The sequence below is a fragment of the Corynebacterium epidermidicanis genome, from assembly GCF_001021025.1.
Lineage (GTDB): Bacteria > Actinomycetota > Actinomycetes > Mycobacteriales > Mycobacteriaceae > Corynebacterium > Corynebacterium epidermidicanis.
The window spans coordinates 2,244,350-2,302,020 of the sequence record NZ_CP011541.1; the positions used below are offsets into that span (position 1 = coordinate 2,244,350).

The 57,671-nt window shown below is 58.1% G+C and carries 54 protein-coding genes (2 of these 54 running past the window's edge); 19 read left to right on the plus strand and 35 right to left on the minus strand.

From position 1 onward, the window contains the following. From CEPID_RS10315 to CEPID_RS10350, 8 genes are all read right to left on the minus strand, one after another. Positions 1–3,403: the 5' portion of an ALF repeat-containing protein gene (locus tag CEPID_RS10315; protein WP_047240882.1), read on the minus strand. The gene continues 431 nt to the left of window position 1, outside the view; the window shows 3,403 of its 3,834 coding nt (coding positions 1–3,403); the start codon lies at positions 3,401–3,403; its stop codon lies off the left edge, out of view. Between the two features lie 64 nt (positions 3,404–3,467). Further along, entirely contained in the window at positions 3,468–4,358 is an 891-nt protein-coding gene (locus CEPID_RS10320) for an AbfB domain-containing protein (protein ID WP_052843530.1), read from the minus strand. A 50-nt stretch (positions 4,359–4,408) separates the two neighbouring features. Then, the gene (locus CEPID_RS10325) at positions 4,409–5,734 is read right to left on the minus strand and encodes an LGFP repeat-containing protein (protein ID WP_047240883.1); all 1,326 of its coding nucleotides are present in this window, start codon (positions 5,732–5,734) and stop codon (positions 4,409–4,411) included. A gap of 198 nt (positions 5,735–5,932) precedes the next feature. Continuing rightward, entirely contained in the window at positions 5,933–6,871 is a 939-nt protein-coding gene (gene rlmB / locus CEPID_RS10330) for a 23S rRNA (guanosine(2251)-2'-O)-methyltransferase RlmB (RefSeq protein ID WP_047240884.1), read from the minus strand. 10 nt (positions 6,872–6,881) lie between these two features. Further along, positions 6,882–8,255, minus strand: a complete 1,374-nt coding sequence (gene cysS / locus CEPID_RS10335) for a cysteine--tRNA ligase (RefSeq protein ID WP_047240885.1) — start codon at positions 8,253–8,255, stop codon at positions 6,882–6,884. Positions 8,256–8,265: 10 nt separating this feature from the next. After that, complete coding sequence (gene ispF, locus CEPID_RS10340) at positions 8,266–8,745, minus strand: 2-C-methyl-D-erythritol 2,4-cyclodiphosphate synthase (protein WP_047240886.1); 480 nt, start codon at positions 8,743–8,745, stop codon at positions 8,266–8,268. Further along, entirely contained in the window at positions 8,738–9,472 is a 735-nt protein-coding gene (gene ispD, locus CEPID_RS10345) for a 2-C-methyl-D-erythritol 4-phosphate cytidylyltransferase (protein WP_047240887.1), read from the minus strand. The genes ispF and ispD overlap by 8 nt, the downstream gene beginning before the upstream one ends. A gap of 11 nt (positions 9,473–9,483) precedes the next feature. Further along, complete coding sequence (locus CEPID_RS10350; protein WP_047240888.1) at positions 9,484–10,065, minus strand: CarD family transcriptional regulator; 582 nt, start codon at positions 10,063–10,065, stop codon at positions 9,484–9,486. Positions 10,066–10,498: 433 nt separating this feature from the next. Here CEPID_RS10350 and CEPID_RS10355 point away from each other — a divergent pair, with 433 nt between their 5' ends. The 3 genes from CEPID_RS10355 to disA all read left to right on the plus strand — a co-directional run bounded on the left by CEPID_RS10355 (position 10,499) and on the right by disA (position 13,864). Continuing rightward, positions 10,499–11,050, plus strand: a complete 552-nt coding sequence (locus tag CEPID_RS10355; RefSeq protein WP_047240889.1) for a hypothetical protein — start codon at positions 10,499–10,501, stop codon at positions 11,048–11,050. Between the two features lie 385 nt (positions 11,051–11,435). Next, the gene (gene radA / locus CEPID_RS10360; protein ID WP_047240890.1) at positions 11,436–12,791 is read left to right on the plus strand and encodes a DNA repair protein RadA; all 1,356 of its coding nucleotides are present in this window, start codon (positions 11,436–11,438) and stop codon (positions 12,789–12,791) included. Further along, on the plus strand, positions 12,791–13,864 hold the full coding sequence (gene disA, locus CEPID_RS10365; protein ID WP_407921625.1) for a DNA integrity scanning diadenylate cyclase DisA: 1,074 nt from the start codon (positions 12,791–12,793) through the stop codon (positions 13,862–13,864). The genes radA and disA overlap by 1 nt, the downstream gene beginning before the upstream one ends. A gap of 35 nt (positions 13,865–13,899) precedes the next feature. On the opposite strand, the gene CEPID_RS10370 is transcribed toward disA, so the two are convergent. Together CEPID_RS10370 and CEPID_RS10375 are read right to left on the minus strand one after the other, a co-directional pair. Continuing rightward, positions 13,900–14,574, minus strand: a complete 675-nt coding sequence (locus CEPID_RS10370) for a hypothetical protein (RefSeq protein ID WP_047240892.1) — start codon at positions 14,572–14,574, stop codon at positions 13,900–13,902. Between the two features lie 410 nt (positions 14,575–14,984). Beyond that, positions 14,985–15,611, minus strand: coding sequence for a carbonic anhydrase (locus CEPID_RS10375; RefSeq protein WP_047240893.1), 627 nt, complete (start codon positions 15,609–15,611; stop codon positions 14,985–14,987). A 53-nt stretch (positions 15,612–15,664) separates the two neighbouring features. On the opposite strand from CEPID_RS10375, the gene CEPID_RS10380 reads away from it, so the two are divergent. The 3 genes from CEPID_RS10380 to CEPID_RS13350 all read left to right on the plus strand — a co-directional run bounded on the left by CEPID_RS10380 (position 15,665) and on the right by CEPID_RS13350 (position 17,010). Then, entirely contained in the window at positions 15,665–16,531 is an 867-nt protein-coding gene (locus CEPID_RS10380) for an HhH-GPD family protein (protein WP_047240894.1), read from the plus strand. Between the two features lie 73 nt (positions 16,532–16,604). Continuing rightward, on the plus strand, positions 16,605–16,841 hold the full coding sequence (locus tag CEPID_RS10385; protein WP_047240895.1) for a hypothetical protein: 237 nt from the start codon (positions 16,605–16,607) through the stop codon (positions 16,839–16,841). Position 16,842: 1 nt separating this feature from the next. Further along, positions 16,843–17,010: a hypothetical protein gene (locus tag CEPID_RS13350; protein WP_158408044.1), complete on the plus strand. Its 168-nt coding sequence runs from the start codon at positions 16,843–16,845 to the stop codon at positions 17,008–17,010. Between the two features lie 112 nt (positions 17,011–17,122). Here CEPID_RS13350 and CEPID_RS13190 read toward each other — a convergent pair whose 3' ends face one another. The 3 genes from CEPID_RS13190 to CEPID_RS10395 form a co-directional block, all read right to left on the minus strand. Beyond that, the gene (locus tag CEPID_RS13190; RefSeq protein ID WP_144413514.1) at positions 17,123–17,293 is read right to left on the minus strand and encodes a DUF4236 domain-containing protein; all 171 of its coding nucleotides are present in this window, start codon (positions 17,291–17,293) and stop codon (positions 17,123–17,125) included. A gap of 13 nt (positions 17,294–17,306) precedes the next feature. Further along, positions 17,307–19,952 (minus strand): ATP-dependent Clp protease ATP-binding subunit, encoded by a 2,646-nt coding sequence (locus CEPID_RS10390; RefSeq protein ID WP_047240896.1) that lies wholly within the window; start codon positions 19,950–19,952, stop codon positions 17,307–17,309. 284 nt (positions 19,953–20,236) lie between these two features. Further along, positions 20,237–20,602: a hypothetical protein gene (locus tag CEPID_RS10395; protein WP_047240897.1), complete on the minus strand. Its 366-nt coding sequence runs from the start codon at positions 20,600–20,602 to the stop codon at positions 20,237–20,239. A gap of 63 nt (positions 20,603–20,665) precedes the next feature. Here CEPID_RS10395 and CEPID_RS10400 point away from each other — a divergent pair, with 63 nt between their 5' ends. Beyond that, complete coding sequence (locus CEPID_RS10400; protein ID WP_144413515.1) at positions 20,666–21,316, plus strand: Pr6Pr family membrane protein; 651 nt, start codon at positions 20,666–20,668, stop codon at positions 21,314–21,316. Here the strand turns inward: CEPID_RS10400 and CEPID_RS10405 are convergent. Continuing rightward, the gene (locus CEPID_RS10405; protein ID WP_047241520.1) at positions 21,313–23,007 is read right to left on the minus strand and encodes an alkaline phosphatase D family protein; all 1,695 of its coding nucleotides are present in this window, start codon (positions 23,005–23,007) and stop codon (positions 21,313–21,315) included. The two genes, CEPID_RS10400 and CEPID_RS10405, sit on opposite strands and share 4 nt — an antisense overlap. Before the next feature lie 217 nt (positions 23,008–23,224). On the opposite strand from CEPID_RS10405, the gene CEPID_RS10410 reads away from it, so the two are divergent. Then, on the plus strand, positions 23,225–25,069 hold the full coding sequence (locus CEPID_RS10410; protein WP_052843534.1) for an FN3 domain-containing metallophosphoesterase family protein: 1,845 nt from the start codon (positions 23,225–23,227) through the stop codon (positions 25,067–25,069). A gap of 3 nt (positions 25,070–25,072) precedes the next feature. Here CEPID_RS10410 and CEPID_RS10415 read toward each other — a convergent pair whose 3' ends face one another. The 4 genes from CEPID_RS10415 to CEPID_RS10430 form a co-directional block, all read right to left on the minus strand. Further along, positions 25,073–25,906 (minus strand): PRD domain-containing protein, encoded by an 834-nt coding sequence (locus CEPID_RS10415; RefSeq protein WP_047240898.1) that lies wholly within the window; start codon positions 25,904–25,906, stop codon positions 25,073–25,075. Between the two features lie 20 nt (positions 25,907–25,926). Next, positions 25,927–27,981 carry a glucose PTS transporter subunit IIA gene (locus CEPID_RS10420; RefSeq protein WP_047240899.1) on the minus strand — a complete coding sequence of 685 codons (2,055 nt, stop codon included), beginning with the start codon at positions 27,979–27,981 and terminating at the stop codon, positions 25,927–25,929. A gap of 318 nt (positions 27,982–28,299) precedes the next feature. After that, positions 28,300–29,871: a lysine--tRNA ligase gene (gene lysS, locus CEPID_RS10425; RefSeq protein WP_047241522.1), complete on the minus strand. Its 1,572-nt coding sequence runs from the start codon at positions 29,869–29,871 to the stop codon at positions 28,300–28,302. A 41-nt stretch (positions 29,872–29,912) separates the two neighbouring features. After that, complete coding sequence (locus CEPID_RS10430) at positions 29,913–30,377, minus strand: RrF2 family transcriptional regulator (protein ID WP_047240900.1); 465 nt, start codon at positions 30,375–30,377, stop codon at positions 29,913–29,915. Between the two features lie 196 nt (positions 30,378–30,573). Between CEPID_RS10430 and CEPID_RS10435 the strand changes: the two genes are divergently transcribed. Continuing rightward, positions 30,574–32,652 (plus strand): PhoX family protein, encoded by a 2,079-nt coding sequence (locus tag CEPID_RS10435; RefSeq protein WP_047241523.1) that lies wholly within the window; start codon positions 30,574–30,576, stop codon positions 32,650–32,652. Between the two features lie 85 nt (positions 32,653–32,737). Here the strand turns inward: CEPID_RS10435 and CEPID_RS12570 are convergent, their stop codons facing one another. The 11 genes from CEPID_RS12570 to dacB all read right to left on the minus strand — a co-directional run bounded on the left by CEPID_RS12570 (position 32,738) and on the right by dacB (position 42,526). Further along, a complete protein-coding gene (locus tag CEPID_RS12570; protein WP_144413516.1) occupies positions 32,738–33,271 on the minus strand; it encodes a hypothetical protein in 534 nt (177 codons plus the stop codon). Then, the gene (locus CEPID_RS10445; protein WP_052843539.1) at positions 33,268–34,131 is read right to left on the minus strand and encodes a DUF6779 domain-containing protein; all 864 of its coding nucleotides are present in this window, start codon (positions 34,129–34,131) and stop codon (positions 33,268–33,270) included. Before CEPID_RS10445 ends, CEPID_RS12570 begins: the two co-directional genes overlap by 4 nt. A 95-nt stretch (positions 34,132–34,226) precedes the next feature. Next, complete coding sequence (locus CEPID_RS10450; protein WP_047240901.1) at positions 34,227–34,691, minus strand: DUF3180 domain-containing protein; 465 nt, start codon at positions 34,689–34,691, stop codon at positions 34,227–34,229. Then, positions 34,688–35,194: a 2-amino-4-hydroxy-6-hydroxymethyldihydropteridine diphosphokinase gene (gene folK, locus CEPID_RS10455; RefSeq protein ID WP_047240902.1), complete on the minus strand. Its 507-nt coding sequence runs from the start codon at positions 35,192–35,194 to the stop codon at positions 34,688–34,690. Before folK ends, CEPID_RS10450 begins: the two co-directional genes overlap by 4 nt. Positions 35,195–35,202: 8 nt before the next feature. Continuing rightward, a complete protein-coding gene (gene folB, locus CEPID_RS10460) occupies positions 35,203–35,580 on the minus strand; it encodes a dihydroneopterin aldolase (protein ID WP_047240903.1) in 378 nt (125 codons plus the stop codon). Then, positions 35,573–36,421, minus strand: coding sequence for a dihydropteroate synthase (gene folP, locus CEPID_RS10465; protein ID WP_047240904.1), 849 nt, complete (start codon positions 36,419–36,421; stop codon positions 35,573–35,575). The genes folB and folP overlap by 8 nt, the downstream gene beginning before the upstream one ends. Before the next feature lie 4 nt (positions 36,422–36,425). Further along, the gene (gene folE / locus CEPID_RS10470) at positions 36,426–37,013 is read right to left on the minus strand and encodes a GTP cyclohydrolase I FolE (RefSeq protein WP_047240905.1); all 588 of its coding nucleotides are present in this window, start codon (positions 37,011–37,013) and stop codon (positions 36,426–36,428) included. Next, entirely contained in the window at positions 37,006–39,537 is a 2,532-nt protein-coding gene (ftsH, locus tag CEPID_RS10475; RefSeq protein ID WP_047240906.1) for an ATP-dependent zinc metalloprotease FtsH, read from the minus strand. Before ftsH ends, folE begins: the two co-directional genes overlap by 8 nt. 127 nt (positions 39,538–39,664) lie before the next feature. Beyond that, positions 39,665–40,249, minus strand: coding sequence for a hypoxanthine phosphoribosyltransferase (gene hpt, locus CEPID_RS10480; RefSeq protein ID WP_047240907.1), 585 nt, complete (start codon positions 40,247–40,249; stop codon positions 39,665–39,667). A 100-nt stretch (positions 40,250–40,349) separates the two neighbouring features. After that, positions 40,350–41,267, minus strand: a complete 918-nt coding sequence (tilS, locus tag CEPID_RS10485) for a tRNA lysidine(34) synthetase TilS (RefSeq protein WP_047240908.1) — start codon at positions 41,265–41,267, stop codon at positions 40,350–40,352. After that, on the minus strand, positions 41,267–42,526 hold the full coding sequence (gene dacB / locus CEPID_RS10490) for a D-alanyl-D-alanine carboxypeptidase/D-alanyl-D-alanine endopeptidase (RefSeq protein ID WP_236684239.1): 1,260 nt from the start codon (positions 42,524–42,526) through the stop codon (positions 41,267–41,269). Before dacB ends, tilS begins: the two co-directional genes overlap by 1 nt. Positions 42,527–42,614: 88 nt before the next feature. Here dacB and CEPID_RS10495 point away from each other — a divergent pair, with 88 nt between their 5' ends. From CEPID_RS10495 to CEPID_RS10515, 5 genes are all read left to right on the plus strand, one after another. Next, a complete protein-coding gene (locus CEPID_RS10495; protein ID WP_047240909.1) occupies positions 42,615–43,091 on the plus strand; it encodes an inorganic diphosphatase in 477 nt (158 codons plus the stop codon). A gap of 188 nt (positions 43,092–43,279) precedes the next feature. Further along, entirely contained in the window at positions 43,280–43,567 is a 288-nt protein-coding gene (locus tag CEPID_RS10500) for a rhodanese-like domain-containing protein (protein ID WP_047240910.1), read from the plus strand. 68 nt (positions 43,568–43,635) lie between these two features. Next, positions 43,636–44,091 (plus strand): MarR family winged helix-turn-helix transcriptional regulator, encoded by a 456-nt coding sequence (locus CEPID_RS10505; RefSeq protein ID WP_047240911.1) that lies wholly within the window; start codon positions 43,636–43,638, stop codon positions 44,089–44,091. Between the two features lie 3 nt (positions 44,092–44,094). Then, positions 44,095–48,018 carry a Pls/PosA family non-ribosomal peptide synthetase gene (locus CEPID_RS10510; protein ID WP_047240912.1) on the plus strand — a complete coding sequence of 1,308 codons (3,924 nt, stop codon included), beginning with the start codon at positions 44,095–44,097 and terminating at the stop codon, positions 48,016–48,018. Between the two features lie 150 nt (positions 48,019–48,168). Further along, positions 48,169–48,699: a hypothetical protein gene (locus CEPID_RS10515; protein ID WP_047240913.1), complete on the plus strand. Its 531-nt coding sequence runs from the start codon at positions 48,169–48,171 to the stop codon at positions 48,697–48,699. A gap of 110 nt (positions 48,700–48,809) precedes the next feature. Here CEPID_RS10515 and CEPID_RS10520 read toward each other — a convergent pair whose 3' ends face one another. The 6 genes from CEPID_RS10520 to groL all read right to left on the minus strand — a co-directional run bounded on the left by CEPID_RS10520 (position 48,810) and on the right by groL (position 53,487). Further along, positions 48,810–49,058: a hypothetical protein gene (locus CEPID_RS10520; protein WP_047240914.1), complete on the minus strand. Its 249-nt coding sequence runs from the start codon at positions 49,056–49,058 to the stop codon at positions 48,810–48,812. Positions 49,059–49,324: 266 nt separating this feature from the next. Continuing rightward, entirely contained in the window at positions 49,325–50,224 is a 900-nt protein-coding gene (gene ppk2 / locus CEPID_RS10525) for a polyphosphate kinase 2 (RefSeq protein ID WP_047240915.1), read from the minus strand. Positions 50,225–50,334: 110 nt separating this feature from the next. Then, positions 50,335–50,469, minus strand: a complete 135-nt coding sequence (locus CEPID_RS13665) for a hypothetical protein (protein ID WP_269079458.1) — start codon at positions 50,467–50,469, stop codon at positions 50,335–50,337. A 104-nt stretch (positions 50,470–50,573) separates the two neighbouring features. Then, positions 50,574–50,711, minus strand: a complete 138-nt coding sequence (locus tag CEPID_RS13355) for a hypothetical protein (RefSeq protein WP_158408045.1) — start codon at positions 50,709–50,711, stop codon at positions 50,574–50,576. Between the two features lie 39 nt (positions 50,712–50,750). Then, positions 50,751–50,993 carry a hypothetical protein gene (locus CEPID_RS10530; protein ID WP_047240916.1) on the minus strand — a complete coding sequence of 81 codons (243 nt, stop codon included), beginning with the start codon at positions 50,991–50,993 and terminating at the stop codon, positions 50,751–50,753. Between the two features lie 847 nt (positions 50,994–51,840). Continuing rightward, a complete protein-coding gene (gene groL / locus CEPID_RS10535) occupies positions 51,841–53,487 on the minus strand; it encodes a chaperonin GroEL (protein WP_047240917.1) in 1,647 nt (548 codons plus the stop codon). A 470-nt stretch (positions 53,488–53,957) separates the two neighbouring features. On the opposite strand from groL, the gene CEPID_RS13360 reads away from it, so the two are divergent. The 5 genes from CEPID_RS13360 to CEPID_RS10555 all read left to right on the plus strand — a co-directional run. Further along, positions 53,958–54,257: a hypothetical protein gene (locus CEPID_RS13360; protein WP_047240918.1), complete on the plus strand. Its 300-nt coding sequence runs from the start codon at positions 53,958–53,960 to the stop codon at positions 54,255–54,257. A gap of 58 nt (positions 54,258–54,315) precedes the next feature. Then, positions 54,316–55,677 carry a dipeptidase gene (locus tag CEPID_RS10545; protein WP_047240919.1) on the plus strand — a complete coding sequence of 454 codons (1,362 nt, stop codon included), beginning with the start codon at positions 54,316–54,318 and terminating at the stop codon, positions 55,675–55,677. A 316-nt stretch (positions 55,678–55,993) separates the two neighbouring features. Beyond that, positions 55,994–56,140, plus strand: coding sequence for a hypothetical protein (locus CEPID_RS13365; RefSeq protein WP_158408046.1), 147 nt, complete (start codon positions 55,994–55,996; stop codon positions 56,138–56,140). A 65-nt stretch (positions 56,141–56,205) separates the two neighbouring features. Beyond that, positions 56,206–56,691, plus strand: a complete 486-nt coding sequence (locus tag CEPID_RS10550; protein ID WP_047240920.1) for a hypothetical protein — start codon at positions 56,206–56,208, stop codon at positions 56,689–56,691. A 94-nt stretch (positions 56,692–56,785) separates the two neighbouring features. Beyond that, positions 56,786–57,671, plus strand: the start of a protein-coding gene (locus CEPID_RS10555) for a Na+/H+ antiporter subunit A (RefSeq protein WP_047240921.1). It continues 2,009 nt past the right edge of the window; 886 of the gene's 2,895 nt are visible here — the first part of the coding sequence; its start codon is at positions 56,786–56,788; the stop codon falls past the right edge of the window.

Below are 57,671 nucleotides of genomic sequence, written 5' to 3' on the forward strand. Positions count from 1 at the left end.
TGGAGCATTTGAGTGCTATGAATTGGAACCGTGGTGCGCTGAACTGTGGCGATAGTGAAGTCGCCTCGGCGTAATTGAACGACCATGATCCCTGGCCTAGATGCGCAGCATAGTTTACTGGGCACGCTGGAATACTGCGTGCTGCTTCGATCTTGTCGGCGATCCAGATCTTTCGTGCCTCGAGTGCCTTTTTGATTTCAGGGACTTTGCCGATGAGTATGCGGATGGCGCCTATCGCTTTGCCCGCTTTGAAGATCTTCCCAACGGGTAGGAAGTTCACGGCTGTCCACAGGCATCCAGCGATGTCGCCTTTGAAGCAGTTGATGGCGTCGGTAACACCGATCAAATCCAAAATCAGGTCAAGGGCTTCTTTACCGATCTTTTCTTTGATAGTTTCGAGCATCCCGGCAGGCTGATCGGGCTGTTCCCCTGCTTGTACTTTGAGGTCGTTTGCAGCTTGAATTTCTACTTGTTCTGCGTGCCACTTCTCCATCGCCATCCGATAAGCATCATCCGCGGCCGCAGCTGCAAGATCAGCATCCTTGCCAGCAGCCACAGCAGAGGCACGCGCTGAGGCAGCAGAAGACGCAGCTTCGTTGGCAGATTGATGTGCGGCAGCGGCGTAGCTTGCAGCTTGGTCAGCATTGGCTGAAGCTTGGGCTGCATCAGCTTCGGCTTGGTTTGCGGCCGTGTGCGCACGTTGTTGTTGCTCAAGTGCGAAAGCTAGGGAACCTTCTGCAGATTGCACATGTCCTGCAGCAAGGTTTGCCGATTCTTGGGCTTTACCGGACCAGGATGCAGCCTCTTGTGCGTACTTGGTTGCTTGGACAGCATCACCTCGTGCTGCGAAGTAGGATCGTTGGGCACTAGATGCTGATTCGGCGGCGCGTTGTGCAGCAGCAAAACCTCGTTGCAACAGGGCATTGATGTGCCCGTCGTGGGTTGAACGTTGCGCATCTGCTGCACCTCGACGGTACATCTCGATACTGATAAACTCGTCAAGCCCTGCCCGGTCGCCAAGAACTGCTGCTTCTGCCGCTGCTTTGACCTCAGGGGTGCCAGTTGATGCTAGGTCGTAGGCGGTGCGCAGTTGATCTTCGTAGCGAGCTTTATCGAACCCACCACCGTTAACGAAGGTATCGAGGGCGTCGTAGGTGTTGGCTTGTAGGGCTTTGTCTGCAGCAGCTTGTACACCAGTTCCTCCGGTGGCACGAAGCTGATATGTGCGCTGGATTAGTGCGGGTTTACGTAGGTTCTGGACTTCGTCGGTAGCAAACCAGTGCACGACTTCGTCAGCGGCATTGGCGTAGTAGCCGGAGTCAAACCGTACATCCTCATTAGGATCAGTCATCCACCACTGGTCGAGCAATGCTCGCTCGTCCATGCTTACTGCGGCACGGTAGCCCTGTTCAGCGAATTTTCGAAGGTCGGCATCATGATTACCAGACAGCGCAGTTTTTGCAGCCCCCGAGACCGCTGGGCCACCGACGAGTACTGCGGCAACTGTTGCTTGACGTAATTGGTTGATATCTCCACTAAAAGCAGCAGCTGCCCCAGGTTGCTCAGCGACAGGCCCTTCGGCATCGCGATAGTCTGGGATATTAGCTCCCAGTTGCTGCATTTCCGTGATCAGAGATTGTTTGCGCTGTTTTTCTAGTGCTTGTGCGTTGTCACGTGCATCGTGGACTTCGCGGGCTTGGCGGGCTTGGCTTTTGAGGAATTCTGCTTCTTGGGCCAGGCGTTGATCTGCAGCAGTACGTGCTACCTCAGCAGTTTTCACCGCTAGGTTCATGGCTTCAATAGCTTTTTCCGCAGCAGTCTGGGCCATGTGTGCATTGATGCCTGCTTGGGTCGCGGAATCAACAGCATGACCGGCGTGAAGCGCTGCTTCTTCAGCGGCTTGCGCTGACAGTCGTGCGTGTTCTGCTGCTTCGCGTGCTGCGATACGGGTTTGTTCTACCAAACCACTGATTTGAACGACCAGTCCATCGACTTCGTTGGCGGATGCGCGTGCCCGCGAGGCTGCAACACGAGCCCGTGCTGCGCCGGCGCGGGCATCGGCAGCGGCTTCATCACCAGCACCTGCAGCAGCTGCGGCTTGTTCAGCCGCAGCTGCTGAGGCGTCAGCGTTCATTGCAGCTGAGGCGGCTGCTCCACTGGCATTGCGTGCGTATCCTGCTGCGGCTTCAGCGTGTGACATTGATGCTGCTGCGGCTTCTGCCCTGGATGCTGCATCGCGTGCTTGCTCTGCTGCTACGCGTGCTTGGTAGGCCATGTTTGCATCCAGCCCGGCAGCAGATGCGCGTGCTGCTGCTTCATTAGCAGCCATACGTGCGGTAGCCGCTGCGGCGGCGGCACGAGACAGTGCGTCCGCAGTCTGGGCCAGGGCTTGCTTTGCCTCAGCTGCAGCAGCCACAGCATTATCAGCAGACGCTGCCGATTGGGTAGCTAACTGGCCTGCTGCTGCCGCAGCATTGCCTGCTCGAATTTGCGCGCCATCTGCAGCGATAGCCTCATTCTTCGCCCGCTCTGTGGCTTGCTTCGATAGCTCAGTGGCACGTTTTGCGCCGTCGGCATGCTGTGCGGCGACCGAGGCGGCTTCTTCAGCTTTTACTGACTGGGTATTTGCTACCTCCACCAACGCGGAGATATCCATTTCTTCCATGTCTTGGGCTGCATCAACAAACTGCCCATAGCGCAGGTAAGTGGTAACAGCAGTGTCTGTTCCCACCCGGATGGCTTCACTGGCCCCTGCTGCAACACTGGGCAGTGCAGAGCGGGTGAGCTCGTAGACCTCGCGGCGTGCATCATGCGCACGAGCTGTATCAGCACCATGGGAGGCAAACTCGCTTAAAGCCTCCGCGGTGTTATCTTTGAGCGCTTGGTCAGCCGCTGCCTTCAGTGAGGATCCCTCAGGGGCCTTCGCAGCATCCCATGCAGTTGCACGATCATCGACTGTTTGTGCTTGTTGCCAACCGGAATCGATGAACTTCGCCATCGTTTCCACATCTTGTGTGGCCAGCGCTGCTGCAGCATCCTGTTGTACCTGCTTGCCGGAAAGCGTTGATATGGTGACTAGGATTTGGGATAGATCCTGGCGTTTGGCTTCATCCATCCCCACCGAGGCATATGCTTGAAGCTCTTTGTCCCCACCGCGAAGAGCTGCCTCGGCAGCGTTTTTCGATGCAGGAAACGTTGATTGCAGCATCTCCAGGGCAAATTCTCGCGCCTGCTGCATGGTGGCTGCCTTGTCCGCTAACCGAATCTGGTCGGTCTGCGCGATAGCCGCTGGATTACTAGCACCACTGGCCAAGGCAATCACGGTGATAGCGGTGAGAATCCGGGTCAGGATCTGTACCCATGGCTTGCTCTTGTTGTGATGAAGACACGTCGACGTTGTCATAACTTCTAAAACCAGTTTTCTTTCTTCACAAGTGGCCAGCGGATGATGTGCCTATGACGAGGCGTTATGGGCGGGCGAGCCCAGAGTCAACAAACCAGGCCGCGGTCGGTGATGATGTGGATGCCAACGTGACAGCAGAACCAGACAGCGCTAAGGCTTTGGTTTGATCAGCTGCCAGTCGCAATTGTTGTGCGGATGTCGGCGATGTTGCTACAGGGCAAAATGTTGCGCGCGCGGCAGCAGGGGTGTTGCTTAAGGCGAGCGTGGTGTTTGAGACGGCTGTGAGATACGCCCCAGGGTAGGAGGCTGATTCCAACGACACGCAGGCGGAACCATCCAGGCCTTTGACAACTTTGAATGTGCCATCGAGCCGGTCGGTAAAGGCACTGTTTTTATCCAAGGTGGTCGCCCCGATGCCGTTCCATGTCACCCGCATGACTGTGCCGGAAGTTACCTGATTAGCAGAGCGGAAGGATACATAGTTAGGTGCGGCGTCAGTCGATGCAGTCAGCGTTCCGGTGGCAGGTCCTGTGTTGGTAGACACCGGGGTGACTTGAATTTCGACGACGGTTGATCCTGTGCGTGCGACGTCGATAGTGGCGACTTTGCCCGGGTCCACGGTTTCCTGCCAGTACACTGCACCGTCAGGCAACTTGAATGCGATATGTGCTGGAACCTTCAAATTGTTGACGACACCGTAGGATCCGGTGATGTGGGTGGCAATCCACCCGGTTGGCCGCGTGAGGCCAAAGCACACAGACATCGTGGTAAACGAGGACGAGTCGATGCGGATCTGCTCACCCGCAGCGTTGCAGGGTTGTTGGACCAGGCCGCCGTCACCGTCGAAGATCGTGACAGTATCAGCAGCCTGGGCAGTAAACGGGGTGATAGACAGTGCCATGGCCAACGCAAATGGCAGCAATGATTGTGCACGCACACGGGTTGAACGAATCATAGTCAGTTACGCTTTCTTTCACCACGGCGAGAGGCGTGGTGGTAGGTGAATTATCCGGTGACTTTTCCGTAGATAGTGGTGGCGCGGTCGATGCGCTGCGTGATGCTGGTAGCCATCTGAGACCAGACTTGGGTACCGACATGATCGGAGCTAAACGGTCCTGCAATCTTGGTGGTTGAGGTTTCGCCGAAGGATTCGACGATCATGCGCAACCACGTCTTATTCGAGCCAACATAAGCCTTCTGGATGGTTGGGTCGGTAAAGACCATGTCTTTGTCTGCCGTTGCTGGTGCGGTGACATGATCGAAACGGATGTTCAAGATACGCCCTTTACCCTCGGGGTGCCCGTCGCCTGTGATGAGAGTGAATCCAGTGTCGGAAATCCGATCAACTGTGGCAGGTCCTTTACCACCACCCGTGGTGGTAAACGTGCACGTGGCGCCAACAGCGAGGACCTCTGGGCAGCCGGACAGTGGGAAGTAAGTACCCATGTGCTGGATGACTTCGCGCATCATGCCTGCTTCATGCAGGCGTGGGTGATCGTTGGTGGTCACAATCGGGTAGATCTGGCGATAGCTGGAGTATGCCTTATTGTCATACGTGCGCAGGACCTGTCCGGTGGCTGGGAAGATCTGCAAGCGACCATGTTGGAAGTCTTGTGTCACCGCGCCGTTGAGCTGGTATCGGTCTGACGTAGGATAGCCGAGTGTGCCGGCCTCCCAACCGTTAGCGCCCCATAGATCGAACATGTCTTTCTCAATTATGTGAGCCCCGGTGGTAGGTGACCAGTAGATGTGTCCGTGTTCGAAGCGGTTGAATCTGCCTACGCCGTCGGGCGTGGTGATCTCATCAGTAGCAGGGTAGCCGAGTTTTCCAGCTTCCCAGCCCTGACGCTGCCACGCATCGCGGATCTGGCCCTGAACATTGTGCGCATCCGTTGCAGGCGACCAATAGATCGATCCGGACTGGAAATGATTGAACCGACCAATTCGATCGGGTGGGGTGAGCTCATCGGTGATTGGGTAACCCAGGATGGTGTTTTCCCAACCAAGGTCAGCCCACTTGTCGCGGATACGGCCCTCTACAGCATGTGCGATGCCGTTATCGGCGTTGGGATGCCAGTAGATAGACTTGTTGTTAGCAAAATGCTGGTATCGACCGTTCCACGCGGAGACCGATTCGTCGTTGAGGGCATCACCGAAATGATTCCATCCGCCGAGTCGGTGATAGGTGGTCTCGATAGCTCCACGGATCCAATGACTGTGGAAAGTGTCAGCAATAGCTGGCGGAATAGTCAACGAGACCGCTGTAATGACTGAGGCAACACCGCGAAAAATGAGTCGTTTAGATAAGATTCCCTGTACATCGACTGTCATGGCGATTACTATAAGCTCTTAATCGACTCTCTGCAGGGCAATCGATACCAATTCACTAAATGTTAAGAAGACTACCCCCAACGAGAGCACCAGGCAGCGCCATCCAAAAGCGACGTGAAAAGCCCGCCACATGCAGCGTCGATAAGCTGCACGCGACGGGCCAAACCGGGCAAAACCGGCCCAACAGCCAAAGAAGCGTTACTTCACCCGTCGCTGTCGCGCGAATTCGCTGAGCACTACCCCGGCTGCGACTGAGGCGTTCAGCGATTCCACCCACTCAACCATCGGCACGCTCATGATGGTGTCACAGGTCTCTCCGACGAGACGGGAAATGCCCTTGCCTTCCGAACCGACGACGATTACAACGTTCTCGGTGCCATCGTAGGTGTCGAGCGTGTGGTCGCCTCCGGCATCCAAACCAACCACCTGGTAGCCGTTTTGCTGGAACATTTTCAGCGTGCGCACGAGGTTCGTCGCGCGTGCAACGGGAAGGCGAGCTGCGGTTCCTGCGGAGGTACGCCAAGCCACGGCTGTCACAGACGCAGAACGACGTTCCGGAATCACCACACCATTACCGCCAAATGCAGCCACGGAACGGATAACGGCGCCCAGGTTACGTGGGTCAGTGATGTTATCCAGCACGACGATCAGTCCCGGCTGGCCGGTGGCACGCGCGGCTTCGACCAAGTCTTCTGCTTCGGCGTACTTGAACGGCGGAATAAGCAGGCCCAATCCCTGGTGCATGGCATTGCCGGTCATGCGATCAAGCTCGAACTTCGGCTTCTCGATAACCGGGATTCCCCGGTGGTTCGCCAACGTCACGGCCTCAGTCAAGCGGTCGTCAGCGCCGGTGCCTTGCCCAACGTAGAGCGCTGTAGCTGGCACTTTTGCCTTCAGGCACTCCACCACCGGGTTGCGGCCGACTACGAACTCGTCGGTTTCCTTCTCGTGGCGTCCTTGGGCGCGTCGCTCCGCTGCTTTCTTGGCGCGGTACTTTGCGTGGTACTCGCGATCCTCAGCTTTAGGAGTTGGTCCCTTACCCTTCAGCGCACGTCGTGCCTGGCCACCGCTGCCCTTGACCATGCCTTTTTTGTTCGTCTTGCGGAGGCCACCGCGTCGTTGATCGTTTCCTGCCATGATACTTTCCTTACTTCAACGACCACTGCGGACCGTCGGGGGTGTCTGTGACTTCGATGCCGGCAGCTGCGAGGCGATCGCGAACTTCGTCGGCAGTGGCCCAGTCTTTGTTTGCTCGTGCTTCTGCGCGGCGGTTCAGCTCGGCGTCGATAAGCACATCGAGTGCATGGGTAGCGGTGTCGTTGCTTGAGCTTGCCGACGCCCATTGGTCAGACTGCGGGTCGACACCAAGAACCGCCATCATCGCACGAACCTGCCCGGCAATCCTAATCGCCTCGGCCTTGTCGCCTTCGGCGAGCGCCGAGTTGCCGGCGCGCACCGCGTTATGGATCTCCGCGAGAGCACGAGGTACCGAGATGTCGTCGTCCATCGCAGCTGCAAACGCATCCGTCCAGGTGGTGGCTTCCACGGCGCCGACGCGCTCCAGGAAAGCCTCAATGCGCTGGTAGCCAGCTGCAGCCTCTTTCAAGGCAGCTTCGGAGTATTCCAGCATCGACCGGTAGTGCGCAGAACCGAGGTAGTAACGCAGTTCCACTGGGCGCACCAGGGTGAGGATGTTAGGCACCGAGAGCACGTTGCCCAGGGACTTCGACATTTTCTCGCCAGACATGGTCACCCAGCCGTTGTGCATCCAGTAGTTAGCGAAACCGTCGCCAGCAGCGTGGGCCTGCGCGATCTCGTTCTCATGGTGCGGGAACTGCAGGTCAAGGCCACCGCAGTGGATGTCGAAGTTTGCGCCTAGATACTTTGTGGCCATCGCGGTGCATTCGATGTGCCAGCCCGGGCGCCCACGGCCCCAAGGCGTTGGCCAGGAAGGTTCCCCAGGCTTCGCAGCCTTCCACATGGCGAAGTCTCGGGGGTCGCGCTTGCCAGTGCCGTCGGATTCGCCCTGATCCATTTCGTCGAGTTTCTGGCCAGACAGCTGCCCATATCCCGGGATGGTCGCCGGCGTGGCGTAGACGTTTCCGTCGGCGGCGTAGCCATGACCGGCGTCGATAATGCGCTGCATGTACTCGACCATTTCAGTGACGTGGCCGGTGGCGTACGGTTCGATTGATGGTGGGCGCACCCCGAGCTGGTCGTAGGCCCAGGTAAATTCGCGGGCATGGGTGGCAGCCCATTCCCACCACGGCCGCCCGTTTTCTTCGGCTTTGCGCAGGATTTTATCGTCGATGTCGGTGACATTCCGGACGAAAGCGACGTCGTAGCCTTTGGCTTCGAGCCAGTTACGGAGAATGTCGAAAGCAACACCGGAACGCACGTGCCCGATATGCGGGATGCTTTGCACCGTGGCACCACACAGGTACACCGACGCATGTCCTTCCTTTACCGGGACAAAGTCACGAAGGGTACGGGTATTGGTGTCAAAAATGCGTAGAGTCACGCAACTTAGTCTAGCGTTTCCACACCACTGCAGTTGCCACCGCGGCGCGACCTTCACCACGCCCGGTAAAACCCATGTGGTCAGTGGTCGTAGCGGACACGGAAACCGGGGCGCCAAGGTAGTCGCTCATCACTCGTTCCGCTTCCTGGCGACGAGGCCCCATCTTTGGCGTTTGCCCCACCAGCTGCACCGCAGCATTACCGATGACGAAGCCGTTTTCCTCCAGCAGGACCCGAACTTCCTTCAGCAAGCGTTCACCCGAGACGTTGTCGTACTCTTTCTTCCCCACGCCAACAAAGCTGCCTAAGTCCCCGAGACCAGCGGCGGACAGCAGCGCGTCGACGACGGCATGTGCGACCACGTCACCATCAGAGTGGCCCTCGCAGCCATCTTGGCCTTCGAAGAGCAAACAAGCGATCCAGCAGGGCTTTCCTGCTTCAATTTGGTGAGCATCGGTTGCGATTCCCACTCGTGGGATCAGATCAGTCACTGGGCACCTCGAAAATTGTTGGTTCGGCGTCGTCGGTAATCATCTGGGCGATTGCCATGTCCATCGGCGTGGTCACTTTAAACGCCATCGGATCTCCTTGCACCACGAGGACAGGGTGACCTGCCCATTCCATGAGGCTGGCGTCATCGGTTGGCAAGAAATCCTGTGGCGCAGCATAGTATCGCTGGTTGACCTCTCGCAGCGTGGCCAGGTCAAATCCTTGCGGGGTTTGTACCGCGCGTAACGACGCCCGATCCGGGGTATCAACCACCACATCCGCCGCGACCCGCTTGATTGTATCCACCACAGGCACGACGGGAATTGCTGCTGGATTGCCGTCCAAAACTGCGCGAGCCACCCGGGCGATCATCCCAGGTGGAGTAAGTGCGCGAGCGGCGTCGTGAATCAACACCACGGCGTTGTCTTCTGGAATAGCTTGCAGACCAGCCCAGATAGAGTCAGCCCGTTCGCCACCGCCGTGGACGAGCCGGACTGAGATGGGGGCGTCGAAAAGCCCTCGCTTGCTCAACAAGTCACGGGCGTAGGTTTCCATGTCGGGGCTGACCAAAACGATGATCTCATCGACCACGCCCGAGGTAATCATGGCGCTCATACTGCGTTCCAGCAGCGTGCGACCACGAAGTGGCACGAACGCCTTGGGGACAGCTGCCCCCAAGCGGGTTCCTTTGCCTGCAGCAGCGATCAAAGCGATGACGCGACGCGACATGATAGGTGGAATTAGTCTTCGTCGTCGAAGTTGAGGTCGTCGAGATCAACGTCGAAGTCGTCAATCTCTTTCTTCGGTTCTTCCTCTTGCGCGGTTGCCCGGTGGCGCTCCACAGTGGCGTCCATTTGGGCAAGGATTTCATCGGCTTTGGCTTCATCTACTGTCTCGGCGAGCGCCAACTCCCCCACCAAAACCTGGCGAGCCTTGGCCAACATACGCTTTTCACCAGCAGAAAGACCACGATCCTGGTCGCGACGCCAGAGGTCACGCACAACTTCGGCAACCTTGTTCACATCTCCGGAGGCCAAACGTTCCTGGTTGGCTTTGTAACGACGAGACCAGTTACCCGCTTCCTCGACATCCACCTCGCGAAGCACGGAGAAGACCTTTTGCAAGCCTTCCTCGCCAACGACATCACGGACACCCACGAGCTCAGCATTTTTGGCTGGAACACGAACGGTTAAGTCGGACTGCCGGATCTGCAGGACCAGGTACTCCATCTGCTGGCCGCCCAGTTCACGCTGCTCAATCGCTTCAATGCGAGCCGCACCGTGATGCGGGTAGACAACGACGTCTCCGACCTTAAAATCCATACTCACTCCTGCAAGCCTGTAGTGCGCGAGCCATGCGCCCTGCCCGGTGCGTCGATCGCGCTTCGGGCACGTTGGTATTAACCTTTGGTATTAATTCCGCACGTTATGCCGAGAAAACGTGGCAAAAACAATGCCCCTCATCTTAGCATGCTCAGCTTATCGATCAGCACTACCGCGTAGTGGGCATCGAGGTGCCGGTGGCCACCTGCGCTAGCTGAGCACCCAGTGAGCTCGCGAGTGTTTTTGCGCAGAGCGGGTCAAGTCAGGAAAATCGGGTCGAAGTTCCCGCTTGAAACTGTGATTTTCGTCCCCAACGCCCCCTAAATGGCGCTACATTGCACAATCGAGTATGTGAACTGCACCTCTCCCGGCTACACTGCCTAATGAACATTAGTCGTGCATTGTTGCCTCAGATGGAGGACGGATAGAAGTGATGATCCTAAAGACTGCCCGCCGTGGCGCTCTTATGACCGTAGCCGGTGCAGCCGTATTGACGCTGACCGCTTGTGGCGCTGGCCAGATCTCCCAGACCGCAGACCAGGTGGCCGCAGTGGATGGCTCTGGCGCTGACACCGCAAACAAGGAAGTTGCTGTTCGCGACGTCACCATCATCGTCAACGAAGACCAAACCGTCGCACTGAAGTTCACCGCCGTGAACCAGGATGATGCACACAAGCCCCACAAGCTCAACAGCGTTAAGGTTGCCGGCAAGGAAGTCACCCTTTCCGAGAAGCCAGAAATCGCCCGCAACTGCTCCGTCGTTGCCGATAGTGCAATGAACATTGAAGCGCTGAAGAAGAGCGACAACGTGTGTATTTCTTACATCACCACCACGCTTCAAAACGATGGCTTCGCAGCAGGTGGCCGCAAGCCAGTCACCTTCTCCTTCGACTCCGGCGAAATCAAGCTCGACGCCACCATTGCAGCTAACCATAACGAGGTCAACACCGGAAACCGAGTAGATCCAGCTCACGCTGGCCACTAGGCCGTCGATAAGGCGGGTCACCACTTTGCTCTTAAAGGTGGTGACCCGCTTTTTGGGTTAAGTAAAGAAAAGTGTGTCTGGTCGGGGTGTCGCCGGCGGTGCGGGTATGCTGCACAAGTGCTATGTCGTCGCTTCGGCGTAGTCCGACTACGTAGAACAGCGTTTTTTAATGAATATAATCCCGCAGCGGTAGTCTGACTACACCGAAGGGACGACATCGAGCGGGCTACGGCTCCCAGACCACAATAAATAACGGCTTCAGGCGCACAACACTGCGGAAAACACGCAGCAGAGACACACTTTTCTTTACTTAACCCCGCTTTTTTGAGCAATAGTTTCGAACATATGTGCACACATGTCCACGGGTTAGCCTAGGATCAAACACATGGCGAAGAAGGTACGTAGCATTCACTCGTGCAGCGAATGCGGATATTCCAGCCCCAAGTGGCTTGGCCGCTGCCCAGAGTGCGGCTCGTGGGGAACACTCACCGAGGCAGCTCCAGCCCCCGTCGACAAGCGGATTCCCACAAAAGGCCTCACCCCAGTCTCACCTGCGATCGCGATTAGCAAGATCGACGCCAAACACACTGCCAGCATCACCACCGGCATCGGCGAGTTGGATAGGGTGCTTGGCGACGGCATCGTGGCCGGATCCGTCGTGTTGCTGGCTGGCGAGCCGGGCGTCGGAAAGTCCACGCTGCTGCTGGAAGTTGCCTCCCGCTGGGCAGCCCAAGGCCGGACCACGCTCTATGTGACTGCCGAAGAATCGGCTGGCCAGGTACGGCTCCGGGCGGAACGCACCAACGCACTGCAAGACCAGCTCTTTTTGGCGGCCGAGTCGAATTTGGACGTAGTTTTTGGCCACGTAGACCAGGTAAAGCCATCACTGCTGATCGTGGACTCCGTCCAGACGATGAACGTCGAAGGTGTGGAAGGGGTCGCCGGCGGCGTCGCCCAGTCACGCGCAGTGACCGCTGCCTTAACTTCGTTGGCTAAGACGCGCGGTATCCCGGTGCTGCTGGTCGGCCATGTCACCAAGGATGGCAACGTGGCTGGTCCGCGGGTGTTGGAACACTTGGTTGACGTGGTGCTGCATTTCGAGGGCGACCGGCACTCTTCCTTGCGGATGCTGCGGGGCATTAAGAATCGCTTCGGCGCCACGGACGAAGTGGGCTGCTTCGAACAGCAATCCGATGGCATCCACGAAGTTGCGGACCCTTCCGGGCTGTTCCTTTCGCACCGGGAGAGCACGCCAGACGGCACCGCCGTGACCGTCGCCATGGATGGGGTTCGCCCGATTCTGGCAGAGGTTCAAGCGCTCCTCGTGGATACACCTGCGAAGAACCCGAGGCGTACCGTCACCGGGCTGGATGCTAACCGCGTGCCGATGGTACTCGCCGTACTCGCAGCACGCGCGCAGCAACAGACGGCCGATAAAGAAGTCTATGTAGCCACGGTCGGCGGGATGAAAATCGCCGAGCCTGCCACCGATCTAGCTGTGGCACTGGCCGCGATTTCTGCGCTCAACCGCCGTCCATTGCCTCCCCGGATGGTGGTGCTCGGTGAAGTGGGCCTGGCCGGAGAAATCCGCCGAATTCCTAACCTAGCCCGGCGACTGCAGGAAGCAGTCCGGCTCGGTTATGAACAAGCAATCGTGCCCGCGGGAGAAAAGCTCAACGTACCCGGAATGCGGATCATCCCAGTAGCGGACATCAACGCAGCTATTGAACAAGTAAAGTAATCGTCATGACCGAACCCGCAGTCCCACAGACCGCCACACTGCGCGACACCCTCGAACGCCTCGCCCCTGGCACCCCGCTTCGCGACGGCCTCGAGAGGATCCTCCGCGGACGCACCGGAGCTCTCATTGTCCTCGGCTACGACGCGGATGTCGAAGCAATTAGCGACGGTGGTTTCGAAATCGACGTCCCCTTTGCACCCACCCGCGTCCGAGAGCTGTGCAAGATGGACGGCGCAGTCATTCTTTCCTCCGACGGAAACCGAATTCGACGGGCAAACGTCCAGCTCATGCCCGCACCCAGTTTCCCAACCGAAGAGTCCGGGACCCGACACCGCTCAGCGGAACGCACAGCGCTACAAACCGGCTACCCGGTCATCGCAGTAAGCCAATCGATGAACATCATCACCGTGTACGTCGAAAAGCAGCGACATATCCTCGAGGGTTCTTCGGATATTCTCTCGCGGGCGAACCAAGGGATCGCCACCATGGAGCGTTACCGCACACGGCTTGACCAGGTCAATGAGCGTCTTTTCGTGGCCGAGATGCACAACTACGCAACGGTTTCGGATGTCATCACGGTGATCCAGCGCATGGACATGCTCAAGCGAGCCGCAGAATCCATCGACCGCGATGTGGTTGAACTGGGTACCGACGGCAAGCAGCTCGGCGCGCAGCTAGAAGAACTAAGCGGTGATAACGCCAAAGACCGCGAGCTCATCCTGCGGGACTACCTCGTCACCGGTGGTCTACCTACCAGCGACGACATCCAACATGCCCTCAAAGAGTTGGACCGACTCGATGAAAAGGACATCGTCAAACCCACCCACATCGCTCGGATTCTCGGTCTACCCACTGCGGAGGAGGCGCTTCACCAGTGGATCGTGCCGCGTGGCTACCGCGTCCTCGGCCGGGTGCCTCGCGTCCAGCCTTTCCTCATGGACAAGCTCGTCGCCGCGTTCGGGGATATCAATAAACTCACCGAAGCCAGTGTCGAAGACATCGCTGCTGTCGAAAATGTGGGCACGCTGTGGGCACGCCACATCCGCGATGGAATCGTCCGGTTGCGCGCCTAGCTTTACCTGTGCTCGGGTTATGCGCGGGCAACCTGCTACTTCACGTTGAAGGTGAAGGCCTCCGAGTGGTTCTCGCCCACCAAGGTGTGTAGGAAGTAGCTTCCTGGCGGTACTGGTTGGCGATTGTCGCACGCATTCGGGGCCGACGTAGTCCGAGACCAAATGGCTTCGTAGTGGCGCTCCTGTCCGGCTGGGAAGACTCGCTCGCCACTATCCTCGCTCGGATTGCAGTCGGTATCTCCCCACACGCGGTGGTTGGTTGCCAAATCATAGACCTCGAACTTCAGACCATCTTTACGCAGGTCAACCTTACAATCAGCTTTGGTTGGGTTCTTCACGGTTAGGTAAAACGTTGGACGGTCTTCCGGCCCGAACGACGGCTGATTGGCGCGCGCCTCCACAATCAGATCTTCGACCGCGCAGGTTGTTTTGTCCGCAGCCGCCAGCGCCGGGGTGCCGGTCGGCGTCGGCGTCGCCGACTGAGAGGCCGTCGGTGAAGGAGACGGCGACGTTGAGGCCGTTGGTGTAGCCACTGCCGTCTCTCGCTCAAACGCATTCACGCTGGTGGGCTGTGGCTGTTCTTCCGTGCCTTTGCCCCCGCCCAGGCTGGCGAGCAGCCAGACAATCAGAGCAACGATGACCAACAACACCACCAGAGCAGCAATCCGGCGGCGACGGTAAATGTAATCAGGCAGCGGTCTATTAGTCACAACCTCAAATTTAGTGGCTATCCGACGCAAAAGGCTGCTACCGACACGGTGTGTGTCTTAAGTAGCAACAGGTATGCCGATCTGAGTAGAGATTTCGCTCGTCGTGACGTAGAGGTTAGGTGTGCGTAGTCGCCACGGTTCCGTTAGGAATCGCCGCGGTGTTACTCGGGGCCATGCCTGGTCGCGAGAATGGAGAAGTTTCACAAGTGCTAGGTAGTACTTCCGAAGTAGTACTCCTACCCCGGTAGGGCCAAAAGTCGTCGAAAATCGGACTGCTAGGTAGGAGTACTACCCCGAGAGTACGACTTAGCAGGTGTGCAGCCGCAACACCACTGGGCGTCAACGCACTCCTCGCCCAAACCAAGCTTGGGCAAAGGAAAAGCACCTATGCGATATAACACCGACCGAACTTAGTCCACGCCGATTTCGACGACTGGCTCGGCGTAGCCATCAGAAAGCCGGTAGCGCACGCCAACGATGCCTACCTCGCCAATTTGTAGCTTGGACTTCACTTCAGGCGAACGGGAAATGATTTGGTCCACAGTCTCCGCCACGTGGTGCGATTCGAACTCCTCTGCCGTCGATTTGCCTGCGTCCCGCGCGTTCATAATCGATGGGCTGATCTTTTCCACGAGGACGCGACGGAAGCCGTCCGGAATACCGGCCCCTTCCATCGCGGCCTTCGTTGCAGCGACGGCACCACAAGACTCGTGCCCGAGCACGACGATCACCTTTACGTGCAAGTCTTCAACTGCGTATTCGAGGGAAGCCAGGACGGAAAGGTCGATAATTTCGCCGGCGGTGCGGATCACGAAAACGTCGCCCAAGCCCTGGTCAAAAATGAGCTCCACTGGCACGCGGGAGTCGGAGCAAGACAACACCACTGCAATCGGATTCTGGCCGTTGGTCAGCTCCATGCGTCGGGTGAAGTCAGTGTTTGGGCGCTCTTCATTAAAGGTCTGGAAACGGCGGTTTCCCTCTTTCAATGCAGCCCAAGCAGACTGCGGGGTGCGTTCTAAATTAGTGAGGTGCGGCATAGTTCTATTGTGCTCTTTTCATTAAGAAAAGAAAAACCCTAGGCTGTTCACTTATGGATTTCCAACCCCTGATCAACTGGTACCGCACCCATCAGCGTGACATCGTTTGGCGCACGCCTGACACCAGCCCCTGGGGAATCCTGCTATCTGAGGTAATGAGTCAGCAAACCCCCGTTGCCCGCGTAGAACCCATTTGGCTGGCGTGGATGGAACGCTGGCCTACCCCCGCAGCCTTCGCTCAAGCCTCTTCCGACGAAGTTTTGCGCGCCTGGGGAACGCTCGGCTACCCCCGTCGCGCGCTCCGGCTGTTGGACTGCGCCCGCACCATCGTCAGCCAGCACGACGGCAAAGTCCCGGCGCTTCTCGACGACCTCCTGGCCCTTCCCGGGATCGGCGACTACACCGCCCGCGCCGTTCTTGCTTTTGCGTTCGGTCAGCGAGTACCTGTGGTGGATACGAATGTCCGCAGGGTGGTTTCTCGTTTGGTGCATGGGGCGTATTTGCCTGGGCCCGCACGCCGGTCCGACCTCGACGACGTCACAGCACTTCTGCCCAATGATGAAGCACCAGAGTTTTCGGTAGCGATCATGGAGTTGGGCGCGCTGGTGTGCACGCCGACGCCTAGGTGTTCTGAATGTCCACTACTGGCCCAGTGTTCGTGGCAATTGGCCGGTTGTCCGGCTCCTTCTGAGGATGAGTTAGCTGCGGCGAAGCGACGCGTCCAGAAGTTCGCGGGGACTGACCGCCAGGTCCGTGGTCTGCTCATGAAGGTACTTCGCGAAGCTCAAGAGCCGGTACCCCAGTCCGCGCTGGACGTAGTATGGCCAGATGCCGCGCAACGGTCCCGGGCGCTGTATTCTTTGCTCGAAGATGGCTTGGCAGAGCAGAATCCAGACGGTTTGTTTCGATTGCCACAATAATTTCAAATTAGCCATTGACACTGAGTTTTACTTAATTTAGACTTTTAGTGACCCAGGACACAAAGGAGTTTGAATGAAACTTTCCTCTCCATCTGCACTGATTGGCGCGGCTTTGATTTCAATAAACCTCGCCTCAGCTCAAGCAACTACTGTGCAGCCTCGCGCGGTGTGTGAGTATGAAGATGGCGCCCACTGCACCGGTTGGTATCCAAACGAAAACACCTGCCAAGATATCTTCAACAAGCCAGGTGTCACTGACTATCAACTTCGTGCTTGTTTAGCATGGAGCGGCCACGGTAGCCGAGGTTAAGATGTCGACATTTTGGCTCGTCATCATCGCAGCAGTACTGCTGATCGCCATCCCCGCAGGCATTATGCAGCAAAAGATTCGTAAGCGCACCGAGGAACACGACGACGAAGCTCGGCAGGCCGCACTCGATTTTCAGCGTGACATCGATCGTGGTAGGGCCGGGTTTTAGTTCCTCAGGCGAGTAGGCTGAGCTCAACTGAGCGACCAGTCACACTCCGAAGCAAAACCGCCGGTTCCCTGTTCGTGGGAACCGGCGGTTTAGTATCTCCTGATACGACGGTCTACTTCCAGCGACCGCGGAAGGTCATGCCACCAGGCAGATTAACCCAGACGCCACCACGGCTATTGATGGTCACGGGCCCAATCTTGGTGGATGCCGAAGCACCTGAGCCAGAGATATTGAGCCAGCTGTTTTTGCCCAGCTTCTTCTTCTCCCGAAACTGAATACCCATCCGTTTACTCTCCTTAGATTCCGGCCTCTGGGGCGTGGTCCGGGGTTTCTTCCTCAGCGGATTCTACCGGTTGGACTGCCTCAGCAGCCTCGACGGAAAGCTCGGAGAACTTACCCTCTGGCAGTGGCTTTGGCCTGGCACCGAAGACGAACTTAGCGTCTTCGCCCTTGGACTCGCCGTCCCAGCCTTCCACGTCAACCGTGACGATTTCACCAGCACCGAACTCGCCGTAAAGGATTTTCTCGGAGAGCACGTCTTCGATTTCGCGCTGGATCGTGCGACGCAATGGGCGCGCGCCCAGTACTGGATCGAAGCCACGCTTGGCGAGGAGGTTGCGAGCGGCGTCGGAAAGCTCCAAGCCCATGTCCTTTGCAGCCAGCGACTTCTCGACGCGTGAGACAAGCAGGTCAACCATCTTCACGATCTGTTCCTGGGTGAGCTGGTGGAAGACCACGATCTCGTCGATACGGTTCAGGAACTCTGGGCGGAAGTGCTTCTTCAGCTCGTCGTTGACCTTGCCCTTCATTCGGTCGAACTGCCCAGCGGTATCGGTCTCGCCGACTCCAGAGAAGCCCATTCCGACTGCTTTCGAAATGTCACCGGTGCCGAGGTTCGAGGTGAAGATCAGCACGGTGTTCTTGAAGTCCACGACGCGACCCTGGCCGTCGGTAAGGCGACCTTCTTCGAGCACCTGCAGGAGGGTGTTGTAGATCTCCTTGTGGGCCTTCTCGATTTCGTCGAACAGCACGACCGAGAATGGCTTGCGACGCACCTTCTCGGTGAGCTGGCCGCCTTCTTCGTAACCGACGTATCCCGGAGGCGCACCAAATAGGCGCGAAGCCGTGTAGCGGTCATGGAATTCGGACATATCGATCTGGATGAGGGCGTCGTCGTCGCCAAACAGGAACTCCGCGAGCGCCTTGGACAGCTCGGTCTTACCCACACCGGATGGGCCAGCGAAGATGAAGGAACCGGAAGGACGCTTCGGGTCTTTGAGTCCGGCGCGGGTACGACGGATGGCGCGGGAGACCGCCTTGACGGCATCTTCCTGGCCGATGATACGCTTGTGCAGCTCATCTTCCATGCGCAGCAGTCGGGAGGACTCTTCCTCGGTCAGCTTGAACACTGGGATGCCGGTCCAAGAACCGAGGACTTCAGCGATCTGCTCTTCGCCTACTTCAGCAATCTCTTCGAGATCGCCGGATCGCCACTGCTTTTCCTTCTCCGCACGCTCTTCATGCAGCTTGCGTTCCTGATCGCGCAGGCCAGCTGCCTTTTCGAAGTCCTGGGCATCGATCGCAGCTTCCTTTTCGCGACGGACGTCGGCGATACGCTCGTCGACTTCGCGGATGGACTCTGGGGCGGTCATGCGCTTGATGCGCATGCGCGCACCGGCTTCGTCGATGAGGTCAACAGCTTTGTCCGGCAGGAAGCGGTCGTTGATGTAGCGATCGGAGAGGTTAGCGGCGGCTGCCAACGCGCCGTCGGTAATGCTCACGCGGTGGTGTGCTTCGTAGCGGTCGCGCAGACCTTTAAGAATCTCGATGGTCATCTCGACAGATGGCTCTGGGACCTGAACGGGCTGGAAACGACGCTCCAGGGCGGCGTCCTTCTCGATGTGCTTGCGGTACTCGTCAAGAGTGGTGGCGCCGATGGTCTGCAGTTCGCCACGAGCCAGCTTTGGCTTCAGCAGGGAGGCTGCGTCGATCGCGCCCTCGGCGGCACCTGCACCCACAAGAGTGTGGATCTCGTCGATGAACAGGATGATGTCACCACGCTGGTTGATTTCCTTGAGGACCTTCTTCAGACGCTCTTCGAAGTCACCGCGGTAGCGAGAACCAGCTACCAGCGAGCCCAAGTCCAGCGAGTAGAGCTGCTTATCCTTCAGGGTTTCCGGGACCTTACCATTAACGATGTCCAGCGCGAGACCTTCGACCACCGCCGTCTTACCGACGCCTGGCTCACCGATCAGCACAGGATTGTTCTTGGTACGACGAGACAGCACCTGCATGATGCGCTCGACTTCCTTCTCACGCCCGACCACTGGGTCAAGCTTGCCTTCCTTGGCAGCCTGCGTCAGGTTACGGCCAAACTGGTCCAGGACCAGCGAATTCGACCGCTCGCCCACACCACCCTGGTTGCCACCGCGACCACCAGGCGCAGCGCCCGCGCCAGCCAAGTTCTGGCCGTTACCCGCAGAATCAGGTGATTGACCCTCGCCTTCGTAACCGGAAAGCAACTGGATAACCTGCTGACGCACGCGTGGCAAGTCAGCACCCAGTTTCACCAGCACCTGTGCAGCGACGCCTTCACCTTCACGGATAAGACCGAGAAGAAGGAATTCGGTACCGATGTACTTATGTCCCATCTGCAAGCCTTCACGAAGTGACAGCTCAAGCACCTTCTTCGCGCGTGGCGTAAACGGGATATGCCCGGTTGGCGGCTGAGTACCTTGCCCAATGATCTCCTCAACCTCACGACGAACGTCTTCAAGGTTGATCCCCATCGACTCCAGTGCCTTGGCCGCAACGCCTTCGCCCTCGGAGATAAGACCGAGCAGGATGTGCTCCGTACCGATGTAATTGTGGTTCAGCATTCGTGCTTCGTCCTGAGCAAGAACGATGACGCGACGGGCGCGATCTGTAAAGCGTTCGAACATTGCGGTTCTCCTTTGTTAGCTAATTGCACCTACTCTAACGCGGGCGGACCGGAAGAATTTCCACTTTGCGCGCCCAAGTCACGTTTTGGCAGCGAAAAATCGCTATGACCTGCACAAAGGGCGCTGTACGCCATAAGCGAACAGCGCCCTTTCTTGGGTTAAGTTGTGGCGATTGCGCCACTAATTTTTGAGGGGCTTGCTTATGGGACCACACATGCGTGCCCACGCACACAGCCCAGGCTGCCCACTGCCGACGCGCGAACCGCGCGCCAAGGTCAAGCCAGCTAGACGTACCAGCGAGGCAGGGGGTTGAGCTTCGGGTTGGTAGCTAGGCAGTACCAGGTAGCTACCATCTGCACTGGTTGGATCTCAGCGCTTCCAGCCACTTGGGTAACGCACTGCGACAGCGGGCCGAATGCTTCACCTTTGCCTGCTGCGATTGCGTCGGGAACCGCCATTCCTAGAAACGAGGCCTGCATGGTGCTGGTCAGAGCTTGGTCCTGTAGACGCTCAAGCGGGGTCTTTGCTTGCTCCCGCGCAATTTCAGACGGGTGCCGGAAGTCGAAACCAGGTTGAAGTTCCGCAGCTTGCGCCACCGGCGCAATCGAGGCTACAACGATAGTGAATGCAGATGCGATTAATTTCTTCATGAAAACAACATAGCTAGATTTTCATAAGCCCGCTTGGTTTCGAACCCGCTAGTATCGGACATCATGAAGAAAATAGTGCGTCGGGCTGGCCTGGTAACTGGCATTCTCGGTGGTCTTGGGGTCACGCTATCTGGCTATCAAAGCGCTACCACCCCGTTTCGGGACTGGCCGAAATTTAGGACTCCAGCACAGAAGTTGGTTACTCACTACTCCTATTTCACGCTGTGGTCGAACATCATTGGCACCTATGTCTGTGCTCAATATGCTCGAGGTAAGCGTCCGCAATCGGAGGCATTCCTGCGTATCAATGCCGTCACGATGCTGGTCGTCACCGGCGGGGTGTTTAACACCGTGCTGGCAGAAACCACCGTTGTCGAGGGAATTGGGAAGTTCACAAACCCGATCGTCCACACCATCATGCCGATCGCGATGCCCGTGATTTGGTTGGCCGATCGCCCGAGCACATCCGAGCAGGACATGACTCCGAGCGCCATGGCTAAGTCTTTTGCCATCCCGGCCGCATGGCTGGCCTACACCTTTATCCGTGGTCCGCGCACCGGGGGCTACTACCCTTATGAATTCCTCGACCCGACCAAACTTGGCTATCCGACGGCTATCCGCAACGTTGCAGGAGTGACCGCAACCTTGGGAGCGCTCCTAGCCACGATGAAAGCTGCAGAGAACAAGCTCCTCGCAACCAATTCAGCTCGCTAGGCGAGGAATCCTTCGCCTGGGCGCCACGTCTTGGTCACTGCGACCGCAGTGGTCGCGTGCGGGTCTTCCACGTTGGAAACGCGGACAAAGTCGACCGTGACTTCGTCGCGAAGCAGGCGGGCAATGCTGTAGCCGTGCGCGTCGAAGTCGAGGTGCTTTACCCACGGGTTGGCGTCGGTAAGCATGCCCTCAACGATTAGCGAGGTCGAGTTATTTGGCTGGTGTTCGATGCCGGTCTTGTCGGTGAGGAGATCATCGATGTTTGGCGAGGTCACCGACGTGCAGACTAGCTCGCAACCGATTTCCTTGCCCTGGTGGTAAACGCGGTTCGCCCATTCCGAGTGGATGTCACCGGTGATAAAGAGCGTATGGGCGTCGCGCTCAGCGAGCAGGGCGAGCAGGCGGTCACGTTCTGCCGCGTAGCCGTCCCACTGGTCAGAGTTGATTGCCGAACCAGAGGCCTGCTGCTTGACGTAGGTCAGTGCCTCGTTGGCCTCTTGATTGTCTGGAATCGTGAAGATTTTCAGCGGAGTGACCATCACCGAGTTTCCGAGCACCGTCCACTTCGCCTTCGACTGCGTGATCTGGGCAGACATCCAATTGAATTGTTCGCTGCCGAGCATCGTGCGGTTCGGATCGCCGAAGTTGGCGGCAGAGGTCTCCGAGTCTCGATAGGTTCGCAAGTCCATCATGTGTAGATCGATGAGGTCGCCGAAGTGCAGGGATCGGTAGAGGTGGCCCTGTTCCGACGGCGAGGTAGCCCGCACCGGCAACCACTCAAAGTAGGCTTGCATCGCTGCGTCACGACGCGTGAGCCAAGGCCCCTCGGTGGCTGGGTCATGGTTTTCGGCACCCTCCCGCCAGGAGTTGTTAGCAGTCTCGTGATCATCCCACATCACAATCCATGGCAGCGCTGCGTGCGCAGCCTGAAGATCCGGATCCGTTCGGTAGTGTCCGTAGCGAATTCGGTAGTCCTCCAGCGTGAGGATTTCCCACTCCGGATGCGTCGGTCGCACCACGCCGTGCTTGCCCGCATAACCGCCGGTTTCGCACTCGTAAATGTAGTCGCCGAGGAAAGCCACAAACTCAAGTTCGCCACTTTGGCCTCGCTCCGCTATGTCTCGGTAGGCCGCGAAGTAGCCAGCTTCCCAGTTCGCGCACGATGCCAACGCAAAGTTCAACTTTGAAAGAGATTGCTCGCGGGCCGGCGCGGTCTTGGTACGCCCCACTGGAGAAATCGCCCCAGCGTGCGGACCACTAGCCACCACGAAACGGTAGTAATAGGCGGTCCCTGGCTGCAGCCCACCCGCATCTACTTTCACCGTGTGGTCGCTTGCCGACGACGTCGTTACGCTGCCGCGAGCGACCACGTTGTCGAACCCCTGGTCACTAGCAACTTCCCACCTGACCTCGGTCGGGGCTCCCAGGCGAGAGCCTGGCAGCGCATCGCGATCAGGTGTCACCCTGGTCCAGAGGATGACGCTCGTTGGCAGCGGATCACCGGAAGCAACACCGTGAATAAACGGCAGACCCGCGCCGGTTTGCGCCGTCAGTTCGGATACCCGCCCTTGCGAAGACCCGCGGCCTTGCTGAGCGTTTGCCACCACGCCGGTCGCTCCAGCGACAGCTGCGGTGGCAGTAGCGATACGGAAGAACGAACGACGTGATACGCGCGGGGTGTTGTTTGGCATGAGGTTTAGATTCTGCTCAGTCCCAACAAAAAGCAAGCTCAGGTCCCCCATTTAAGAAAGAATTAACACAACGTTCACCTACCTAACCGGAGGGCAACCTATCGGAAAATTTCCCACCAAAATTCTTAACCTAAGCGACAACTTCTAGTCATATTGGTCTGTTTTACTTCCCTGCGTCACTTTTACACATTCGCCCACCAAAGGAATGTTCCTGCCCATGTCGCGTCGCACGCTCATAGCCACAGTTACCGCCACTTCCCTCATCTTTGGCAGCCTCACAGCACCAGCTCAGGCCGCCTCCTTCCCTGGCGACGTGGGACGCATCATACTTGGCGCAGGTGCGGATCAAACGCAATCGACGGTTTCCTGGCGCGCTAAAGGTTTCTCCGCGCAATCGCTCAAGTTTTACCCCACCAGCGATCCGAGCAATGCGACGGTAGTTCCGGCGCAGGAGCAAGATAACCGCGCGTTGCTCTACCGCTCATTCGAAGCGACGATCACCGGGCTGAAACCACAGACTTCCTACACCTACCTCGTGGGCTCCGACCAAGGTGGCTGGTCCGAACCCCACAGCTTCACAACTTCCGATTTTGATTCGAACTGGAACTTTCTAGCCTTGGCCGACGCCCAAATCGGCGTGGATCTCAAAGTGGCCGAGCAAACTGCCGCCTGGCAACGCGCCCTTGACAAAGCAACCACCGAAAGCCCGGACGCAGAACTGATTCTCTCCCTCGGTGATCAAGTAGACGGCTGGGGCGCAATCGAACCGCAATACGACGGCTACTTCCAACCCGAACAGATCCGCAACATCCCAGTTGCCTCCATCGCTGGAAACCACGAAACCTACATGGATGGCTACAAGCACTTCGCAGAGCACTTCTCCCTCCCCAACGAGGTGGGCGATACCGGCAACTACTTTTACGAACGCAACAACGTATTGTTCATCAACCTGAACTCAAATCGTTCTAGCGCTGCCGATATTGCCGAACACATCAATTTCCTGCGACAGACCGTCGCACAACATGGCGCGAACAATGACTGGACGATCGTTTCTTACCACCACGGGCCGTTTTCGCAAGGATCACACGTGACGGACTCGGATGTTGTAGCGCTCCGTGACGCACTGACTCCGGTGATGTCCGAGCTCGGTGTGGACCTCGTTTTGTCTGGTCACGACCACATCTATACTCGCAGCCACCTCATGAACGGCACCACCCCGGTGGTTCCAGCTCAGCGCGCGGACCGCGGCGATCGCCTGACCCCGAAAGACGGCGAAGTCCTCTATGTGACCACGACTACCGCCGGCGGCGGAAAATACTACGACTTCACTGACGTCAATGGGGCTAAGCATAAGGGGGCGCGCCGCGAACTAATCGACCCCGCGCTCGAACAACCGTGGACTGCATTCTGGCGACAGGACTACACCCCGGACTACCTCAACGTCGCGGTGAGCCCGAGTGAACTGACGCTTACCACCTACAACGTGGACACTCCATACGTGGTGGATAAGGTGACGCTGGTCAACCCTAAGGCACCTGTCGCCCCTAAGCCAACCACGTCCGCACCGACCTCAACGCAGCCAACTACGTCGCAACAGACCACGTCGGCGGCACCAACGTCGAACCAGCCAACCTCGTCGATAGCACCATCGACGACCACACGTGAGCCAGTACCTACGTCCACCGCTACGGCAACCCCTACTTCGCAGCCAAGCACGTCCCGCACCACGACGACCAGCAACCAGCCTGCGGCTACCACTAGCACCACTGCGCCAAGCTCAACTACCCCTGGCGCCACGGCTACAAGCTCAACTGCCACTCCAAACGCCACCACAAGCGCACAACCAAGCCAGAGCTCGACATCTGAAACATCGACACCATCCCCAACGGCTAAGCCACAGCGCCCTGGCGGTTCAACCGGATCGTCAAGCACCTCGTCGTCGACAAGCTGGTGGCAAATCCTGCTCGCGGTTTTGGGCCTGGGTGGCTTCGCTGGTGGCCTGCTGTGGGCGTGGAAGTCCGGATGGAAGCTGCCGGAATTCCGACTACCAAAATTCTTTTAACCCCTAGGTATTGCCATGTAGGCGAGCCACATGGAGCGCGAGGTAGGACACTTCGTCCTCAGTGAGTGGCTCGCCGAGGCGCAGCTCCGTCAGCTCCGCCAGCAAACGCGCGCAAGCAACAGCCTCTGGGTACGCCTCCATGATCGCAGTCGTCACCGGGGAGGTTTCCCCGGAGAGCTGTCTGTGCTGCGCAATGCGTACAAATAGATATCGCAGGTGGGTAATAAATCGAGCGATCGAAATCTCATCGAGAGTTGACGAATCAGTACCCTGTGCCACAATCTCAATCATCTGCTCGATCAGGCCGGTCATTTGGTAGGTATAGGTCAAGTCTCCACTCGTGAAGCTTGCATTGACCAAATGCAAGGTGAAAGCCGTGGCCTCTTCCGGCGAAATCGCCGTGCTAATCGATTGATTGAGAATGTCCACCAACCGAACTGCCTGCTGGTACTCCTCGCCGTACAGCTGCTGCACTTCTGCTTTGAGCGGATAGCTGATGGACGTGCCTTCTACAGCACGGCGAATCGCCCCACTCAGGTGGTCCGCCAACGCGATAACCAGCGTGATCTTGCCCTGCTGCTCCGCTGAGAGGCCCGCCTTCCCCATCGCTTCAATAACCAATCGAATGTGCTCAGCGGGGATGAATGCGAGCATTTCGGCCAGGTGATCGGGATCGCGACCATCTGCGGGGTAAAAAACCTTGACTATCTTGGCATCGTCAATGACGTCACCCGGTTTGGTTTGGAAACCTACCCCGCGCCCAGTAACAACAACTTCGCCGCCCTCGCCAGTGGCGGCGAGGACGACGTTGTTGTTAAAGATTCGCAGTACACGCATACGTGTAGTTTACGTTGAGATTAGCCTGCTACAGTGACTACCTCATCGCCCGCCCGGACCTGCCCAGCAGCAGCCGGTACGATCTCCTGGAACTTCTTAGAGTTGGTGACAGTCATGATGACGGTGTCGTCATAGCCAGCTGCCGCGACAGCTGCGAAATCAACCTCAGCGAGCGGCTGCCCAACGGTGATCGTGTCGCCCTTGTGCACCAACTGGGTAAAACCTTCGCCCTTCATCTTCACCGTATCGATGCCGATGTGTACCAGCACCTCCACGCCTTCCGCGGTCTTCAGACCGTATGCGTGACCCGTCTTCATTGCGGAGACAACGGTGCCAGCCACTGGAGAAACGATGGTGGATGCGGCCGGTTTGATGCCCACGCCCTCGCCGAGGGCGCCGGAGGCGAACACAGCATCGCTGAGGTTCTTAAGCTCCACAACCTCACCCGCTACGGGCGCAGCAAGGGAAGCCAACTTAGTGGCAACTGCGGTGGCCGTAGCGACGCCTGATGCAGCGCCAACGTTTGCAGCTTCTGCCTCCGTTGCCGCTGCTACAGGGGCCTCATCTGCTGCGAGTTCAGCTTCGGCAGCCTTAGCTGCGGCAGCTTCAGCCTTCTCTTCAGGGGTGCGGTAATCGGTAAGAACGATCAGGATGAACGCGGTGAAGAAAGCCACGGCGATGGAGATCGCGTAGGTCAGCATCGGGGAGAACACCGGGATAGTCAGCAACGAGGTGAACACGAAGGCGGAGGTCTTCACACCGTCAGAAGCCATGCCCAGGATCGCAATGGTCAGACCACCTGCAAAACACCCAACGAGCATGCGTGGGTAGATGCGCTTGAAGCGGAGGTGGATGCCGTAGAGAGATGGCTCAGAGATACCGCCGAGCAGGCCAGCTGCGAGTGCGGAAGCGGAGGTCTGGCGCATAACGGTGTCCTTGTCCCGGATGGACAGGAAGAGCACACCAGCGGTAGCACCGAAGCAAGCGAAGTTCCACGCACCCATTGGGCCTTGGATGAAGTCGTAGCCCAAGGTCTGGATGTTGACCAGCATCAGCGCGTTCAGTGGCCAGTGCAGGCCGAGTGGCACGAGGAATGGGTAGAGCATTGGGATCAAGATGGCGAACACGAACGGTGCGTGGTTGTTCAGGTACGACAGTCCGATGCCAATTTCGTTTCCGAGCCACACGCCGAACGGTCCGATGAGGAACGCGGTCAGCGGGATCATGACGACCAGCGTCAGGAATGGCACGAAGACCATGTGAACTGCGGAAGGAATGATCTTCTGGAAGAACCGGTAACAGTATGCCGCAACGGCAGCCATGATCAGTGGAACGAAGACATTTCCGCCGTAACCCTGGAGCAGCATTGGCAGGCCGAAAATGGTGGCCTTACAGGTGTCGGTGCCCAGTGCTTCGTTGGTAGTGCAAACGGTTGCCGCGTTCTTCGATAGTGACAGGAACTCCGGTGTGAGCAGGGCAAACATGATCGAACCCGGAACCCAAGGGTCAATGCGCAGCTTCTTGCCGGCATTGAAGGCAACCATTACTGGGAGGAAGTAGAAGACAGAGTGCCACATGGCGTCGACAAAGACCCAAGAAATCGGCTTGTCGGTTGCGCGGAAGTCCACGATTTCTAGGGCATCGAGCACGGCAGCGAACGCGATAATCAGGGACGCTCCGAGCAGCACACCCAGGATTGGGCGGAAGGAATCGGATAGGTACTCAAAGAAGGCATCCATCCATGGGAGTCTGCCCTGAGCCTTGGCGCGTTGCTCTGCCTTTACATCATCGTTGGACTTGGCAGACTTGACATTCTTCATTGAAGGCAGGGCATTCATGTCGTCATACACGGTAGCGACATCGCCACCGATAACCACCTGGTAGTGGCTGCCGCCCTGCGGGACGGCACCCATGACTTTCTTGATGCTTTCCAGCTGAGCTTTGTCGGCCTTGGAGGTGTCCTTAAGCTCAAAGCGCAAGCGGGTCGCACAGTGGGTAAACGATGAGATGTTGTCGGGGCCGCCGATGCCGTCGAGAATGGCTTGTGCCGTCTCTTGCCGAGTGGTGGTGCTCACGAATCTCACTCCTTTTCACTTCTCGTTAATCCAGGGTGTGTACTGGCCGAACTTTCGAGTTATGAAAAGCAAAAAGACCTGAGGCTGAAGACACCTCTTCCGGTCTAGTTGAAGAGCATCTCGAGCCTCAGGTCTTGCCTTACAGAAGATTCGTAAGTAACAACCCTGATGGTTGATGATGAATAAAGCATAAGCCTGGTGACGTGAAACAGTCAACTATCCCGCTAGTGAGGGATATCACTTCGCCGTGGGAAGCAAAATGTCCTTAGGGGTGCCGCTTCACAAAGACAAGCAGCACCCCTAAGAACTTAAGCCGACTTAACCCTCCGGCTTGACCATCGGGAACAGCACAGTCTCGCGAATGCCCAAGCCGGTCAGTGCCATCAGCAAACGGTCGATGCCCATACCGTTGCCAGAAGTCGGCGGCATGCCTTGTTCCATGGCTACCAGGAAGTCCTCGTCGAGAACCATGGCTTCATCATCGCCACCGGCGGCAAGTCGCGCCTGGTCTTCGAAGCGTTCACGCTGGATAACCGGATCGACCAGTTCCGAGTATCCGGTAGCCAGTTCAAAGCCACGGACATACAGGTCCCACTTCTCCGTGACCCCTGGCTTGGAGCGGTGTTGACGGGTCAGTGGGGAGGTTTCCACCGGGAAGTCACGAACAAAGATTGGCCCGTAGAGCTGATCCTCACACAGGTGCTCCCAGATCTCTTCAACGAGTTTGCCGTGACCCCAGCCGCCCTTGGCAGGCACTTCCAAGCCGATGACAGCGGCAATCGCCTTGAGCTCTTCCACGGAAGAAGAAATGGTGACCTCGGGCTGACCCGGGAATTTGCGCGCCAGCGCTTCATTGAGGGAAGGGTACATCTCGATGGACTTCCACTCGCCACCTAGGTCATAGACCGTGCCGTCGGCCAGGGTAACTTCCAAGGTGCCGAAAACTTCCATCGCTACCGACTGGATGCACCGCTTGATCAAGTCGGCACCGTCGTCGTAAGTGCCCCACGCCTGGTAGGTCTCGAGCATCGCGAACTCTGGGGAGTGCGATGAATCCACGCCTTCGTTGCGGAAGTTGCGGTTAACTTCAAAGACGCGATCTATGCCACCTACGACGCAGCGCTTGAGGTACAGCTCAGGGGCGATGCGCAGGTAAAGGTCGATATCCAAGGCATTAGAGTGCGTTTGGAATGGGCGCGCCGCAGCACCACCGTGCAGGGTCTGCAACATCGGAGTTTCCACTTCGAGGAAGCCTTCGGATTCGAGGAAGTTGCGCAGCGCGCGCATGACCTTGATACGGGTCATCGCGTTCTCACGCGCTGCCTCTCGCATAATGAGGTCGGTGTAGCGGTGGCGGACACGGGAGTCCTCAGACATATCCGCAAAGGCAACCGGCAGTGGACGCAGCGATTTTGCGGCCATCGCCCAGGAAGAAGCCATCACAGAGAGCTCACCGCGCTTGGAGGCGATGACGCGGCCGCGCACGGAGACGAAGTCACCGAGGTCAACGTCGGATTTCCATGCGGCAAGACGCTCCTCGCCGACTTCAGCCAGCGAAAGCATGGCCTGGATCCGGGTACCGTCGCCGTCTTGAAGGGAGGCAAAGCAAAGCTTGCCTGTGTTGCGTACAAAGATTACGCGACCAGCGATTGCTACTTCGTCTTGGGTTTCCTCGCCAACCTCCAGGTTGGTTACGCCTTCTTGGGCTTCAACACCTTCCGTAAGGACGTTGTATTTCGCGCGAAGATCCTTAATGGACGTAGTGCGATCCACTACAACCGGGTACGCCTCCGTACCGGAATCGAGCAGACGCTGTCGCTTCTCGCGGCGAATCCGCAGCTGCTCTGGTAATTCTTCATTCGGGTTCTGGGTGTTCTTCGCTTCAGTCACGGTTAACCAGCGTAGTCGATTACGCTGGTAAACACGCAATGCTAGGACACTTTCGGCATGCCTAATCCAACATGGGGAGAATTCGCCACGGTGGCGTCGATAAGCTCGGCGATGGTGAGGTCATCGAGGGAGACGAAGAAGGCCTCCTTCGCCGCGGCTAAGCGATGCCTTAGGAGACAGTCACGGGAGGCGTATGGACACACCGGCTGCATGCAATTGACCATCTCACCGCCACCTTCAAGTTTGCGAAGCAGGCCCCCAATTGTTCGCTGGAGTGCCTCATCTTGCAGGTAGACTCCGCCCGCTCGCCCTCGTTCGCTCCGCAAGACCCCCATGTCTGCAAGCGTCGCCACCACCCGCGCGACGTGCGCGTAGGACGCATTAATGTCTTCGGCGAGCATCGCCACAGTCGTCCGAACCGCAGGCTTATCGACGTTACCGTGATTGATTTCCCCCAGCCGCAAGACTAGGCGCAAACCAAGATCCGTGAAGCGCGTTAGGTGCATATCTCCTGCTAAAGAATAAGTTTCAATATTTGCTAGCTAAAGTAGCCAATAATTATATTCACGTTACGTAAAATTCACCCAATTGTTACCTACATTCGAGGTCTCGGTCATTCTGCCCCCTTAGTCTCCCAAGTGAAAATACTTGCCCGCAGCCCGACTCTGCCCGGTCGGGCTGCACCACATGATGGAGGCCTTCGTGGAACTCAAGGGACTAAACCTGTTTACATCCAATCGCAGCAAGACCACTTGTACTTACAAGTGCGGTAATGCCTGTTTTGGGGAATGCTCCAACCAGTCCGGCAATGAATACTTCGGGGACATCACTCGTCGTTCTGCACTGAAGGCCGGTGCCGTAGCAACCCTCGCAGTCAGCGGTCTTTCCGCATTGGCTGCCTGCACCCCGGCTAACCAGAAGGACTCCACCGGTTCCACAGGTTCCTCCTCCACCGGCGGGTCCGCATCCAACAAGCCAGCAACCAACTCCCCAGCAGGCCTCCAATTCACTCCAGTTAAGCCAAACACCGAGGACAAGCTGGTTATCCCTGAAGGATACGAGCAGTCTGTCCTGATCGCTTGGGGTGACCCAGTCATCGAAGGTGCTCCTGAGTTCGACATCGACAAGCAGACCCCGGAAGACGCAGAAAAGCAGTTCGGTTTCAACTGCGACTTCGCTGGCCTGCTCAAGCACCCAAGCGACCCAAACCGCATGGTGTACGTCTGCTCTCACGAGTACACCACCGAACCAAACATGTTCAAGGGCTACAACAAGGACAACCCAACTGAGGACCAGTTCAAGATTGGTCTGGCAGCTCACGGCCACACCATCCTGGAAGTAACCAAGGTCGATGGCTCCGGCGACCTCAAGCGCGCCTTTGGCCCGCTGAACCGCCGCATCACCGGCACCACCCCATTCAAGCTCACCGGCCCAGCTGCGGGCACCGACCTGGTGAAGACTGCAGCCGACCCAGAAGGCAAGACTGTCCTGGGCACGCTGAACAACTGCGCCGGCGGCATCACCCCATGGGGCACCATGCTCTCCGGCGAAGAGAACTTCGACCAGTACTTCGGCAACGCTGACCTGCTCACCGACGAGGACGCAAAGAAGAAGCTCAAGCGTTTCGGTATCAAGGGCAAGGAAACCGAGCGCAAGTGGGAGCGCTTCGACGACCGCTTCGACGTGTCCAAGACCCCAAATGAGCCAAACCGCTTCGGCTGGCTCGTCGAAATCGACCCAATGGACCCAACCTCCACTCCGGTCAAGCACACCGCCGTTGGTCGCTTCAAGCACGAAGCTGGCAACATCCACATCACCAAGGACGGCACCGTCGTGTGCTACTCCGGTGACGACGAGCGCAACGACTACCTCTACAAGTTCGTTTCTTCCCGCAAGTTTAAAGAGGGCGACATGGCTAACAACCTGCGCATTCTTGATGAAGGCACCCTGTACGTCGCCCAGTTCGAGGGCAACTCTCCAAAGGAAGAAATCGACGGCTCCGGCCAGCTGCCAAAGGACGGCCAATTCGACGGCAAGGGCAAGTGGATCAAGCTGCTGACGGCTAAGGAAGACGGCTCCGCAGAATCCCACGTCGAAGGCATGAAGCCAGAAGAAGTTGCCGTATTCACCCGTTTGGCTGGCGACAAGGTCAAGGCCACCCCAATGGACCGACCAGAAGACGTTGAGGTTTCCCCGAAGACCGGCCTTGTCTACATCGCGCTGACCAACAACAAGTACCGTGGCGCGGTTGAAGACGGCAAGAACTACCCAGCTGTCGCTGAATGGGCCCCAGTAAAAGAAAACAAGAACGGCCTGGTCATGGAAATGGACGATAACCACGCTGGAGACACTTTCGTGTGGAACCTCCTGCTGGTCTGTGGCGATCCGAACGAGGCATACACCTACTTCGGCGGCTTCGACAAGACCAAGGTTTCGCCAATCTCCTGCCCAGACAACGTGGCCTTCGACAGCCACGGCAACTTGTGGATCTCCACCGATGGCAACGCGCTCAAGAGCAACGACGGCCTCTACGCTGTCGCACTCGACGGCACCAACCGCGGCGAGCTCAAGTGCTTCCTCACCGTGCCAAAGGGAGCCGAAACCTGTGGCCCAATCGTCACCGACGAACGAGTCCTGGTCAACGTCCAGCACCCAGGCGAAGGCGACGACGCCACCGCCGACAAGCCAACCGTCCACTGGCCAGACGGTGGCAACGCTGTGCCACGCCCAGCAGTAGCTGTGGTATGGCCAAAGTCCGGCAAGGTCGGCATGAAGGCTTAACCCACGCCAGGAATTAACCCGGCTTGTCTTGCGTAACTACCCACAAGACAAGCCGGGTTTTCTTTACCCAACCCGCACCCCGCGCCTAGTAATAACCCCAGGTCGTGGAATTTCGCGCGGCCACAAACAACGCATAAGCGCCGTCGGACTCGAATGAAGCTTCTAGATTGGCCAAGCTTTGCTTAACTTCCACAACCTTTCTCAGCGCCGCCCCCAACGCCACACGGTCCCCCTCGGGCACCATCACCGGTCGAAGTTCCATCTCCTGCACCAACAACGTAGCGACCGTCTCGCTCAACTCGTCCTCAGCCCCAACCGCACACAAGTCGTCGATAGGGTGCAGGGCAATCGCCACCCCACCAAGCTCTCGTAAAGCGCGAGCCCCCAGCTCCACGCAGGTATGAATAACAATCTGGCGTTGTCGCACGCGTCCGCGCAACCGCGCCACCACATCTGGAAGATCCTCGGCCGACACGGCGAGGAGCAAGCAATCAAATTCAGCCACTGCCTCCCACGGCACCCGCCACTCCACGGAGTGCCCGGCGTTCTCCAGCCGATCAGCCAACTGGTAGTCGAGGTGACCAATCACCCCAATACGCATCCGCGGCTTTGTCATCATTTCTTCTTCAAGTTTGCCAGCAGCTCAGCCACCGAAACGCTATCGGCCTTCTCGTCGCGACGCCGGCGCCCATGCCGAGCCGGTGGCTCAACTGGCTCTGCCGGTTGCGCGGGTTCAGCTGGCTCGACATCTTCCGCTGCTTCAGCGCGAGCATCCTCAGAATCCGCCGGCGCCGACTCCTTCGAGAACGCAGGGACTTCAAATTCCGCGGTTTCCGGCTTTTCCTCCACCTCAAGTTTTACCGCGGCAAACGAGCCTGTAGTAAACCGCTCCTTGCCGGAAACAACGCTGGTTTCTGCAGGTTTAGCAGCTGCCACCACCGCCGGGTGCTCAACAACCGGCTCCGGCTGCTTATCAACGCTCAATGCTGCCGCTTCGATCTCCTGAATCCGGCGTGCTTCCGCGCGCAACGCAGCCGGCTCGTAGCCGAATTCGCGGCCGGAAAGCTCCTCGAGCTGCACCTTCATCTCGGCAAGCTGCTCACGGATCTCTTCCAGTAATTCAGTGTCTTTCGAATGAGTGGAAACGAGCTGCTTATTCGCAAAGTTTTCCTGCTCCCGACGCAATTCACTTTCGAATTGGCGCCGCTGTGCTTCGCTGCGCGCCCGTTCGGAGTCGGCAAGCTTGCGGTAGCGAGCCACCAAAAACAGGCCTAGGAAAGCAGCCCACAGCGCGGCGAGGACTGCAATTTTCATGGCAGCGTCGCTATTGGAGAACAACATCACGATGCTGGCAACGACCGCGAGGACCACAAGCGCAACCAACATTACGTTGCCACGGCGGGTGTCGTCTTCGTGCACCGCCTCGGAGTCAAAGTCTTCGGCGTGCTGCTGCATTGGGGTATTGTCCTGCGCACTCATGTTGTCTAATCTAGCCCAGTTTGGTGCTGGATTGGTGGCTGCAGCACCGCAAAATCACGGATTGTCAAGCGATTAATACTTGGGTAGCGGGGCGCTTACGCAGCTTCCCCATCAGTCGGCGGCGGGGTTTCACAGTTGCGATCCAAATACACGCCTGCAATAGCTGCGCAGATGCCACCCAAGGTGCCACTGATCACGGCTGGGGCATCGTTTGCGGCGGCCGTGAGTTGGCCGATGTTGGGCAGCACGTGGGCCGCCAAACCGGCATAACAACCACCGACGATCGCCCCGGTCCACGAGGTGGCCTTGCCAATAACGAGGAAATTCGCGGCGACCAGCGGACTGAGCTGACTGCGATCCAGGCCGATCTCGCCCTTTTCCTTCCGTTCCCGCACCCGAAGGCTCAAAATCACGCAGACTGCGGCTAGGAACCACAGCGTAAACGTCGCTCGAATCGAAACCGGACCCATCTGACCGTAATACGCTCGGCTCAAAATAAACGCGGCGAGCAAAAAGAAGATGAAAGATCCAATCAACCCGGGGATCGACGTCAATTTCATACAGTAATCCCCGCAGCAAACGTGTCTACCTTACGAACCTCCGCCACGTTATCAGCAGGCATCTGCGCCAAGAGCGCGCTTACCGACTTACCTCGCAGGATGGCATCTGGCTCCACTTCCAGCCACGGAACCAAGACGAATGCTCGATCGTGTGCCCACGGGTGTGGCAAGGTGAGCACAGGATCCGTGCTGGTCAGCTCAATGTTTCCTTCGCTGCACTGCACGATATCGATATCGAGGGTACGCGGTCCCCACTTCTTCAGGCGACGTCGCTCGGCACGGTCTTCGACTTCGTGGGCGGCTTCGAGAAGTGCGTAAGGGTCTCGGCTCGTTTCGATCACCAGAATGGCGTTTAGGAAGTCATCCTGATCCTCTACACCCCACGGCGGGGTGGCGTAAATGCTGGAAGCGATCACTAACTCTTCGGCAAAGTAGTCATGGGCTAGCTGCAGCAAAGCCAGTCGATCGTCCATATTCGAGCCGATGGAGAGTACTGCGCGCATAAATGCTCCTAAGTTCTTAACGACTTCCGAGATCGCCGGGCAACCACGGCAACATCGGCGAAAGAGTGCGGAATGGGCGCTGCCGGCTTGTGGACGGTGATCTCCACAGCATGCAGTAGCTCAAAGCGTTCCATTACTGTATTCGCCACTTCCGCAGCGACCGTTTCAATCAGATCGCGTGGTTCGCCTGTGACGATGTCAACGATCAGCTGCGCCAACTCAGCATAGTTCAGTGTGAGCGTTAAGTCATCGGCTGCGGCAGCCGGGGCAGTGTCCAGCCAACAGGTCGCATCAATAACGAACTTTTGCCCTTCCCGACGTTCAAAATCGAACACCCCGTGGTAACCGAAACACTCCAATCCGGTCAGTTCAATCCGGTCAGCCATGGCGCGCTCCCTGCCACGCCGCCACGACATCCACCGCATCTCGCGAGGACACCACATCGTGAACACGCACGCACCAAGCACCAGCCTGCGCCGAGAGGGTACTGACGGCCGCGGTGGCCGCATCAGCATCGAGTGGAGAAGCCTCCAGGCCCCGATCGCCACGGATCGCAGTCAAAAACCGCTTGCGTGAGGCACCCACCAGAATGGGATATTCCCCAGCCACGAACTCGGGCAGCGCCCGCAACAGCGCCCAGTTATCGACCGCCGTCTTCGCAAAGCCGAGCCCCGGATCAAGAACAATGTTCTCCGGCGAAATACCGGCGCGGATCGCTTTTTCAGTCAATTCCGCAAAAGTCTCATGGACATCGGCCACCACATCCGCACCTCGGTGCGCGCTTCCAGCTGCATCACCGAATCGGTCCGTGCGCCAATGCATCAAACAAACAGGCAGGTCCTTCTCTGCCATCACCGCAAACATCTCTGGATCGGCCAAGCCACCGGACACATCGTTAATGAGGCTAACTCCGGCATCGGCGGACGCCGCCGCGACACTCGCCCGCATCGTATCCACCGAGGTAGACACCCCAGCTTCGCGCAGCGCAGCGATCACGGGAACTACCCGCTCCAACTCCTGCTGGGCCGAAACCCGGGTTGCCCCGGGACGCGTGCTTTCTCCGCCGACGTCAATGAGGTCGGCGCCGGCGTCGACAAGCGCTAGGGCGTGGGCCACTGCCTTATCGACGTCCGTATATCGCCCACCGTCGGAAAAGGAATCGTCGGTGACGTTCACGATGCCCATCACGAGGCAGCGATCTGGGTTGGTGAGGTCCGAAACCCGCACTGTGCTAGGCACCTCGAATCAAACTGAGAACCTCCGCGCGAGAGGCCGCGTTGGTCTGGAATCCGCCCCGGACCGCAGAGGTCGTAGTGACGGCACCAGGCTTGCGGATGCCACGCATCGCCATGCAGAGGTGTTCACACTCGATGACAACTATGACGGCATGCGCGTCCAGCTTATGCAGCAGGGCATCGGCTACCTGCGAAGTCAGACGCTCTTGGACTTGCGGGCGCTTGGCGTACATATCCACCAGGCGGGCCAGCTTGGACAAACCCGTGACTTTGCCGTCTTTGCCTGGAATGTAGCCAATGTGGGCCTTGCCAAAGAAGGGAACCAAGTGGTGCTCGCACGTGGAATAGATCGGGATGTCCCGGACCAACACCAACTCGCGGTGATCTTCCGAAAAAGTCTTGTTGAGGACCTCCGTCGGATCTACGTGCAACCCGGCGAAAACCTCCGCATAGGCCCGCGCCACGCGCGCTGGGGTCTCCCGCAGCCCCTCGCGGTCCGGGTCTTCCCCGACCGCGATCAAGAGCTCCCGAACGGCAGCTTCCGCGCGAGCGTGATCAATGTTTGCTGGCAGTGGATCAGTCATTGCGCTGCTCCGGGTTATCTGGCTGCTCGCGGTCTGGAAGTCGGAAACCGAACTCCTCCGTAGGCGCATCGCTTGGCCGTGGGCTGGCAGACTGCTTGTCTGCGTCTGCCGTACCTGTCTGGGTTGTTCCTGATTCAGGTGCGCCTGGTTCAGGTGCACCACCCACTGGGTGCGCCGTGCCCTGAGCGGGTGAATCAGGAGAGTAATTCTTCATCCCGGGGTGTGGCGCATGTTGCTGCTCACCAGCAGGAGCCGATGGAGTCTGCTGACCAGGGGCCACTGGAGGGGCGATCGGAGGTTGCTTTGGCTGCAGCTGAGCTTGCTGTGCATACGGATTCGCTTCGGAATCGTCGCGAGGTGGCCAGCCAGGTGCGGACCAGCCTGCAGGCGGTGGGGTGCCACCATAAGTTGGCACAGATTCAGGCGCAGCATGCTTGCCACCCGCAGGCGGCTGCCCAGGCTGAGCAGGGGCACCGGGCGCTTGCCATCCGCCTGGCTGCTGAGCACGCTGGGCTTCGAGCTCCCGCTGGCGACGCTCACGCGCTGCCCGGGACGCCTCCAGGATGGAGAATCGCTTCGGTGGTTCCTCACCCCGCTCGATGGCGATCTCAACAGGAGTCTTCACCGGTTCCCGGCCGGCTTGTGCAGGGAAGTTCACTGCCTCACCAGGGAATACTTCCATCGCATCGCGCGGTTGCAGGCCTTCGAAAATGACTTCGAGGTCAGGACGACGCAACGTTTCTTTCTCCAGCAGCTTTTCCGCCAGTGTATCCAAGTAGTCGCGGTTTTCCGCCAGAATGGCATAGGCAGTTTCGTGCGCTTTGTTCACGAGGTATCGGGTTTGCTCGTCGATAGTTGCCTGCACGGTTGGCGACGGTGCGAAGGTGCCACCACCACCGCGGCCGGAGAATGGATCGCCTTCTTCGGTGCCGTACTTGACCGTACCGATTTCCGGGCTCATGCCGTATTCGGTGATCATGGCACGCGCGATGCGGGTGGCTTGTTCGATGTCGTTGGAGGCTCCCGTGGTGGGTTCACCGAAGACGAGTTCCTCGGCCGCGCGGCCGCCCATGGCGAAGACGATGCGGGCGAAGAGCTCGTCGCGGTTGTACATGCCCTTGTCGTCTTCTTGTTCGGTCATCGCAAAACCACCGGTCTTTCCACGGGACAAGATGGTGACCTTGTAAATGGACTCGATGTTCTTCAATCCCCAAGCAGCCAAGGTATGCCCACCTTCGTGGTAGGCGGTGACCTTCTTGACCTTTTCAGAAATGACCTTGGATTCCCGGCGCGGGCCACCGATGACGCGGTCAGTAGCTTCTTCCAACGCATCTGCGGTAATGACATTTCCGCCCACGCGTGCGGTAAGCAACGCAGCCTCATTCAAGACGTTGGCCAGATCCGCACCCGACATGCCTGCGGTGCGCTTGGCCAAGGTCTTGATATCCACGTCCTTAGCGAATGGCTTGCCCTTGGAATGGACTTCCAGGATCGCTTCGCGTCCCTTGAGATCTGGGTTAGTCACCGGGATCTGTCGGTCGAAGCGACCCGGGCGGAGCAGCGCGGGGTCGAGAATATCGGGACGGTTCGTGGCCGCCATCAGGATGACACCCTGGCGATCGCCGAAGCCGTCCATTTCCACCAGCAGCTGGTTCAGGGTCTGCTCGCGTTCATCATGTCCGCCACCCATACCGGCGCCACGCTGGCGACCAACTGCGTCGATTTCGTCGACGAAGATGATGCACGGACTGTTCTCCTTGGCCTGCTTGAACAGGTCACGGACACGGGAAGCACCGACACCGACAAACATCTCGACGAAGTCAGAACCAGAAATTGAATAGAACGGCACGCCTGCTTCACCGGCAACCGCACGCGCGAGCAAGGTCTTACCTGTGCCCGGAGGGCCATACAAAAGCACGCCACGCGGGATCTTCGCGCCAAGCGCTTCGTAGCGAGTTGGATCCTGCAGGAAGTCCTTAATTTCGTGAAGTTCTTCGACGGCTTCGTCAGCGCCGGCGACGTCGGCAAAAGTGTTCGTCGGCATGTCTTTGTTGAGTTCCTTGGCTCGGGAGCCACCGAACCCGAACATCCCCATTCCGCCAGACTGCATGCGCGACATGAAGAACATCAACAGGCCGAACAGCAGCAGCATCGGAATCAGCATCTGCAGCATGGAGCCCAAGAAGCTATCTCGGGTGACCTTGGTGTTGTATTCCTCGGCGTTGGCCTGGGCCACCTTATCGAAGATCACCGGGGCGGTTCGCGCAGGGTAATCGGCGATGATCTTGGTGACCCCGTCGCGTTCCTTCACCTTGATGGGGTCTTTGAGTTCCAGGCGTACCCGCTGTTCGCGGTCGTCGATTTGCGCCTTCTTGATGTTTTTGGCATCAAGCTGCGCAATTGCAATCGAAGTGTCAGCCTTTTGGTAATTGCGGGTTTCGCTGGTCAACGTGGTCATGATGAAGAGCGAGATCAGCAAAACCGCGGCGATGCCGCCGTAGCGGAGGAGTTTCTTATTGTCCATAGATACCGCCACCACGTTTGCACTCAAACGCAGCGGCCGGAACCTTTCTAGGTAGCAACGGGGAAGATTAACAGGAGATCAACGAACAACAATGGTGCTTTAGTTCCCAGAGTTGTCGCTCGCAACGCTAGTTGCTGTAGACCTTCGGGTGCAGCGTGCCGACGAACGGCAGGTCACGGTAGCGTTCGGCGTAGTCAAGGCCGTAGCCGATCACGAATTCATTGGGGATTTCAAAGCCAACATCGAGCAGGTCAATCTTTGCTTTAACCGCTTCCGGCTTGCGCAGCAGCGACACGACTTCCAGCGACTTTGGATTTCGGTTTTGCAGGTTCTTCAACAGCCAGGACAGGGTAAGCCCGGAGTCGATAATGTCCTCCACGATCAGAACGTCACGACCTTCAATATCGCGGTCTAGGTCTTTGAGAATACGGACCACGCCGGATGAGCTGGTGGCGTTGCCATAGGAGGAGACAGCCATGAATTCCATTTGGCTTGGAATGTTCAAAGCGCGAGCGAAGTCAGTGATAAAGATAGCTGCGCCTTTGAGCACACAGACCAACAGCAGGTCATCTTCGGAATCGCGGTACTTTTCCGAGACTTTGTCGGCAAGTTCCTGAATCCGATTGTGCAGCGTGCGCTCGTCGATAAGCACCGCCTCTACATCATCCCCGTAGCGGTTAGCTGGAACGTTGAAATCCTTGATGTCATGCATGTGCGCCGGTCCCTTAACTTTCGGAAGTGCTCGCAAAATAAAACAGTTACAGCCAGCTTGCCACTTTTTCGCCCCCAGCACCAAGAATGCGTCGGAAAATCTAGTCGATAACTAACTTCCCTGCCACCCGGGACACGTTTCGCCGCACACCTGCATGCCCGCCCACCGCGATGGGCCCTTGCCCATGCCAATCCGTAACAAGCCGCTCGACTTCCCGAACCACGACCCAACTGACCTGGCCCACCTCCCGGTGGAGGAACTCCGCGATGCTCGCCTGGCGCACCGCGGGGTGCACTGCCCGCAGCTTTGCGACGTCCATCGCCACCGACTCCCCCCGCACGAAGTCCTGTAAAAGCGCTGCTCGCTCCGCTGCCTGGGCGATCGCCGGCACCGCATCTGAGGCGATGAGTTCGCTGAGGTGGGGCAACGTGTGTTGGCGTACGGCGACGCGTCGAAAAGCGGGGTTTTGGTTGTGGGGATCCTGCCATGGACTTAATCCGAGCTCAGCGCAAGCGCCGTGGGTGTCGGCACGCCGAACGGTGAGCAGCGGCCGCACGAGCGAAGTGGTTCCGAGTTGGGTCACGGGCAGCATTCCGGCTGGATTTCCGCGCAGCGCCCCCAGCAGGTAGGTTTCGGCCTGATCGTCCATAGTGTGCGCCACCCACACGGGTCTGGGTGATCGGGCGAAGACTTCGTAACGAGAGCGGCGCGCCTGCGCCTCCAGGTTTCCTTGTGCGACTTTAACGCGCTGGATTTCGCTCGTGCACCCCATGGATTGAGCTGTTTCGGCGGCGCTGGCACTCACTTCGGCTGATCCAGGTTGTAGTCCGTGGTCAATGCAAATGGCATGGACGTCACAGCCCTCGGCCCGGGCGGCTGCGACCAGGCTGAGGGAATCTGCGCCGCCGGATAGCCCCACCGCGACCTGAGCGCTAAGAAAGGGGCGGATGGCTACCCGAAGTTTCAAGAAGTGTGGTGACTTGCGTGGCAGGGACAACTCGCCGATATGGGTGGGCATCAGCGCAGGCCTGCGGCAAATTCGTCGAGGGCAACGCGGGCGGGCAGGATGTCGGAGTCATTGGACAGCAGCGCAAAGGTGTAGACGTGCCCTTGTTCGGAAACCGCATAACCGGCTAGCGCTGACGTCCCAGTCAGTGTGCCTGTTTTTGCACGCACCCAACCGCGGGCGGGTGAGCTTTGATATCTGACGGCGAGGGTTCCGTTACCGCCTGCTACCGGCAGCGCTGCCAGCAGCGGACGCAGCTGGTCGCGTTGGGTAGCGGTGAGCAGCACCTGGTTGAGCAAGCGTGGCGTGTTGCGGTTGCTCTCGGAAAGTCCCGAATTGTCTTTCAAATCGAGCCCCGTTAGGTCAATACCTAGCTCCCGCAGGCAATCTTGGGTGGCGGCGACCGCAGCAGCGAAGTCGCTTCCAGTGCCACGTTTGATAGCCACCTCGCGGCCAATTGCCTCGGCCATGACGTTGTCCGAATCCAGCATCATCGCTTCCAGACGCTGCGAAAGTGGCGGTGATTCCACCCGTGCAACCACGGTGGCCCCTTGCGGAGCAGTCCCAGTCCCAGCGGTGGCGTCGAGGCGCAGCGCCAACTCCTGTGCTACCGCCAGCGCCGGCTGATGAGTGCGTGGCACATCTCCGGTTTTCGCCCCAATCCGGCCGCCATAGAGCATGGCGGGCTGCATAGGCGCGATGTAGCCTGCGTCAATGTCTTCAGGGTTCCAGGTTTGCAGTACGTCAGTGCCGGTCCAGGCCGACGTATCGATCAACACGCGCTGCGCACTTCCGATCTGGCGGGCCAATTCATCCAGCTGCTCAGCAGTCATCCAGACATCCCCGGCAGCCTTGATCACAACTGTCCCCGTTTCCGCTGCTACCACCTCGGTGGCAATGCGGTCGTCCGGCCCCAGCGCATGCAATGCGGCCGCCGCAGTGAGCACCTTCGTGGTCGACGCCGGGCGCGAAGGCTGGGACGAGGCTTTCTCCCAAACGATCTCACCGGTGCTGGCATCACTGACCTGGCCGGTTAGCGTGCCGAGGCGGGGGTCCGCAGCCAGGCGGTCAAGTTTCGTCCGCAGTTGCGCGACATCGGTGGCCGGCCCGTTGGCTACCGGCAACTGGCGGGTTGGGGCAGCAATTGTCGACGCCGGGGCGTAGGTCAATTCCCCCACACCTGCATTCTTGACAACGGCAAACGTCGATACGCCACCCACGGCGAGCACGGTCACGCCGACAGCTGCAACCCATCCAACCTTTTTCAGCACCCCACCAGGTTAGCCCTCTTGACGGTGTCACCGGCTTACCGGCGCTACGATAGAAGGGACTTTTGCCCGAAAATATCAAGGAGTGCGCATGAGCATCGAAGTAACGATCGAAATCCCAAAGGGTTCCCGCAACAAGTACGAAGTTGACCACGAGACCGGCAAGGTCTACCTCGACCGCTACCTGTTCACCCCGATGGCCTACCCGCTGGACTACGGCTTCATCGACCACACCCTCGGCGAAGACGGCGACCCACTCGACGCACTCGTCATCCTTCCCGAGCCAGTATTCCCGGGCGTCATCGTGAAGGCTCGGCCACTCGGCGTGTTCAAAATGACCGATGAGGCTGGTGGCGACGACAAGCTGCTCTGCGTTGTCGACGACGTACGCTGGAACCACCTGCAGGACATCTCAGATGTCTCCGATTTCCAGAAGGACGAAATCGAGCACTTCTTCACCCGCTACAAGGACCTAGAGCCTAACAAGGAAGTCACCGGCTCTGGCTGGGGCGACAAGGCAGAAGCTGAGCGCATCTTGGCAGAAGCGATCGAGCGTTACGGCAAGTAATCCCGCTTCGCTGCACTAGGTGTGGAGCTGCCTCTTCTATTCGGAGGCGGCTCCGCACCTTTTTTGCTTGAGGCGTTGATCGCCTCCGAGATTGCCCACTTGTGGCACTTCTCGACCATCTGAAAGGCCCTCTGCAGATTGGTACAGTGGGAAATAGTTCAACATTTCGCACACTAAGGAGACTCCCAATGAAATCTATAGCAGTAACCGAAGTACCTAAAGATGCCCAGCTCGTTGATGTCCGCGAAGTAGCTGAATGGGATGAGATCCACGCCAAAGGCTCCGTAAACTACCCGATGAGCGAATTTACCTTGCACACCGGCAAGCTGGACCGATCACGTCCGGTGTACGTCATTTGTAAGAGTGGTGGCCGTTCGGCGCAGGTCGCGGAATACCTGAACGAAGCTGGTATCGAGGCGATCAACGTCGAAGGTGGTACTACCGCCTGGGTAGATGCCGGGCTACCTACTGAATAAGCATTTGCCCACCCTCTCAATAGTGGTGGATCACCAATGATTTCTTAATTCTATGGTGGGGACGTAGGATGGCAGGCGTGACTAGTCCAACCGAAATCCCCACCTTATTGCTGGAATCGCCCTCCTTTCAATTGGAAAGGTTGCGGCGCCGCACTCGTGACGAAGTAGAAGCTAGCCTCTCCACCAAAAACACCTCACTGCGTGAGTACTGGGTGCTCACCTGCCTGATCACCGGCGATGCGGCCAGTCAGTCGTCGCTTTGCGAGACGCTCGTCATCGATGCCTCCGACATGGTGCGCCTCATCGACGCGCTGGAAAGGCACGGCTGGGTCAAGCGGGAGCGCGATCCAAAAGACCGCCGTCGGCAAATCGTGACCAGCACCAAGAAGGGCAAGACGGCGCATGCGGAGCTAGCCGCCCTGGTGGCTGAAGCGGAGGATCGCGCGCTGGACGAATCAACGTCCAAGCAGCTGAAGCATCTGAAGAAGTTGGCCAAGTCCATCATTGTGACGGAGGACGACTAAGCCGTGACTTCACCGCATCCACTTACCCTGGACCGGGTGCCAGGCCAGTATCTGCGTGGCGCTGAAGCGGCGCCTCCCCGAACTCTGTACGACATCCTCGTCTCCACTGCCTCCGCCAACCCGGACGCAGCCGCCATTGACGACGGCACCGTCCTCACCTACGCCGACCTCATGGAGGAAGTCGATGCCTTAGCGAACCATCTGCATGACAATGGCATTCGGCGTGGCGACCGCATCGGTATTCGGATGTCCTCTGGCTCCAAGGACCTCTACCTCGCGATCCTGGCCACGATCGCCGCCGGTGCGGCCTACGTGCCCGTCGACGCCGACGACCCCGAGGAACGCGCCGACATGGTCTTCGGAGAAGCCGATGTCAACGCTGTGTTTACCGACGAAGGCTTGGTCATCAAGCGGCGTAGCACTTCCGGAGACACCAGACGCCCTCAGCTCGACGACGACGCCTGGATCATCTTCACCTCCGGCTCCACCGGAAAGCCGAAAGGTGTGGCCGTGTCTCACCGCAGCGCAGCAGCATTCGTGGATGCCGAGGCCCAGCTTTTCCTCGTAAACTCGCCCGGCGGCCCGCTTGGCGCCGATGACCGTGTGCTTGCTGGTTTGTCAGTAGCTTTCGACGCCAGCTGTGAAGAAATGTGGCTGGCCTGGGGCCACGGCGCCTGCTTGGTTCCGGCACCTCGCTCGCTAGTACGTTCCGGGATGGATCTTGGCCCCTGGCTAATCCGACAAGACATCACGGTGGTGTCCACCGTGCCGACGCTCGCCGGAATGTGGCCGGCCGAAGCCCTCGATAACGTGCGTCTGCTCATTTTTGGCGGCGAAGCCTGCCCACCAGAACTGGTGGAACGCCTCGCGACCGCCGACCGAGAAGTATGGAACACCTACGGCCCCACCGAGGCAACCGTGGTCGCTTGCGCAACAACGATGCACCCAAACCAGCCCGTCAGTATTGGCCTGCCATTGGCTGGGTGGGATCTTGTCGTCGTCGATAAGCAAGAGCAGCCGGTGGCTGTGGGTGAAGTGGGCGAATTGGTAATCGGCGGCGTCGGGCTAGCTCGCTATCTTGACCCGCTGAAGGACGCCGAGAAATATGCTCCTATGCCATCAATCGGGTGGGAGCGCGCGTACCGCTCGGGCGATCACGTGCGTCTGGAAGAAGATGGCCTGTACTTTGTTGGCCGGGTAGATGACCAGGTGAAAATTGGTGGTCGCCGCATTGAACTTGGCGAGGTTGAGGCCGGGGTAGCGTCGCTGCCAAACGTGCGAATGTCCGCGGTTGCGGTACAGACCACCGGGGCGGGCGATAAAGTGCTCGTCGGCTACGTTGCCTTGGAGGATCCCGCCCAGAGTTTCGACCACGCCGTAGCCCACGCGCGCCTTTCCGAGATCATGCCGGCCGCGCTCGTGCCGCGGATCCACGTAATGGACGACATTCCAGTGCGCACCTCCGGCAAGGCAGATAAGAAGGCCCTGCCCTGGCCATTGCCTGGCACGACGGTGGAGGCAGCAGATCTCACCGCCACTCAGCAGTGGTTGGCGGAACTGTGGGTGGAGACCTTGGGTATCTCCGTCGACTCCAAGCATGCCGACTTCTTCGAACTGGGTGGCACCTCGCTCGCGGCCGCGACCCTAGTCGGGTCCATCCGCGACCGCGTACCCACCGTATCTGTGCGCGACCTATACGACCACCCGCGACTCGAGCTGCTAGCAGAACGTGTCGATGCGATCGCTGCAGCTAGTGGCATCACCATCGCCCCAACCGAAACCGTGCCACAGCACAGCCAAGTGCGACCAGTGGGCGCAGGCACCCGGCTTGCTCAGTTGCTCATCCAGCTTCCGGCGATGACGCTGGCTGGCACGCAGTGGATCGCGGGGCTTGCCCTGCTCAATTCGCTGCTCAGCACCATGCATGTGGGTTGGGCCGTGCCGATTTCCTGGTGGGTCTCGGGCGCTCTGGGACTCATCTTCCTCACGCCCCTGGGCCGGCTGCCCATCGGCGCGCTGCTCATCCGAGCGCTAACTGGGTCTATTCAACCGGGCGACTATCCCCGAGGCGGCAGTGTGCACCTGCGCATCTGGGCCGCGGAGCGACTGGCAGACACCTCCGGTGCTCAAAACATCTCCGGCGCGACCTGGATCCTTACTTATGCCCGACTCATCGGCGCGAAGATCGGCCGGGCCGTCGATTTGCACACCTTACCTCCGGTTACCGGACTGCTCACGCTGGGCGACCACGCCGCTGTAGAGCCCGAGGTTGATCTGACCGGCTACTGGGTGGAAGGCGACGTGGTCCATGTGGGCGCGATCGAAGTGGGAGCCAATGCCCGCATCGGCGCCCGATCCACTTTGCTGCCTGGCACAGTGATCGGCGAGGATGCGCATGTGGAAGCTGGCTCCACGATCACCGCCGACAAGAAGGTCAAGGCGGGTGCCCGGTGGGCAGGCTCCCCTGCCCGCAAAGTTGGGCGTTCGAAGCATCGGTTCCCTGACGAGCATCCGCCACGTCGCAGTTACTGGGTGCCCCTCTACGGACTGACATCGATGTGGCTGTCGATCATGCCGCTGCTAGCGCTGGCTGCAGGCGCGCTCGTCGTTATTGTCCCTGGCCAACGGTTTGCCTCTTCTGGCACAGGCTGGACGGCCCTCGGCTGGGCGCTGGCCTTCACCCCCCTGGGTGCACTCACCGCCTTCGCGACATTCATGATCCTCGTCTGGCTCCAAGTCCGCCTGTGTGGCCTGGGGATTCGCCCCGGCGTCACCCCGGTGCGCAGCCTCCAGGGCTGGCGCCTGTGGACCACGGAGCGACTGCTTGACGACGCCCGTACCTACCTATTCCCCCTGTATGCCTCTCAGCTGACCCCAGTATGGTTTAGGAGCCTCGGCGCGAAGGTGGGCAAGAACGCGGAAATCTCCACCTCCGTGATGATCCCGAAGCTCGCCGACATCCGCGAGGGCTCCTTCCTTGCCGACGACACCTTGATCGGTGGCTACGAGCTCGGCGGTGGCTGGATGCTTACCGACGTCGCACGCATCGGTAAGCGATCCTTCCTGGGCAACTCTGGCATCGCCGGCCCTGGCCGCAAGCTAGGGAAGAATTCGCTGGTTGCAGTACTGTCCTCTACCCCAAAGAAGGCGCGGGCCGGATCCAACTGGTGGGGCTCTCCGCCGGAGCGCCTGCGGCGTGTCGCCGTGAGCGTCGGCGAAGGTGAGGACCGCACCTACAGCCCTGGCTTCGGGGTCAAGGCCGCACGTGGTTTCGTTGAGACGCTGCGCCTCCTAGCCCCCATCACCTCAGCGCTGCTGTTCGTTGGCGTGTTGGCCACATTGCAGGCCATTGTGCTTTCACTGGGGCTCGTGGCAGCTTGGGCGTTGTCGGGAGTGGTGCTGATTGTGTTCGGCGTTCTCGCTCTGCTGATCACGGTGCTGGTGAAGTGGGCGTGCGTCGGGTTCATCCGCACAGGCGATCACGCACTGTGGTCGCCGTTCGTCTGGCTGAACGAACTTCAAGATGCCTTCGTCGAAGGCGTGGCAGCCCCGTGGTACTTGAGCCACAACCTCGGGACTGGCTCCCTGAACACCGCGTTACGACTACTCGGCGCACACATCGGCCGCGGCGCCTGGATTGAGTCCTACTGGTTCCCGGAGGCTGATCTTTGTTGGGTCGGCCGAGGCGCAACGGTAGGCCGTGGCTGCGTGGTACAGACCCACCTTTTCCAAGACCGAGTGATGAGCTTGGACAAAGTCACGCTTGGCGACGGCGCCACCCTGGCTCCGCACTCCGTTGCCCTCCCCGCTGCGGAGATTCGTACAGATACCTGCGTTGGTCCTGGCTCGCTAGTGATGCGTGGCGATCGCGTCCCCGCATTTACCAGATGGCAGGGTAATCCGATCGAGCCTTGGAGTGCGAGTTAATTGAGGGTGATCGGGCGTTGCTAGGCCGCTCATCTGGCTTTCAGATTTGCACCCTTGATTACTATAAACGGGGGTAGCAAATCTGATAGATAGCTAAATTTTTAGGTTTAGAAATGATTTTTCCGGGCTTGGTGAATTAGTTATATACCTATGCAAAAATTGACTAAGGGCGCGTTCGGCGCCGCACTCGCGCTTTCCTTGACTCTTTCTAGCATGGGCACTGCCCAGGCACTTTCCTCGTTCGGATCGTCCGAAGCTTCGGTCGAGACGATCACCCCAAAGCCATCCCCAAAGCCATCAAAGCCGGCTCCTGCTCCTGAAGTAAAACTTTCTGAACAGCTCCTCGAGGCTTACAAGAAGGTCCTGACTGACGCTGGTTTCATCTACAGCCAGGACGCTGAGACCTACGCACAACAGTCTCTTGACCTAGCGCTTAAAGGGGAACTCGCTTACGAGGTGACCGATGGCGTTGGCCAAGCAAATATGTACTCCCAAGACGGTAAGGCTGCAATGTTTGTCATACGGATCCCAAAGAACCAGGTGACAACCGATCGCATCAACAACCTTTCAAAGACACTGGGCACGATCTCCTACCAGACTCCTTTTGGCGCCAAGGCTGCAGAAGATAGCTCCTACATTTACTTGGCGACGGGAATTAAGGTATACGCCAACCAATTCTAGGTATCCGATAGCAAAGTTGTCCCCACTCTATTTTGGTGGGACACTTGCTTGTTAGCCGAAAAATGGTCCTCACCACCTGGTGAGGACCATTTTGTTTAAGCTAGAAAGCTTTAGAACACTGGCAGTTCACGGATGATCTGACCATTTACGTGCCCGTGGTTAACGAGGAAGTTGTAGACGGTGCCCCAGAATGCGACCGAAATGCCGAGACCAATCAGGGAGCTAACAATTCCGATGCCTGCGGAGGAGCCTGCATCTGCGGCAGCGGACTGCGCCTGTGCAGCTGGCGCAACGACAGCGGTTCCGGTTGCAAGAGCGAGAGACGTTGCAACAGCTACAATGCCACGACGGAGCTTCATTATTCTTTCACCTTTCACTGAGGAGCGTTCATCAACTGGACGGGATCGACCCTGCTTTGAGAGTATTTTCGACCCTTGAATCGAATGATAATGAGTACGTCATTGGCCCGCAGGCTTTGAGACCATATTGTTATTTTGTACTAAATTTCGACGCACTTTAAGGCATCCGACTTGACCAATAGTTTCCTCTTGGGAAATGCAGACATAGGAATGCCCTCGTTCCAAGCTGAATCGGTGGAACGAGGGCGGAATTCGACTACATGATTCTAGTCGCCGATTTGGTCACGACCGCGAAGCACGATTTTAGGATCAGGCTCGCCTACGAGCTCGTGGTCCTTACCGGTGTATTCAAACTTGGACAGCACATAACGCATCGCATTGAGCCGGGCGCGCTTCTTGTCGTTTGACTTGATGGTGATCCAAGGAGACTCATCGGTGTCGGTGTAGCGGAATTGCTCTTCCTTCGCGCGGGTATAATCGTCCCACTTATCAAGCGATGCCAAGTCCATCGGGGAAAGCTTCCACTGACGAACTGGGTCTACTTGACGGATCGCAAAACGGGTGCGCTGTTCCTTCTGTGTCACGGAGAACCACAGCTTGGTCAAGGAAATTCCAGAACCCATGATCATGTTTTCCAGCATTGGAACCTCGCGCAAGAACTCCGCGTGCTGAGACTCTGTACAAAAACCCATGACGCGTTCTACGCCCGAACGGTTGTACCAAGAGCGGTCAAAGAAGACGATTTCTCCCGCACATGGGAAGTGCTGAATATAACGCTGGAAATACCACGAAGTAGATTCACGTGGCGAAGGCTTCTCCAGAGCGACAGTGCGCGCTCCACGTGGGTTAAGGTGCTCATTGAAGCGCTTGATCGTGCCACCCTTGCCTGCGGCATCTCGACCTTCAAAGATGATGATGTGCTTTTGACCGGTTTCCTTGGTCCAGTTCTGCCATTTCAGCAGCTCAATTTGAAGACCACGCTTGAGGTGTTCATATTCCACGCGGGAAATACGCTCCTCGTAGGGGTAATTCTCCCGCCAAGTATCGATTGGCTCACCTTCAGGGGTGAGAAGTACCGGATCATCTTCGTCGGAATCATCGACAACATAACCTTCAGTCGCAGCCAAGTCGACGATGTGGAATTCCTGCTCTTTGGATTCAGCCATGTCTAGTATCTTACCGCGTCTAGTCGGGTTCTATTGGGTGAAGCATTGCTACGGTTTTTAGATTGCAAAAAAAAGAAAACCCGGCTGAAAGCCGGGTTTAATAGCCTGAACTAGGCAACAAGACCAATCAGCTCGGAAGTCGCATCAGCGACATCGGCAAATGGCTGAAGCCAGCGCAGGATCGAAACCAATGGATGAACGATCGTCAGGCTATCGACGGAAAGTGCAGTAAAGAATTCGGCCATATGAGCCTCCTTGGATTTGGAAGTGAGTAAGCTGATGCTAGCAGATAAGCTGCATACAAAAAATCCCCCAGCATAGCTGGGGGATTTCACTCAAGCGCTAAGGCTTATTTTGGCATGAGGCCGATCAGCTTGGAAGCAGCAGCGGCAGCCTTGCCGAATGGCTCGAGGAATTCGAGGATAGCTACGATTGGGTGGAAGAAAACGAGGGTGTCAAGAGACAGCGCGGTGAAAAAATCAGCCATTTTATTACTCCAGATTCTTGGTGAGGTTTTGAAGTTAAATTACTTCTTGTTTACGACGGAAGAGGTGAAGCCACCATCCTTGTCGAAGAGGCCGTCGTAGCCAGCCTTGGTGGTGTCTGCGTCAACCAGGTCAGACCAACCAGCCTTGGTGGACAGAGAGATGAAGTCCCAAACAGCGCCTTCGCCTTCCTTGATGCCGAAGAGTGCGTTGACCAGCTTGAGGGAGTTCTCAACAAAGGTGCCGAAGTCAGCGAGCTGAGTCTTGATGAGGGAAAGATCCATGAGAAGTATCTCCTTGAGAGGCACCAGCTTCAGTGAAGCCGGTGAACAGTTTCCAGTTGCTGACGCCCCTCAGGACGTCATGAGTAAATTAAAGCACATTTAGAATCACGGTCAACTCAAAAACCGCAATTTTCTGCCGGCAGAGAAATATTCAGTCCCAAACCGAAGAGTCCGGCACCAGATTCACAATATCTGCAATGACCTGCGCTTTTTCGCCACTACGGGCGGAATATCACCCGAGCCAACGAAGAAATATGTGAATTTTTTCAAAACGTGTCGCTCTACCGGTAACACTATTACTAAACGTGTCGATACTTCCGCAATCTCGAAAGTCGCAGAAACATTTTTAATCGACACACCCCCAAATGAGGGGGAAAGTACACCCTGGGAAACGCTCCGATAACCTCCAATTCATATTCTGTTTACCGGATTTTTGGAGGCAAACAACCGCGTACGCTCGGTGCCGGCCTAATTAGTTGGCACAACTTGGGACTGATTTTGACACTTTCAGGCCTCAGAATTGACGGAATTCCAACTGATCCTTACGCGGTTTTAGTCGAATTTGGTCGAACCGTAGCGGTAGAACCGGACCATCCCAATAACCCAGTTGGGCGAATGTGAGTGCTTGGCTCCGCGCTTTCCCACCGAGGGGTCGTGAGCGCGGTGTCATGACCAAGCTCGAGACGGGGATACTCCGATCGCCTCGGAAGTTGCCGAAAGCTGCCGAGAATGAGCCCGCTCAAAGGCGTCGACCCCTTGTATCCCCTGAAACAAGAAATGGCCCGCCCTCCCCAGTTAAGGGAAGGACGGGCCCAAATGCAGGCGCTAACGACGCCAGAACGACATATTAGAAGCCGCCCATGCCACCCATAGCGTCAGCGTCTGGCATTCCAGCTGCACCAGCTGGCTGTGGCTTATCCGCAACAACAGCCTCGGTGGTCAGGAACAGAGCTGCAATGGAGGCAGCGTTCTGCAGAGCAGAGCGGGTTACCTTCACTGGGTCATTGATGCCAGCAGCCATCAGGTCAACGTACTCTCCGGTAGCAGCGTTCAGACCCTGGCCAACTGGCAGGCCTGCAACCTTATCGGCAACGACGCCTGGCTCCAGACCGGCGTTTTCTGCGATCTGCTTCAGCGGAGCCGACATCGCGGAGCGGACAATCTTGACACCGGTAGCTTCATCACCGACGAGGCCAAGGTCGTCGTCAAGCACGTGTGCAGCCTGCAGCAGCGCCACGCCACCGCCGGCAACGATGCCTTCCTCAACAGCAGCCTTCGCGTTGCGGACTGCATCTTCGATGCGGTGCTTGCGCTCCTTGAGCTCAACTTCGGTAGCAGCACCCACCTTGATGACGGCGACGCCACCGGCGAGCTTAGCCAGGCGCTCCTGCAGCTTCTCGCGGTCGTAGTCGGAGTCGGTGTTCTCGATCTCGGCGCGGATCTGGTTGACGCGGCCTTCGATCATTGCGGAGTCACCAGCACCCTCGACGATGGTGGTCTCGTCCTTGGTGATGACCACCTTGCGTGCGGAGCCCAGCAGCTCAATGTCAGCGGTCTCGAGGGAGAGGCCGACCTCTTCGGAGATGACCTGGCCGCCGGTGAGGATCGCCATGTCCTGCAGCATTGCCTTACGACGATCGCCGAAGCCTGGAGCCTTGACTGCGACAGACTTGAAGGTGCCGCGGATCTTGTTCACCACGAGGGTGGAGAGAGCTTCGCCCTCAACGTCCTCGGCGATGATCAGCAGTGGCTTGCCGGTCTGCATGACCTTCTCGAGCAGTGGCAGCAAGTCCTTGATGTTGGAGATCTTGGAGGAAACCAGCAGGATGTATGGGTCTTCGAGGACTGCTTCCTGGCGCTCCATATCGGTGGCGAAGTAGCCGGAGATGTAGCCCTTGTCGAAGCGCATGCCCTCGGTCACATCGAGCTCAACGCCGAAGGTGTTGGACTCTTCAACAGTGATGACGGATTCCTTGTTGAGCTTGCCGCCGCCCACTGCGTACATCGCCTGGGCAATCTTGGCGCCGATTGCAGGATCTGCAGCAGAAATACCTGCGGTAGCTGCGATCTCTTCCTCGGTCTCGATTTCCTTAGCGGTGGACAGCAGCTGCTCGGTAACCTTCTCAACAGCCTTTTCAATGCCACGCTTGATGCCCATTGGGTTGGAACCCGCTGCCACATTGCGCAGACCCTCGCGAACCAGTGCCTGTGCCAGGACGGTAGCGGTGGTGGTGCCGTCGCCAGCGACGTCGTCGGTCTTCTTGGCTACTTCCTTGACCAGCTCAGCGCCGATCTTCTCGTATGGGTCTTCCAGCTCAATTTCACGAGCGATGGATACACCATCGTTGGTGATGGTTGGCGCGCCCCACGACTTTTCCAGCACAACGTTACGACCCTTTGGACCGAGGGTGACCTTGACTGCGTCAGCCAGGGTATTCAGGCCCTTTTCCAGACCGCGGCGTGCTTCTTCATCAAAAGCGATGATCTTAGCCATGTAAGTATGTACTCCTTGTAATTTGAGGACGACACTCACGTCTAGTTCAGCGGGCGCCCGCGACGGCACGGTCGGTGAGTGTTTTGCCAACCTCACCCGCTAAGATTTGTCATTTCCTGGCACTCTGACAATTCAAGTGCTAATACTCGTTTTTAGCAGTCCCACCCTGAGAGTGCAAGACTGTTTGCACTCAGCGAACACCTCCCATGACGACGACACGGCCTTAATGCTCCCCCGACCACTAACGAGCCATCAAGAATACGGTGGCATTATCGCCACCTGTGCAGGTAAACTCTCCCGACCTCCCGGGCGCGCACCTCATTTGATAAGTCTTAGCCGTAGCATCGCTTTTTACTGCAACGGTGACCGGTCGCTTCGCTCCGGCATGTGCGTCCATAACTTTCGCAGTGTTGTTAACGAAGCCACAGCTGGTCACCTTGTTCACCGCATAGCCCTGGAAGTTTTGCGAGTTGCCACATAGCTGCGCGCCCCTTGGGGGCTGCGCCTTCGGGGTCGGAGTTGTCGAAGCAGTAGGTTTTGGAGTTGGCTTCGAAGTAGGTGTTGCCGAAGTCGTCGTCAGCCGCGCAACCGTGGAAGATCTAGTCGGGGTCGGAGTGCTTGATGATGACGTAGGGGTGGGAGAAGGCGTCGCTAAGGCAGGCTGCGCTGTGGGACGGACCGTGGCATTGAGCGCCCAAAAGCAGCCCAGGGCGAAAACGACCAACATCCCGAGGGCAACTAACGCGACTTTCGATGAGCGACTCATGTAATAGAAGCGTAACGAACCCCGCGGTCAGTTTTCATCGCACCGCACCTACAATGGGGTTCATGACACAAATTCCCAACATCGACGACATCCGCGCCCACCTCACTGAACAGCGCGCGCAAATCTTTAAGGACCTGAGCGAGATCACCGCCTTCAACTCGGTCCACTCCACCCCCGAACTCAAGGACCAACTCGACGGCGCCGCAGCCTGGGTGGAAGCCAAGCTTAACGACGCCCACCTCGACGTCACTCATCACGACGGGGTAGATGGCGCCCGCATTTTCATCGCCACCAAGGACCCAGAACCAGGCCAGCCAACGATCCTGCTTTACTCGCACTACGATGTCGTTCCCGCCGGCGACCCGGCCAAATGGACGTCGGATCCATTCACCCTCACCGAGCGCGATGGACGCTGGTACGCACGAGGCGCTGCCGACTGCAAGGGCAACCTGGTTATGCACCTGGCCGCACTTCGCGCCGTCGAGCAGCTCGGCGGAACGCCACTGGGCCTACGCGTTGTCATTGAAGGCTCTGAAGAAATGGGTGGCGAAGGACTCGACGACCTCATTGACCGTCACCCTGAGCTTTTCCAAGCAGACGTTATTTTCATCGCCGATTCCGGAAACGTTGCCGTTGGGACTCCCACGCTGACCACCACGTTGCGCGGTGGCGCACAGCTGGAAGTCACCATCGATACGCTCAAAGCGCCAGTTCACTCCGGTTCCTTCGGTGGGGCTGCACCAGACGCGGTCGCTGCGATGGTTCGCCTCCTCGACACCCTGCGGGACGAAGATGGCCTCACGGTTATCGACGGTGTCGATACGTCAATGACCTGGGACGGGCTGGCCTACTCCGAAGATGAATTCCGTAAGGACGCCGGAATTCTCGATGGCGTAGCAATCATGGGCAACGGGAAGGCAGCAGTTGCGGACCAAGTATGGGCGCGCCCAGCAATCTCCATCACCGGGTTCACCTCAACTCCGGTGGCCGAAGCCGTCAACGCGGTTCCTGCTACTGCCGCAGCTCACCTCAATCTTCGAGTTCCCCCGGGCCTGAAGGCAGCTGAGGTTGCCGAGGCATTGAAGCAACACCTCATCAACCGCGCACCTTGGGGCGTAAAAGTTAATGTCACGGTGTCCTCGATTAATGACCCCTTCGCCACCGATATTACCGGCGCCGCGGTCCAAACTCTTTCTGGGGCGCTGGCTGCCGCATACGGCAAGGAAACCGTGACGATGGGCGGTGGCGGATCGATCCCACTGTGCGTCAAGCTGCAGGAAATCATGCCCGCCGCCGAGATTGCGCTCTTCGGCGTTGAGGAGCCACAATGCGTGATCCACTCCCCTGACGAATCCGTTGATCCCGCCGAAATTCTTGACATCGCAATCGCCGAAGCTGCATTCCTACTGAACTTTAGTAAGTAGGAACTAGCTATTGGCTTAGGAGGGTCGGTTTTGCCGACCCTCCTTTTCGCGCCCGCACCTTCCACTTTCGTGTCTTGGTCACGGAACTAGGGGCACTGAGCCCGAAACACCGACCACTGAGCTTAGATCCTCTTATCGGCAAATTCTGCGCCCAAAAACACCACCACACCGCCCAGCAAGATAAGAAGCACTAAAGCCACACAAGAATTACTTATCCCCCACCCCAAAGTCAATCACCTGCACAAACGCCGAGAAACTTCCCCCATTACCGAGCTCACCCTTGCCAGCAACTGTGATGCAGGTTACGGTTGTTGGCATGCAGAAGTCCATTTCTCTCCGAGTGCTTGTCGCAAAGCTTGCGGCCAAGCAGCTCGTAGCCGTGCCTGCCACGCTCGTAGCGCGAGTGGCCAAGGCTACGTACCCCACCGGAGGATATGGACTGACCCCTCCGCATGGGGAGTAGTCGTTAGGCAACATCAGCACACCCGGTCGGTCCCCACCACAGCCCCAAGACGATAGGAGACCACCGTGTTTGCAGCCCAAACAACACACACCACCCCAACCCTGACTGGCGATCCTTTTGAGGCTCGCTTCGGCCACCGACTTCCTCGCGGTTTACGCGCCCAAGCTTTCGGTTTACAGTGGCGCACTTTCATGGAAACCTTCGCTCCGGGTGGCGACCTACGCCTTTCAAACATTCATGAGGAAAAGGGAGAAGGTGGGAAGCGTCGATACTTTGCCCAGCTCACCGATACCCGCGGGGGCCGACGCATCATCAGTGGACGCGAACAGAGCGCCTTCGGGCCTGCGCGCGCCTGTACCGAAATGCTGTGGGAGCTAGGTCGGCCGGTAGAGATCATCAGCTTCCACCAGTGTGAGATCTTCGAAGCTACCGTCACCTTCATCTATGCCGGACACCTAGGCAAGGAAGTCTGGGCAGTCGGGTTCGGACCAGACAATAACAATTCTGTTGCAGCAGCCTTGAGCAATGCTGCCCACCGACTGCACGGATGACAAATCATCGGGTGCGCCGCCGGGCATATGCCAGGTATTCTGGAAAACTGATAAGTTTCCGCTGCATCCAGCCTAAGGAGTTGCCAAAAAGCGCGTGCTGACCTTACTCACCGCCCTAACCACCGCCACAGTGTTGGCACCCTTGCTCATTCACAAGTTGGGGCGCCCAGCGTTTGGTCTCCTCGCAATGGTGCCAGCCGGGGGATTCGTATGGGTAGCCAGCTTGTTTGCCCGCGGAAAACTTGACAGTGGCGCCGCACCAATCGCCTACGAACAGGGCTGGATGCCAAACGCCCACCTCAACATCGAATTTCTGCTCGATCCGCTAGCCGGGATTTTTAGCCTCATCATTCTCGGCATGGGATCCCTGGTGCTTCTGTACTGCTGGGGCTACTTCAGCGAAGTTCCCAAGCGACTGTCCGCCTTTGGCGCAGAGATGATCGCCTTCTGCACGGCTATGTTTGGCCTAGTCATCTCGGATAATTTCCTGCTGATGTTCATCTTTTGGGAAATCACCAGCGTCTTGTCGTTTTTGCTGGTGGGGTATTACTCGGAGCGGGCGTCCTCACGCAGGAGCGCAGGCCAAGCCCTGATGGTGACCACGCTCGGGGGCCTGACGATGCTCGTCGGGATCGTGATTCTCGGTTACGGAGCGCAGACCTGGACGTTTTCCAATTTGGGCGAGATAAGCAAGCTGCCCTACGTGGGTGTCGCGGTGGTATTGATCCTGGTTGGCGCGCTATCCAAATCAGCGATCGCCCCGATGCACTTTTGGTTGCCCGGCGCGATGGCTGCCCCTACCCCGGTGAGTGCCTACCTACATTCCGCCGCGATGGTAAAAGCGGGCATTTACCTGGTAGCTCGGCTTGCTCCGACAGCCGCGTTGGTCAGTAGCTGGCACCTGACGGTGATTCCGCTCGGCGTGTTCACCATGCTGTTGGGCGGTTGGATGGCGCTGCGCCAAAAAGATCTCAAGTTGA

Bases quoted from the DNA above. Each gene is read 5' to 3' on its own strand.
- ftsH (WP_047240906.1), bottom strand. From the start codon at position 39,537: ATGGACAATAAGAAACTCCTCCGCTACGGCGGCATCGCCGCGGTTTTG.
- CEPID_RS10500 (WP_047240910.1), top strand. From the start codon at position 43,280: ATGAAATCTATAGCAGTAACCGAAGTACCTAAAGATGCCCAGCTCGTT.
- CEPID_RS10410 (WP_052843534.1), top strand. From the start codon at position 23,225: ATGTCGCGTCGCACGCTCATAGCCACAGTTACCGCCACTTCCCTCATC.
- CEPID_RS13365 (WP_158408046.1), top strand. From the start codon at position 55,994: ATGCAGAAGTCCATTTCTCTCCGAGTGCTTGTCGCAAAGCTTGCGGCC.
- CEPID_RS13355 (WP_158408045.1), bottom strand. From the start codon at position 50,711: ATGGCTGATTTTTTCACCGCGCTGTCTCTTGACACCCTCGTTTTCTTC.
- CEPID_RS10430 (WP_047240900.1), bottom strand. From the start codon at position 30,377: ATGCACCTAACGCGCTTCACGGATCTTGGTTTGCGCCTAGTCTTGCGG.
- CEPID_RS10515 (WP_047240913.1), top strand. From the start codon at position 48,169: ATGCAAAAATTGACTAAGGGCGCGTTCGGCGCCGCACTCGCGCTTTCC.
- CEPID_RS10505 (WP_047240911.1), top strand. From the start codon at position 43,636: ATGGCAGGCGTGACTAGTCCAACCGAAATCCCCACCTTATTGCTGGAA.
- CEPID_RS10520 (WP_047240914.1), bottom strand. From the start codon at position 49,058: ATGAAGCTCCGTCGTGGCATTGTAGCTGTTGCAACGTCTCTCGCTCTT.
- CEPID_RS10450 (WP_047240901.1), bottom strand. From the start codon at position 34,691: ATGAAATTGACGTCGATCCCCGGGTTGATTGGATCTTTCATCTTCTTT.
- groL (WP_047240917.1), bottom strand. From the start codon at position 53,487: ATGGCTAAGATCATCGCTTTTGATGAAGAAGCACGCCGCGGTCTGGAA.
- CEPID_RS10495 (WP_047240909.1), top strand. From the start codon at position 42,615: ATGAGCATCGAAGTAACGATCGAAATCCCAAAGGGTTCCCGCAACAAG.
- CEPID_RS12570 (WP_144413516.1), bottom strand. From the start codon at position 33,271: ATGATGACAAAGCCGCGGATGCGTATTGGGGTGATTGGTCACCTCGAC.
- radA (WP_047240890.1), top strand. From the start codon at position 11,436: ATGGCGAAGAAGGTACGTAGCATTCACTCGTGCAGCGAATGCGGATAT.
- tilS (WP_047240908.1), bottom strand. From the start codon at position 41,267: ATGCCCACCCATATCGGCGAGTTGTCCCTGCCACGCAAGTCACCACAC.
- CEPID_RS13350 (WP_158408044.1), top strand. From the start codon at position 16,843: ATGTCGACATTTTGGCTCGTCATCATCGCAGCAGTACTGCTGATCGCC.
- CEPID_RS13190 (WP_144413514.1), bottom strand. From the start codon at position 17,293: ATGGGTATTCAGTTTCGGGAGAAGAAGAAGCTGGGCAAAAACAGCTGG.
- folK (WP_047240902.1), bottom strand. From the start codon at position 35,194: ATGCGCGCAGTACTCTCCATCGGCTCGAATATGGACGATCGACTGGCT.
- CEPID_RS10400 (WP_144413515.1), top strand. From the start codon at position 20,666: ATGAAGAAAATAGTGCGTCGGGCTGGCCTGGTAACTGGCATTCTCGGT.
- CEPID_RS10405 (WP_047241520.1), bottom strand. From the start codon at position 23,007: ATGCCAAACAACACCCCGCGCGTATCACGTCGTTCGTTCTTCCGTATC.
- ppk2 (WP_047240915.1), bottom strand. From the start codon at position 50,224: ATGGCTGAATCCAAAGAGCAGGAATTCCACATCGTCGACTTGGCTGCG.
- CEPID_RS10355 (WP_047240889.1), top strand. From the start codon at position 10,499: ATGATCCTAAAGACTGCCCGCCGTGGCGCTCTTATGACCGTAGCCGGT.
- CEPID_RS10320 (WP_052843530.1), bottom strand. From the start codon at position 4,358: ATGATTCGTTCAACCCGTGTGCGTGCACAATCATTGCTGCCATTTGCG.
- CEPID_RS10415 (WP_047240898.1), bottom strand. From the start codon at position 25,906: ATGCGTGTACTGCGAATCTTTAACAACAACGTCGTCCTCGCCGCCACT.
- CEPID_RS10380 (WP_047240894.1), top strand. From the start codon at position 15,665: ATGGATTTCCAACCCCTGATCAACTGGTACCGCACCCATCAGCGTGAC.
- CEPID_RS13665 (WP_269079458.1), bottom strand. From the start codon at position 50,469: ATGGCCGAATTCTTTACTGCACTTTCCGTCGATAGCCTGACGATCGTT.
- CEPID_RS10530 (WP_047240916.1), bottom strand. From the start codon at position 50,993: ATGGATCTTTCCCTCATCAAGACTCAGCTCGCTGACTTCGGCACCTTT.
- CEPID_RS10395 (WP_047240897.1), bottom strand. From the start codon at position 20,602: ATGAAGAAATTAATCGCATCTGCATTCACTATCGTTGTAGCCTCGATT.
- folE (WP_047240905.1), bottom strand. From the start codon at position 37,013: ATGACTGATCCACTGCCAGCAAACATTGATCACGCTCGCGCGGAAGCT.
- CEPID_RS10390 (WP_047240896.1), bottom strand. From the start codon at position 19,952: ATGTTCGAACGCTTTACAGATCGCGCCCGTCGCGTCATCGTTCTTGCT.
- CEPID_RS10375 (WP_047240893.1), bottom strand. From the start codon at position 15,611: ATGCCGCACCTCACTAATTTAGAACGCACCCCGCAGTCTGCTTGGGCT.
- CEPID_RS10325 (WP_047240883.1), bottom strand. From the start codon at position 5,734: ATGACAGTCGATGTACAGGGAATCTTATCTAAACGACTCATTTTTCGC.
- folB (WP_047240903.1), bottom strand. From the start codon at position 35,580: ATGGCTGACCGGATTGAACTGACCGGATTGGAGTGTTTCGGTTACCAC.
- hpt (WP_047240907.1), bottom strand. From the start codon at position 40,249: ATGCATGACATCAAGGATTTCAACGTTCCAGCTAACCGCTACGGGGAT.
- rlmB (WP_047240884.1), bottom strand. From the start codon at position 6,871: ATGGCAGGAAACGATCAACGACGCGGTGGCCTCCGCAAGACGAACAAA.
- CEPID_RS10385 (WP_047240895.1), top strand. From the start codon at position 16,605: ATGAAACTTTCCTCTCCATCTGCACTGATTGGCGCGGCTTTGATTTCA.
- CEPID_RS10445 (WP_052843539.1), bottom strand. From the start codon at position 34,131: ATGAGTGCGCAGGACAATACCCCAATGCAGCAGCACGCCGAAGACTTT.
- CEPID_RS10350 (WP_047240888.1), bottom strand. From the start codon at position 10,065: ATGGATTTTAAGGTCGGAGACGTCGTTGTCTACCCGCATCACGGTGCG.
- ispD (WP_047240887.1), bottom strand. From the start codon at position 9,472: ATGTCGCGTCGCGTCATCGCTTTGATCGCTGCTGCAGGCAAAGGAACC.
- CEPID_RS10545 (WP_047240919.1), top strand. From the start codon at position 54,316: ATGACACAAATTCCCAACATCGACGACATCCGCGCCCACCTCACTGAA.